Annotated in this window: 52 protein-coding genes, 1 tRNA gene and 1 pseudogene (1 of these 54 running past the window's edge); 35 read left to right on the top strand and 19 right to left on the bottom strand. The window is 46.7% G+C overall.

Annotation, left to right across the window (positions count from 1 at the left end):
- Positions 1-2,082 carry the 3' portion of a M1 family metallopeptidase gene (locus tag NDI33_RS19325; protein ID WP_190675156.1) on the top strand. The gene continues 570 nt to the left of window position 1, outside the view, so the window shows 2,082 of its 2,652 coding nt (coding positions 571-2,652); its start codon lies off the left edge, out of view; it ends in the stop codon at positions 2,080-2,082.
- A gap of 126 nt (positions 2,083-2,208) precedes the next feature.
- Here NDI33_RS19325 and NDI33_RS19320 read toward each other — a convergent pair whose 3' ends face one another.
- Complete coding sequence (locus NDI33_RS19320) at positions 2,209-3,465, bottom strand: Na/Pi symporter (RefSeq protein WP_190675154.1); 1,257 nt, start codon at positions 3,463-3,465, stop codon at positions 2,209-2,211.
- A gap of 656 nt (positions 3,466-4,121) precedes the next feature.
- Here NDI33_RS19320 and NDI33_RS19315 point away from each other — a divergent pair.
- Positions 4,122-5,831 (top strand): AarF/UbiB family protein, encoded by a 1,710-nt coding sequence (locus tag NDI33_RS19315; protein WP_190413903.1) that lies wholly within the window; start codon positions 4,122-4,124, stop codon positions 5,829-5,831.
- A gap of 240 nt (positions 5,832-6,071) precedes the next feature.
- Positions 6,072-6,443, top strand: a complete 372-nt coding sequence (locus NDI33_RS19310) for a hypothetical protein (protein ID WP_190413901.1) — start codon at positions 6,072-6,074, stop codon at positions 6,441-6,443.
- Positions 6,444-6,542: 99 nt separating this feature from the next.
- On the opposite strand, the gene NDI33_RS19305 is transcribed toward NDI33_RS19310, so the two are convergent.
- The 3 genes from NDI33_RS19305 to NDI33_RS19295 form a co-directional block, all read right to left on the bottom strand.
- Positions 6,543-7,238 (bottom strand): SH3 domain-containing protein, encoded by a 696-nt coding sequence (locus NDI33_RS19305; RefSeq protein ID WP_190413900.1) that lies wholly within the window; start codon positions 7,236-7,238, stop codon positions 6,543-6,545.
- A gap of 255 nt (positions 7,239-7,493) precedes the next feature.
- Complete coding sequence (gene gmk, locus NDI33_RS19300) at positions 7,494-8,057, bottom strand: guanylate kinase (protein WP_190413938.1); 564 nt, start codon at positions 8,055-8,057, stop codon at positions 7,494-7,496.
- Positions 8,058-8,088: 31 nt separating this feature from the next.
- The gene (locus NDI33_RS19295; protein WP_190413898.1) at positions 8,089-8,355 is read right to left on the bottom strand and encodes a DUF370 domain-containing protein; all 267 of its coding nucleotides are present in this window, start codon (positions 8,353-8,355) and stop codon (positions 8,089-8,091) included.
- 732 nt (positions 8,356-9,087) lie between these two features.
- On the opposite strand from NDI33_RS19295, the gene NDI33_RS19290 reads away from it, so the two are divergent.
- Entirely contained in the window at positions 9,088-9,900 is an 813-nt protein-coding gene (locus tag NDI33_RS19290) for a PEP-CTERM sorting domain-containing protein (RefSeq protein ID WP_190675152.1), read from the top strand.
- A gap of 152 nt (positions 9,901-10,052) precedes the next feature.
- Positions 10,053-11,873 (top strand): NFACT RNA binding domain-containing protein, encoded by a 1,821-nt coding sequence (locus NDI33_RS19285; protein ID WP_190675150.1) that lies wholly within the window; start codon positions 10,053-10,055, stop codon positions 11,871-11,873.
- Positions 11,874-12,230: 357 nt separating this feature from the next.
- Here NDI33_RS19285 and NDI33_RS19280 read toward each other — a convergent pair whose 3' ends face one another.
- Positions 12,231-14,255, bottom strand: coding sequence for an iron uptake porin (locus tag NDI33_RS19280; RefSeq protein ID WP_190438512.1), 2,025 nt, complete (start codon positions 14,253-14,255; stop codon positions 12,231-12,233).
- 335 nt (positions 14,256-14,590) lie between these two features.
- On the opposite strand from NDI33_RS19280, the gene NDI33_RS19275 reads away from it, so the two are divergent.
- Together NDI33_RS19275 and NDI33_RS19270 are read left to right on the top strand one after the other, a co-directional pair.
- Positions 14,591-15,622, top strand: a complete 1,032-nt coding sequence (locus NDI33_RS19275) for a zinc ABC transporter substrate-binding protein (protein WP_190413891.1) — start codon at positions 14,591-14,593, stop codon at positions 15,620-15,622.
- A gap of 23 nt (positions 15,623-15,645) precedes the next feature.
- Positions 15,646-16,428 carry an ATP-binding cassette domain-containing protein gene (locus NDI33_RS19270; protein WP_190675185.1) on the top strand — a complete coding sequence of 261 codons (783 nt, stop codon included), beginning with the start codon at positions 15,646-15,648 and terminating at the stop codon, positions 16,426-16,428.
- 31 nt (positions 16,429-16,459) lie between these two features.
- Here NDI33_RS19270 and NDI33_RS19265 read toward each other — a convergent pair whose 3' ends face one another.
- Positions 16,460-16,870: a metalloregulator ArsR/SmtB family transcription factor gene (locus tag NDI33_RS19265; protein ID WP_190530072.1), complete on the bottom strand. Its 411-nt coding sequence runs from the start codon at positions 16,868-16,870 to the stop codon at positions 16,460-16,462.
- A 61-nt stretch (positions 16,871-16,931) separates the two neighbouring features.
- Here NDI33_RS19265 and NDI33_RS19260 point away from each other — a divergent pair, with 61 nt between their 5' ends.
- Positions 16,932-17,810 carry a metal ABC transporter permease gene (locus NDI33_RS19260; RefSeq protein WP_190675148.1) on the top strand — a complete coding sequence of 293 codons (879 nt, stop codon included), beginning with the start codon at positions 16,932-16,934 and terminating at the stop codon, positions 17,808-17,810.
- 114 nt (positions 17,811-17,924) lie between these two features.
- Here NDI33_RS19260 and NDI33_RS19255 read toward each other — a convergent pair whose 3' ends face one another.
- On the bottom strand, positions 17,925-18,089 hold the full coding sequence (locus NDI33_RS19255; protein ID WP_190413885.1) for a metallothionein: 165 nt from the start codon (positions 18,087-18,089) through the stop codon (positions 17,925-17,927).
- A 222-nt stretch (positions 18,090-18,311) separates the two neighbouring features.
- On the opposite strand from NDI33_RS19255, the gene NDI33_RS19250 reads away from it, so the two are divergent.
- Together NDI33_RS19250 and NDI33_RS19245 are read left to right on the top strand one after the other, a co-directional pair.
- A tRNA-Phe gene (locus NDI33_RS19250) sits at positions 18,312-18,384 on the top strand.
- A 165-nt stretch (positions 18,385-18,549) separates the two neighbouring features.
- Positions 18,550-18,735: a hypothetical protein gene (locus NDI33_RS19245; RefSeq protein WP_190675146.1), complete on the top strand. Its 186-nt coding sequence runs from the start codon at positions 18,550-18,552 to the stop codon at positions 18,733-18,735.
- Positions 18,736-18,879: 144 nt separating this feature from the next.
- Here NDI33_RS19245 and NDI33_RS19240 read toward each other — a convergent pair whose 3' ends face one another.
- From NDI33_RS19240 to NDI33_RS19220, 5 genes are all read right to left on the bottom strand, one after another.
- Entirely contained in the window at positions 18,880-19,080 is a 201-nt protein-coding gene (locus NDI33_RS19240; RefSeq protein ID WP_190412997.1) for a hypothetical protein, read from the bottom strand.
- 406 nt (positions 19,081-19,486) lie between these two features.
- Entirely contained in the window at positions 19,487-20,584 is a 1,098-nt protein-coding gene (locus NDI33_RS19235) for a HAMP domain-containing sensor histidine kinase (RefSeq protein WP_190675144.1), read from the bottom strand.
- Position 20,585: 1 nt separating this feature from the next.
- Positions 20,586-21,293 carry a response regulator transcription factor gene (locus NDI33_RS19230; RefSeq protein WP_190412999.1) on the bottom strand — a complete coding sequence of 236 codons (708 nt, stop codon included), beginning with the start codon at positions 21,291-21,293 and terminating at the stop codon, positions 20,586-20,588.
- A gap of 548 nt (positions 21,294-21,841) precedes the next feature.
- Entirely contained in the window at positions 21,842-22,327 is a 486-nt protein-coding gene (locus tag NDI33_RS19225; RefSeq protein ID WP_190536626.1) for a hypothetical protein, read from the bottom strand.
- A gap of 220 nt (positions 22,328-22,547) precedes the next feature.
- Positions 22,548-23,453 carry a CoB--CoM heterodisulfide reductase iron-sulfur subunit B family protein gene (locus tag NDI33_RS19220; RefSeq protein ID WP_190413001.1) on the bottom strand — a complete coding sequence of 302 codons (906 nt, stop codon included), beginning with the start codon at positions 23,451-23,453 and terminating at the stop codon, positions 22,548-22,550.
- A gap of 380 nt (positions 23,454-23,833) precedes the next feature.
- On the opposite strand from NDI33_RS19220, the gene acpP reads away from it, so the two are divergent.
- The 4 genes from acpP (at position 23,834) to NDI33_RS19200 (ending at position 28,671) form a co-directional block, all read left to right on the top strand.
- On the top strand, positions 23,834-24,085 hold the full coding sequence (acpP, locus tag NDI33_RS19215) for an acyl carrier protein (protein WP_190413002.1): 252 nt from the start codon (positions 23,834-23,836) through the stop codon (positions 24,083-24,085).
- Between the two features lie 205 nt (positions 24,086-24,290).
- Positions 24,291-25,544, top strand: a complete 1,254-nt coding sequence (fabF, locus tag NDI33_RS19210) for a beta-ketoacyl-ACP synthase II (protein WP_190675142.1) — start codon at positions 24,291-24,293, stop codon at positions 25,542-25,544.
- Between the two features lie 286 nt (positions 25,545-25,830).
- Positions 25,831-27,843, top strand: a complete 2,013-nt coding sequence (gene tkt / locus NDI33_RS19205) for a transketolase (RefSeq protein WP_190675140.1) — start codon at positions 25,831-25,833, stop codon at positions 27,841-27,843.
- Between the two features lie 567 nt (positions 27,844-28,410).
- Positions 28,411-28,671, top strand: coding sequence for a hypothetical protein (locus NDI33_RS19200; protein ID WP_190413006.1), 261 nt, complete (start codon positions 28,411-28,413; stop codon positions 28,669-28,671).
- 36 nt (positions 28,672-28,707) lie between these two features.
- Here the strand turns inward: NDI33_RS19200 and NDI33_RS19195 are convergent, their stop codons facing one another.
- The 3 genes from NDI33_RS19195 to NDI33_RS19185 form a co-directional block, all read right to left on the bottom strand.
- Positions 28,708-30,969: a fused MFS/spermidine synthase gene (locus NDI33_RS19195; RefSeq protein ID WP_190675138.1), complete on the bottom strand. Its 2,262-nt coding sequence runs from the start codon at positions 30,967-30,969 to the stop codon at positions 28,708-28,710.
- Positions 30,970-31,269: 300 nt separating this feature from the next.
- Positions 31,270-32,007 carry a hypothetical protein gene (locus NDI33_RS19190; protein ID WP_190429733.1) on the bottom strand — a complete coding sequence of 246 codons (738 nt, stop codon included), beginning with the start codon at positions 32,005-32,007 and terminating at the stop codon, positions 31,270-31,272.
- 219 nt (positions 32,008-32,226) lie between these two features.
- Positions 32,227-32,688, bottom strand: coding sequence for a DUF2127 domain-containing protein (locus NDI33_RS19185; RefSeq protein ID WP_347275882.1), 462 nt, complete (start codon positions 32,686-32,688; stop codon positions 32,227-32,229).
- Positions 32,689-33,063: 375 nt separating this feature from the next.
- Between NDI33_RS19185 and NDI33_RS19180 the strand changes: the two genes are divergently transcribed.
- The 7 genes from NDI33_RS19180 to NDI33_RS19150 all read left to right on the top strand — a co-directional run bounded on the left by NDI33_RS19180 (position 33,064) and on the right by NDI33_RS19150 (position 38,664).
- Positions 33,064-34,332, top strand: a complete 1,269-nt coding sequence (locus NDI33_RS19180; protein WP_190413012.1) for an HhoA/HhoB/HtrA family serine endopeptidase — start codon at positions 33,064-33,066, stop codon at positions 34,330-34,332.
- A gap of 300 nt (positions 34,333-34,632) precedes the next feature.
- A complete protein-coding gene (locus NDI33_RS19175; protein WP_190438529.1) occupies positions 34,633-34,968 on the top strand; it encodes a hypothetical protein in 336 nt (111 codons plus the stop codon).
- Between the two features lie 130 nt (positions 34,969-35,098).
- The gene (locus NDI33_RS19170) at positions 35,099-35,467 is read left to right on the top strand and encodes a YtxH domain-containing protein (RefSeq protein ID WP_190675134.1); all 369 of its coding nucleotides are present in this window, start codon (positions 35,099-35,101) and stop codon (positions 35,465-35,467) included.
- Entirely contained in the window at positions 35,464-35,982 is a 519-nt protein-coding gene (locus tag NDI33_RS19165; protein ID WP_190413015.1) for a DUF948 domain-containing protein, read from the top strand. Before NDI33_RS19170 ends, NDI33_RS19165 begins: the two co-directional genes overlap by 4 nt.
- 26 nt (positions 35,983-36,008) lie before the next feature.
- Positions 36,009-36,656: a rhomboid family intramembrane serine protease gene (locus NDI33_RS19160; RefSeq protein WP_190413016.1), complete on the top strand. Its 648-nt coding sequence runs from the start codon at positions 36,009-36,011 to the stop codon at positions 36,654-36,656.
- A 271-nt stretch (positions 36,657-36,927) separates the two neighbouring features.
- Complete coding sequence (locus tag NDI33_RS19155) at positions 36,928-37,731, top strand: TPM domain-containing protein (protein ID WP_190413017.1); 804 nt, start codon at positions 36,928-36,930, stop codon at positions 37,729-37,731.
- 303 nt (positions 37,732-38,034) lie between these two features.
- A complete protein-coding gene (locus NDI33_RS19150; protein WP_190413018.1) occupies positions 38,035-38,664 on the top strand; it encodes a precorrin-8X methylmutase in 630 nt (209 codons plus the stop codon).
- 40 nt (positions 38,665-38,704) lie between these two features.
- Here the strand turns inward: NDI33_RS19150 and NDI33_RS19145 are convergent, their stop codons facing one another.
- Both NDI33_RS19145 and dapB read right to left on the bottom strand, forming a co-directional pair.
- Positions 38,705-39,409 (bottom strand): phosphate ABC transporter permease, encoded by a 705-nt coding sequence (locus NDI33_RS19145; RefSeq protein WP_190413019.1) that lies wholly within the window; start codon positions 39,407-39,409, stop codon positions 38,705-38,707.
- 83 nt (positions 39,410-39,492) lie between these two features.
- A complete protein-coding gene (dapB, locus tag NDI33_RS19140) occupies positions 39,493-40,323 on the bottom strand; it encodes a 4-hydroxy-tetrahydrodipicolinate reductase (RefSeq protein WP_190413020.1) in 831 nt (276 codons plus the stop codon).
- A 275-nt stretch (positions 40,324-40,598) separates the two neighbouring features.
- Between dapB and NDI33_RS19135 the strand changes: the two genes are divergently transcribed.
- Positions 40,599-40,895, top strand: coding sequence for a hypothetical protein (locus NDI33_RS19135; RefSeq protein ID WP_190675133.1), 297 nt, complete (start codon positions 40,599-40,601; stop codon positions 40,893-40,895).
- A 62-nt stretch (positions 40,896-40,957) separates the two neighbouring features.
- On the opposite strand, the gene NDI33_RS19130 is transcribed toward NDI33_RS19135, so the two are convergent.
- Positions 40,958-41,452, bottom strand: a complete 495-nt coding sequence (locus NDI33_RS19130; RefSeq protein ID WP_190675131.1) for a DUF427 domain-containing protein — start codon at positions 41,450-41,452, stop codon at positions 40,958-40,960.
- A 498-nt stretch (positions 41,453-41,950) separates the two neighbouring features.
- On the opposite strand from NDI33_RS19130, the gene NDI33_RS19125 reads away from it, so the two are divergent.
- The 5 genes from NDI33_RS19125 (at position 41,951) to NDI33_RS19105 (ending at position 46,732) form a co-directional block, all read left to right on the top strand.
- Positions 41,951-42,976, top strand: a complete 1,026-nt coding sequence (locus NDI33_RS19125; RefSeq protein ID WP_190675129.1) for a sodium:calcium antiporter — start codon at positions 41,951-41,953, stop codon at positions 42,974-42,976.
- Between the two features lie 186 nt (positions 42,977-43,162).
- The gene (locus NDI33_RS19120) at positions 43,163-43,945 is read left to right on the top strand and encodes an ion transporter (RefSeq protein ID WP_190675127.1); all 783 of its coding nucleotides are present in this window, start codon (positions 43,163-43,165) and stop codon (positions 43,943-43,945) included.
- A gap of 262 nt (positions 43,946-44,207) precedes the next feature.
- Positions 44,208-45,302 (top strand): TIGR04222 domain-containing membrane protein, encoded by a 1,095-nt coding sequence (locus NDI33_RS19115; protein WP_190675125.1) that lies wholly within the window; start codon positions 44,208-44,210, stop codon positions 45,300-45,302.
- A 6-nt stretch (positions 45,303-45,308) separates the two neighbouring features.
- Entirely contained in the window at positions 45,309-46,142 is an 834-nt protein-coding gene (locus NDI33_RS19110) for a DUF692 domain-containing protein (protein WP_190675124.1), read from the top strand.
- Complete coding sequence (locus tag NDI33_RS19105; protein WP_190675122.1) at positions 46,133-46,732, top strand: hypothetical protein; 600 nt, start codon at positions 46,133-46,135, stop codon at positions 46,730-46,732. Before NDI33_RS19110 ends, NDI33_RS19105 begins: the two co-directional genes overlap by 10 nt.
- 146 nt (positions 46,733-46,878) lie before the next feature.
- Here NDI33_RS19105 and NDI33_RS19100 read toward each other — a convergent pair whose 3' ends face one another.
- Positions 46,879-47,724 carry a prephenate/arogenate dehydrogenase gene (locus tag NDI33_RS19100; RefSeq protein WP_190675120.1) on the bottom strand — a complete coding sequence of 282 codons (846 nt, stop codon included), beginning with the start codon at positions 47,722-47,724 and terminating at the stop codon, positions 46,879-46,881.
- A 666-nt stretch (positions 47,725-48,390) separates the two neighbouring features.
- On the opposite strand from NDI33_RS19100, the gene NDI33_RS19095 reads away from it, so the two are divergent.
- The 8 genes and pseudogenes from NDI33_RS19095 to NDI33_RS19060 form a co-directional block, all read left to right on the top strand.
- Complete coding sequence (locus NDI33_RS19095; protein WP_190413705.1) at positions 48,391-49,971, top strand: pentapeptide repeat-containing protein; 1,581 nt, start codon at positions 48,391-48,393, stop codon at positions 49,969-49,971.
- 98 nt (positions 49,972-50,069) lie between these two features.
- Complete coding sequence (locus NDI33_RS19090) at positions 50,070-51,698, top strand: ATP-dependent DNA helicase (protein ID WP_190438553.1); 1,629 nt, start codon at positions 50,070-50,072, stop codon at positions 51,696-51,698.
- 123 nt (positions 51,699-51,821) lie between these two features.
- Complete coding sequence (locus NDI33_RS19085) at positions 51,822-52,037, top strand: DUF2839 domain-containing protein (RefSeq protein WP_190413707.1); 216 nt, start codon at positions 51,822-51,824, stop codon at positions 52,035-52,037.
- 457 nt (positions 52,038-52,494) lie between these two features.
- The gene (locus tag NDI33_RS19080; RefSeq protein WP_190413027.1) at positions 52,495-52,839 is read left to right on the top strand and encodes a DUF1815 family protein; all 345 of its coding nucleotides are present in this window, start codon (positions 52,495-52,497) and stop codon (positions 52,837-52,839) included.
- Positions 52,840-52,960: 121 nt separating this feature from the next.
- On the top strand, positions 52,961-53,866 hold the full coding sequence (locus NDI33_RS19075; protein WP_206753381.1) for an alpha/beta hydrolase: 906 nt from the start codon (positions 52,961-52,963) through the stop codon (positions 53,864-53,866).
- Between the two features lie 554 nt (positions 53,867-54,420).
- Complete coding sequence (locus NDI33_RS19070) at positions 54,421-55,302, top strand: Npun_R2479 family HD domain-containing metalloprotein (RefSeq protein ID WP_190413028.1); 882 nt, start codon at positions 54,421-54,423, stop codon at positions 55,300-55,302.
- Between the two features lie 115 nt (positions 55,303-55,417).
- On the top strand, positions 55,418-56,563 hold the full coding sequence (locus NDI33_RS19065) for an ABC transporter permease (protein WP_190429182.1): 1,146 nt from the start codon (positions 55,418-55,420) through the stop codon (positions 56,561-56,563).
- Between the two features lie 425 nt (positions 56,564-56,988).
- A pseudogene (locus NDI33_RS19060) lies at positions 56,989-57,561 on the top strand (iron uptake porin); the annotation flags it as partial.
- Positions 57,562-57,671: the final 110 nt, after the last annotated feature.

Genomic DNA, 57,671 nt, shown 5'->3' with positions numbered 1-57,671 from the left:
AACCACTACAAAACTTATCACTGGTTGCAAGAGCAAGTTCATCCCACCTACCTGATGACGCTCGCAGTGGGTGACTTTGCCGAAATTCAAGATGAATGGAACGACAAACCTGTCACCTACTATGTGGAGAAGGGCAGAGAAGAAGATGCCCGCCGTAGTATGGGCAAAACGCCGGAAATGATTGAATTTTTCAGTGAAAAATTTGGTTATCCCTACCCCTATCCCAAATACGCCCAAGTGTGCGTCGATGACTTCATCTTTGGTGGGATGGAGAACACCTCTACCACGCTGCTAACTGACCGCTGCTTGCTAGATAAACGGGCGTCTTTAGATAATCGCATCACTGAAAGCTTAGTGGCTCACGAACTCGCCCACCAGTGGTTCGGAGATTTAGTGGTCATCAAGCACTGGTCTCATGCTTGGATTAAAGAAGGGATGGCTTCTTACTCAGAAGTGCTATGGACGCAACAAGAGTACGGTTCGCAAGACGCAGCCTATTACCTGCTCAATGAAGCTCGTAGCTACCTTGTAGAAGACAGCAGCCGTTACCGTCGCCCGATTGTCACTCACGTCTATCGCGAGGCGATTGAACTGTACGACCGCCACCTCTATGAAAAAGGTGCTTGTGTCTATCACATGATGCGGGCGGAGTTGGGAGACGAGCTATTTTTTAAAGCAATCCACACCTTTGTTCAGGACAACGCCCATAAAACAGTCGAAACGGTTGATCTGCTACGGGCAATTGAAAAAGCGACGGGTCGCAACCTACTATTTTTATTTGACCAGTACGTTTATCGCGGCGGTCATCCAGATTTCAAAGTTGCTTATGCCTGGGATACTGATAGCAAGTTGGCTAAAGTTACCGTTACTCAAACTCAAGCCACCAGCGATACAAATGGCAGCCGTAGCGATTTATTTGACCTAAAAATTCCCATCGCTTTTGGCTATGTCTCAGGAAATTCCCCTAACGAGAATAATGTAGAGACGCGAGATTCCTCGTCTGAACAATCGTCCACCGTCAATTTCAAAACTTTCGCAGTCAGGGTTCACGAACGGGAACAAAGCTTTTACTTCCCCCTCGAAGAAAAACCCCATTTTATTAGCTTTGACATCGGGAATAATTTCTTAAAAACGGTGTCCTTAGAGTACCCAGTTCAAGAACTCAAAGCCCAACTGCAATCCGATCCCGATCCCGTTTCCCGCATCTACGCGGCTGAGGCGTTAGCGAAAAAAGGCGGATTGGAGGTCGTAAAAGCGCTTTCTTTTGCCCTGAAAAACGATTCTTTCTGGGGCGTCCGGGCGGAAGTTGCCAAACAGTTGGCAGAAGTTAAACTCGATCAAGCGTTTGAGGGTCTAGTTGCGGGTCTAAAAGATAAAGAAGCCTTAGTGCGTCGTGCAGTGGTGCAAGCATTGGGAACAATTAAAACCCACGACAGCTACAAAGCACTGAAACCATTCGTAGAAGACGGCGACGCTAGCTACTATGTGGAGTCCGCAGCGGTTAATGCGATTGGCGGAATTGGGGCGGCAAATCTGGATGAAAAGCCCAAAGAAGAGAAAGTGTTGAAGCTGCTGCAAACAGTACTCAAAGAAAAGGCGGGTTGGAATGAGGTTGTGAGAACTGGCGCGATCGCTGGTTTGTCTCAACTGAAAACTTCGCCCCAAGCACTGGATCTGATTCTGGAATACACTGCCCAAGGAGTTCCCCAAGCGTTGCGTCTAGCTGCCATTCGCGCCTTGGGAACCATTTCAACGGGTCAGAATAATGTCAACTTGGAACGAATTCTCGAACAACTTGCCGCACTCTCCAAAGAGACATTTTTCTTAACTCAAGTATCAGTCGCGATCGCACTAGGGCAAATGGAGACACCCAAAGCGATTGGGATTTTGCGAAGTCTTGCCGACCAAACTCCCGATGGGCGAGTCCGTCGGATTGCCGAAGAAGCGGTTGAGCGGGTGCAAAAAAATGTTGGATCGGATCAAGCACTCAAGCAACTGCGAGACGAACTCGACCTGATCAAGAAGCAAAACCAAGAACTCAAAAGCCGCTTGGAAAACCTAGAAGCTAAATCCAGCAGCTAGCTAACTCCGAAGCGATCTCGATCGCATCAACCCGACCTCTCCCCCAATCTCCCCTAACCGGGAAACTAGGATCTCCTTTCCTTGTCACAGTGGAGTTGGGGGAGAGAACCGATAAATATTGCCTCTCTACACTTTAGTTTGTTCCCTTTGAGGCTCCTCTGCGAGTTGCCGGTTCGATTGACCGCCGGGAATTAGCATTTCCAATCCACGGGCGATTAACGGTAGAAACCCGATAACCAACACTACGCCCAATACGTTGAATATCACCTGAGCATTGGCAATTTGGCGGGCAACATCAGCCCCCCCAGAAATCCACTGGGCAAGGCTTGCTAATTGAGCCGCAAATAAGATCCCCACGACTGCGGTTATCACATTGAAAATCACATGAAAGACACCCGTCCGCACAGCTTCGCGCGATCGCCCAATCGTCGCTACCAGCGTGTCAGCACAGGTGCCTACTTCCGCACCCAGCATCAAGGCGATGCCTGCGGGCAATGAGATCAAGCCAGAAGCTGCCAGCGTAATGACAATGGCTACTGTGGCGGAAGAGGATTGAATCAAGACGGTAAACAGCGCCCCAACTAAGGCACCCAGCAGCGGATTTTCCCCTAAGGTTTTCATCCAATCAATAAAGGGTTGGTAGTCCCGGAACGGTTTCATCGCCTCGTCAATCGTGTCTAGACCGAAGAAGAGCAAGCCTATCCCCAATAAAATTAGACCGATGTTCTTCCAGCGGTCTGTCTTGCCCAAAAAATGCAACAAGAAACCAAGGAACAAGGCTATCGGTGCATATTCGTTAATCTTAAAAGCGATCAGTTCAGCGCCGATGGTCGTTCCGATGTTGGAACCTAGAACCACGCCGAGAGACTGGACGAACGTCAACAACCCAGCACTCACCATCGCGATCGTCATGATGATCGTGACCGACGATGAATCTAATATGGTTGTTGCCACCGTGCCAGTTGCCACTGCGGCAAAGCGATTGCTGGTGAACTTGTCGATGAGATTTTTTGCGCGATCGCCGGCGATCGCTTCGAGTCCCTCAGCAAGCCGGGTTACACCATATAAAAACAGCACCAGACCCGCCAGCACACCCATGACAATTTTGAAAATATCGATCTTTCCTTTCGTTTCTCCTTCAGACGAGGCACTCTCAGCCTTGTCACTTTTTCCCTTTTCTTCGCCTTCAGGGGAAGCAGGATTCTGCTGTGCCGCATCCGTTCCAGCCGGAGGCTGAGCGTTGACACTGACTTCTAACGCCGGTGCGTTAAATAAGTGGAAATTATTTCCTGATAGGGAAGGACTAACAATCAAAGCTGTAACTACAAGGCTCAAACCCAACAACTTAAGTATTTTTTTCTTTGAATTTTTTGAAAACAACATGAATGACCCCGCAAAATAACGGCAATATAGGTTCTTAATCCCAGGTACGGGCGAAGTAAACGCTCATGGCAAAGCAAAGCCATAGCACTCGTCATGCTGACCTAAACCAAATTGATACTGATAAAACTCGCTATCGGACTGGCGCTGCGCTTTGACTACCTTGCCCAGCGTCTAGACTCAAAACAGCATTTTCGAGCTACTGGGTAGACACTAAAGATTTTCGATGTCTCTCCCCTACTGTGCTTACCTCCTCAGAGGGAGATTCACGGCTCTGATACACTATTTATTCGTAATTTAAAATATACTTAAGATTATTTTAATTTCTTCCTTAAGAATAATTAGTCACTGCTGGTTTTGCTGGTAGGAGACTTTAGCAGTTTTGTCATGGAACCTTGACAGAGAAAAAATAGCAAGTGAGGGAACTGTTTGCTCTCCTAAAGCAGATGGGCGATCCCCGCAAGTGTCTGTAGTTTTGTATACTATAGTTAATAAAACGTTAAAAACCTGGTAAAAATCAATGAGTAAAGTTACGAAAGAATGCGGTCGAAATCCCTGGAAATTAATGTTATTCGATTGATTAGGTTAAATAGTGGCTTGAATACTCCCAGAAGCCGCTAATGGCGAATTAAGTTAGGTTAAAAGAGGCAAGCACAAGCGTGAATCGGTACTCCCTCATCCAGTCTCGGCGCTACGATCCCGAAGCGATCGCCCAGTACTTCCGCTATCGTCCCTGGCGAGTTCTCTGGCGAGCCATCAAAATTATCTGGTTATTTGCAGGGTTTGTTCTGGGCTTAAAGTGGGACGATTGGCTGAACCAGGACTGGAAGAATCGAGAGAAACGCGCCACTCAACTGCGGGAAATCCTCACTCGCCTGGGTCCAACCTTTATTAAAGTCGGTCAAGCTCTCTCCACAAGACCCGACTTAGTGCGGAAAGACTTTTTAGAAGAACTCATCAAATTACAAGACCAACTGCCGCCATTTGATAATGCGATCGCATTCAATATCATTGAAACCGAGCTAGAACGCTCAGTAGAAGAGATATATAGAGAAATATCCCCAGAACCACTTGCAGCCGCCAGTCTGGGTCAAGTTTATCGAGCGCGTCTTCACACCGGCGAAGAAGTCGCTGTCAAGGTACAACGCCCCAACTTGCTACCAACCATCACCCTCGATCTTTACTTGATGCGATGGATGGCGGCTTGGTTGAGTCCTTGGCTTCCCCTAAATTTAGGGCATAACCTGACTCTGATCGTCGATGAATTCGGTTACAAGTTATTTGAAGAAATTGACTACCTCAACGAAGGACGAAACGCCGAAAAGTTTGCCACTAATTTCCGCGATGACCCCAGCGTTAAAGTCCCAGCCATCTACTGGCGCTACACCAACACTCGCGTCCTGACTCTAGAGTGGATTGACGGCTTCAAACTGAACGATACCGAGCGCATTAAAGCAGCCGATTTGGAAACTGATACTTTGATCGAGATTGGCGTCACCGCTGGTCTACGACAGCTATTGGAATACGGCTTTTTCCATGCTGATCCCCATCCAGGTAACCTGTTTGCCCTGCCAGATGGTCGTATGGCTTATATAGACTTTGGCATGATGGATCAGATGGAGGAGGATACCAAAGAAACCCTCGTCAGTGCCGTCGTTCACCTAATTAACAAAGACTATATTGAGTTAGCCAAAGACTTTGTTAAGCTAGGCTTTTTGACGCCAGAAACGGATATTGTTCCGATCATTCCAGCGCTAGAAAGCGTACTGGGAGATGTCATCGGCGAAAGTGTACAAGACTTTAACTTTAAGACAATTACAGACAAGTTCTCGGAACTGATGTACGACTATCCGTTCCGAATTCCGGCGAAATTTGCCTTAATTATTCGTTCCTTGGTGACACAAGAGGGATTGGCTCTCAGCTTAAATCCCAATTTCAAAATTGTCGAAGTTGCCTATCCCTACGTAGCGCGGCGTTTGCTGACTGGCGAATCTCCAGAAATGCGGCGACGTTTAATTGAAGTCTTGTTCAAAGACGGCAAATTCCAATGGCAGCGGTTAGAGAACATGATTGCGATCGCTCGCTCAGATGATAACTTCGATCTATTGCCTACGGCTCAACTAGGATTACAGTTTCTCCTCTCTGAAGAAGGACAATTTCTGCGACGCCAAGTGCTAATCGCTTTGACAGAAGATGACCGACTTCATACCGAAGAAGTGCGACGTCTATGGAATCTAGTGAAAGATGACCTGAAGCCGTCACGGTTGTTTAATGTAGCCCTCGGAGCCTTGACGGAACTCTCCACTGAAGGAGTCGCCGCACTATTACCTTCTTTTGCCACACTTGCTGCCTTGCAGGAGAGAGAATAAAGTGTTGGGTCTTAGGGAATCGGTAATGAGTAATTGGTAATTGGCGCGGTGTGCAACTTTCTGTATTTCTCCCTCCATCTCATGGGGGGATTGGGGGAGCTGACAAAATTTGCTTGACATTTCGATCGCCCCAACCCCTGATAAATTAGAGGCTGAGAAAAAGTTGCACATAGCGGTAATTGGTAATTCCATTACCGATTCCCCGTTGCCCATTTACCCGTTACCTATTAGGAGTTTTTAGTGTACTATTTCCCAGATCCGCCGTATTTTTTACTTGTTTTCGGTTTGTTTGCTGGAATAACCTGTGGTCTTGCTTTTGAAGCCACCCTCAAACAGCAAGTGCGGGAATGGTCGAAGAACCGCTCTACCCGGACTTTGGCTCAGATGCAAGGGATACAATTACAGTTGCCATTCTTGGGAATTTGTGGCGGAATCTGTCTGTTTCTAGTAGCTGGATTAGAGATTTTTGGCTTTCCTGGATGGCTGTCTTTTGGGACTTCAATGCCCCTCACTCTATTTATTGGCATGTTAGTTTGGTCGCAACTCAAAAGCCTTTTAGGTCAGCTAGAACGCGGTGGCTCTCGCGCACTTGATTTAGATGCTTGGGAATAAGCGATTAGCGATTCGCTTTGCTATTTAAAAGAGAGAGGGTAAGCAACTGCTTACCCTCTTTCTTTTAGATTAAATAGCAATGATTATTTGGAACCGATATTAGTAGACATCCGCGAAGTCCCAACCATCAACATAGCCCAAAGGCCCTGGCGTCGCCCCAGGAACAACAACTTTATACCACTTGTTGCTCCATTGGTTTTGGTCTGGATGGAAGTCTAGAGTTGTGCCAGTGGGTAAAGTTTTAATAATGCGACCCGAACATGGCGATGACCGAACATTTAACGGCCCTTTTGTTACGCGAACCTTTCCAGGAGCGAGAGGATTAACGATCATCCATCCTTGAGCACGATTGCTATCACAAGCATTTGTAGAATTAAATCCGTAAGTTACGCGAATCCAAGTATAACCATTGCCTTGCTGAGTACCTCCGCTAGGATCGTTGAGAACATCAGCTCCGGGTCTAGCGACCCGCAGGATACGGCAGCTGGTACTGGGACAAGAGCGAATGTTCACGGTACTCAGGACGTTATAAACCCGACCATCATCCGTCGCCGTGCCAGCGATACCTGCACCGAGAGCATTTGCCGTACCAACCCTAGCTTTTATCGCTTCGCGGGCTGTCTGAGCTTCCGTAACACCTCCCGCTTGTTCTGGTGCGACAGTTCTGGGAGCAAATTTGTTACCATCTTGAGAAGGTTCAGCTAAATTTTTGGGGACGGACAAACCTACTGCAAGGGCTAGTAGCGTAACCGTTGTGGCACATCCACCAATTACTTTAAGAGATCCAAGGCGCATAGTAGTTCTTTTCCTTTAAATCAGTCTGTGAAGGTCGTTTTCCTTCCGCATGTTATTAAACACAATGATGCAAACTGATTTTTCGGACTTGCCTACAATCAAAAATTCCATATCTATCTCAAGATATATTTAAGAGTCAATAGGGAACTTTTTGAGCCTAATTTTTATCTTTATTCCAATTTTCCAGCTCTAGAAAAAGGCGATCGCTTTCAGTTGTAAAAGGGATCGCCTTTGGGATTTAAAGCGGGAAAAAATTCAACAGCTTGCCGGTGTGAAGATAGCGGCTTCGATGCGATTCAGGGCTTTTTCCAGATCGTCGTTCATGATTTGAATATCGAATTCACTCGCCGCAGCAATTTCGGCTTCGGCACGGTTAAGCCGTCGCGCGATCGCCACCTCTGAATCTTGCCCGCGTCCTCGGATTCGATTTTCTAGTTCGCTGACGGAAGGCGGTAGGATAAAAATCTGTAGGGCGCTTGGGAAATTTTGTCTGATCTGCCGCGCCCCTTCTAGTTCAATTTCTAATATCACCCACTGACCCTGCTGGATTTGCTCCTCCACTTGTCGTCGTAGGGTGCCATAACAGTTACCAGCAAACTCAGCCCACTCCAGTAATTCACCAGCTTCCAGCATTTGCTCAAACTGGTTGCGGCTAACAAAATAATAGTGTTTTCCCTCAATTTCGCCGGGACGAGGGGCGCGAGTCGTCGCGGATACAGAATAATACAGTTCCGGATGACGCTGCAAGAGCGATCGCAGCAAAGTACCTTTGCCTACGCCACTCGGCCCAGTCAAAACAATCAGCCTGCCAGTTTTCATGCTCCTATCACCCGTGAAAATGCCTATTGCCTTAATTGTTGCTGGCATTCACGTCTTTGCCAATCACAAAGCGATGAGCAACGGTTTCAGGCTGAATGGCGGAGAGAATGATGTGGCTGGAATCGGTAATAATTACCGCGCGAGTGCGACGCCCATAGGTTGCATCAATCAACTGCCCTCTATCTCTGGCGTCGGTGATAATCCGTTTAATGGGCGCAGATTCTGGACTGACAATGGCAACCACTCGGTTTGCAGACACGATGTTACCAAAACCGATATTGATTAACTGAATGTCCATATAAAACTAGCGGCATAACCGCCTAAAAAGCTTATTTAAGTCTAGTTCCCATGTTATCTACAAAATTTTTGACTTACAAGCCTAAAATCCACAAAAACTCGCGTTTTTACGGGATCGCTGCTTTTTTTTCCCTTTTACCCCTATTATCTATTCCGAAAGGCAGAGGCAGGTTTGGCAGCCACGTCAATGGTTAACCAACACATTTGGTTTAATTCATCTTTCCCGCCGCTGGCTGTGAACTAGATGAAAAATAAATACTAGCGTGGCTGGAACAGGTTGAACGACGCGATCGCTTCACGATTGTCTGTAGAATCGCTCTCCGTTCACGGGGTGGGAAGTATTTCTTTGTATTCCTATAAAAATCAAATTCTACCAGAGGATGGCTGGTTGCAACTATTTACGAGATTTTACATAGATCGCTTCTCAGTAGAATTACAATTAATCCGCTTTTTTAACCTTTTTTAAAAATTAACTACAGTATTTTTATTGAGAAAAATATTTTTTTATACCCCAAGATATCGAAAGTAAAATGCTTTTATCTAGGTTTTTCCATAACTTCAAAATACAAACTATAGCGATAAAGTTTTCGTAAAATAAGCTATTTTTAGCAGCGTTTATTGGCATGAGTCATTTATGCTAAAAAAGTAGCGCCAACCAAAGCACGGCAAGCGGGGGCGTAAAGATCAATCCTGATATACCGTGCTTCACTTACCAAAACCAGGGAATAAAAAAATGGCTATTCGTAAAACACTTATTGGATTATTGATTGCCACTTTAGGGATATTATCGGCTCCATCTGATGCAAAAGCAATTTCTTTAAGTTATTTAGAAACCGACCAAGCCTTTAAGAATTTAAATGTAGATTTATTGTTTGTTGCGGAGGGTCGGATTGGCAGTAGCAATAACAGCACTTACGAACTCGATTTGCACGATGATACTGGCAGCACTAATTTTACAGTGCAGAAACAACAGGAATTAACAGATTCAAATTACTGGCAAAGTGGAAGAGTGGATGCTTTCACTTTGGCTTACGACGCACTCACAAAGATCGTTACCTACAAAGTCGGAAACCAAACTTTAGCTTACGATTACACATCGAAATTTACTCAAGGCGTCACAGATATCTTTGTCCGCACTAGAGCAAATAACACGAATAGCAGCATGATGGTCAAAGACTTATTGCTGAAAGATGCGTCGGGTACGAAGTCCATCGCCGAAACTTCTAGCGTTTCATGTACCCTGAGTCCTAATTGCACAACCTGGTACAAGGATGCCAATGGCAATATTTTTGAGGATGTGAAGGGGGGAGTGCAATATCTTCGGATCGGCGATGTATCGGGGAGTTTCAGCCTTACAGGGAATTCAATTATGAGTTGGACGGGAAAAATCCCTACCCAATCCAATCTCGCCTACCAAATCAAAGTTGGGACGACCGATGACTGGAAAAACCAACAGAGCGTTCCAGAACCCAGCGCGACGCTAGGATTGACCTTGGGCGCGATCGCACTCGGTTTAAAAACTCGTCGCCGTCGCCAATCTGTCTAAGCCAATGTGTTTCAACAGAAACGGGTGATACTCATTAACGCACAAGGCTGTTTTAAAATAGCTTTGTGCGTTTTTTTGTCGGAAGTAGCCTGAAACTGAGAGGATAGAAAGAGACCGCTCCTCGAAATCTTTACAAAAAATACCGATCGCGCGTGCAACTCGTTGACTTTACTACCTTAACTGCCACTTGTTCTGAGCTGCGTGCTGAGTGGATACCGGCGCGGCTGGAACAAGTTTATCAGCGCGATCGCTTTACAATTTCCATCGCCCTGCGAACCCTGAAGCGGCGGAGTTGGCTAACCGTTTCTTGGCATCCGCAAGCAGCGCGTGTTTGCATTGGCGAGCCACCCCCCCGCACGCCAGATACCTTTACCTTCAGCGACCAATTACGACATCAATTGGGTGGCTTTGCTTTGGTGGCGATAGAAGCGAGTAGCGCTGACGCGAATACACCTTCAGCGATCGCGCCTTGGGAACGAGTAATCGATTTACAATTTGCCAAACGCCCAGGAGATCCGGCTATCTGGCACTTGTACGTTGAAATTATGGGCAAATACAGCAACGTCATCCTTACCGGTGCAGACAACCTAATTGTCACCGCCGCCCATCAAGTCAACGCCCAACAATCTAGCGTCCGTACCATCCTTACCGGACAGCCCTACGAAGCTCCACCCGCCCTCACTGCAACCATCCCGTCTTTAAGTGAATCCCAAGAACGCTGGCAAGAACGGCTGAGTTTAATTCCCGCAGCACTGCGGCGTCAGATACTGAAAAATTACCGGGGTTTGAGTCCCGCGCTGGTTGTCTCAATGGTGCAAGCCGCTGGTCTAGATCCAGAGCAATCGACCGATACCCTCACACAATCTGACTGGGACGCATTATTTCTCCGATGGCAAGAATGGCTGCAAGCAATTCTGAAAAGCCAATCCTCTCAGTCTTCTATCCCCTCGCCTACGACACTCGTGACGCATAAGGAGACTGGGGCAGTTTTTCATCCCGGCTGGACACCTGAAGGATACAACGTCTTGGGCTGGGGCATTGTTAAGCCTGCTGAATCAATCCAAGAATTACTCAACCGCTACTACACCAATCGGCTCAATCAACAAGAATTTAACCAGATTCATCATCAGTTGAGCCAGAAACTCAACAACGTTCTGGAAAAATTACGCTTGAAGGCGTCTACTTTTACGGAACGCTTGCAGCAATCCGATCAAGCAGACCAATATCGGCAACAGGCAGATTTGCTGATGGCTTACCTTCAGAACTGGGAACCAGGGATGAAGTCAATTGACCTCAATGATTTTGACACCGACAAACCTGTCACAATTCCCCTCGACCCTGAAAAAAATGCCGTCCAAAATGCCCAATCCCTCTACAAGCGGCATCAGAAGCTGAAACGCGCTCGCTCAGCCGTTGAACCGTTACTTAACGAGGTGCAAACGGAAATAGACTACTTGGAGCAAGTGGAAGCTAGCCTAACTCAGCTGGATTCTTACGATGACCCAGAAGATTTACAAACGCTTTTAGAAATCCGCGATGAGCTGATACAGCAGCAGTATCTACAAGATCCGGACAACCGCATCCGTAGGGACGAGGAGGGAAGTCACCCTTATCGTTACCAGACGCCCAGCGGCTTTGAGTTATTGATTGGGCGCAATAACCGCCAGAACGACCAGCTAACCTTTCGGATGGCTGGGGATTACGACCTTTGGTTTCACACCCAGGAGATTCCCGGAAGTCATGGGCTGCTGAGGGTTGCGCCCGGTTCTGTCCCGGAAGAAGCCGATTTGCAATTTGCCGCCGATTTAATTTCCTACTACAGTCGTGCCAGACAAAGCGATCGCGTGCCAGTTGTTTACACGGAACCCAAGCACGTCTACAAACCCAAGGGTGCTAAACCGGGAATCGCTATTTATAAGCAGGAGCGCATTATCTGGGGGAGTCCTCAAACAGGAATCAACTATCTAAGGTAAGAAGTTTACAAAAAAATGTAAATATTTCTTTCAAAAAATGTGTATTTCCTGTTACAGTAAATATTAAAGAAATCTTACGGCTGGCGGTTGGGAACGCGCAGCTCTGGATTTCCTCGGATTAACGACAACAAAAATAAAGATTTTGTTCAACCAGCTGTCACATCGGCTGGTTTTTTTTCAGTGGTAAGTGGTCATTAGTCATATCGCAATCCGCTTCAGAGTTGTGAGCTGCCAGGGTTTAGATCCCCGACTTCTTTAAGAAGTCGGGGATCTCGTCTTCACGAATCCTTTAGGAGTGCTATCTCAAATCTGGTTGTATCCAAAATTAAGAAACGACCAATGACGGTTGACTCGTCACTAGAATGTAAACGTGGTGCGGATAGTGCCGATCACAATATCATCGTTACGATTATTGTGGTCGGGAGCAGTAAGCCAGATAACCCCAGGTGTGATGGCGATATTGTCTGTCAATTGATACTGATAGAACGCTTCAATATGCAGTGAAGTATCGTCATTGTCTCCCACGGGCGGGGTGGGGATGCCTGCTGCGGTTAATGCGGCGACTGCGCCGGGATTGATATCGATGGTTGAGTTAGTGACTTTCGGCTCCATCCCAACGATAATGCCAGCCAAGTTGCCTTGTTTACCCAAATCTGGGAAGGCTAAGGTGACAGCCCAGTTCCAGATGTCAACTTTGCCGCGCTCAATGAGTCCGCCTAAAGTGGAGAGGTTGCGCGTGTTGGTGTAGCCAACCCAGCCACCCAAAACAAAGCGATCGCTCAGTTGCCAAGATAACTCTACCCCATAAGAATTGCTGATCACGGGGAGATTGGTGCTGAACCCTAAGTTAGTTAAACCCCCGCCGACCGAACTACCGTCAATATCGGTATCGAAGAAGCGGGCAAGTCCGCCCTGGAAATTAGCGAGATTGCTACCAGTGCCGGTGTCATTGTTGTTGTAGGAATGAATGTACGTCAAGCCCAGCTTCAAGCGATCGCTTGGCTTGATCAATAGCTGTGCCAAGGCACCATAAGGGCCATTGAACAAACCACCATCTTCTTCCGGGTTAGCGGCGTCCCCTGCTAAATAGCCTAAGCTGAGTTCAAAGCGATCGCCCAACTGCTGCCTTAGTCCAACTCCAGCACCTTCTGCTAGGTAATAAATCGGCGGGCGCGTTCCAAAGGTAGAGAGTGCCCCAGTTGTACCATCACCGTCGAGGAAGTTGACGGTATCGGTAAAGTCATCCGCCGCACCTGCATTTGCCGCAACCACCACTTCTGTTCTCTCACCGATGGGGAAAGCGTAAAGAAACGCATCCACGAAAACATTACTGTCGGTATCACCTGAGAAAAACAGGTTGCCTTCTGGTGTCAAAGTGCGTTCGGTAAGAGAACCCAGTCCTTCCGCTTGCAGTCGCGTTCTCAGCACATCTTTCCCGGTGAAGCTGGTTTCAAAATTCAGACGGGTACGATGACCAAAAATCGCTACATCGTCGATCTCATCGCCAGTCGCATCTTCTCCCTTGAAAATCCCTGCCAGCGCAAAGATCGCTTCTCCCTGTAGTTTGGTGGTGGTGGAAAATTGATGGCTTTCCAGAAAAGCGGTGCGACCTTCTAAATTATCAACGCGCGTCCGCAATGTCGCCAATTCCGCGCCAAATTCATCAATCAGTCGCTGTAATGTAGTTAAATCCGCTTTGGTGACGAAATCTGCCGAACTGGCGGCAATCAATTTCTCGATTTGTTGCAGACAAGCATTCAAACCGGCGGCAAATTCATACCGGCTGAGTGCCCGGTTGCCGCGAAAGGTGCCATCGGGATATCCTGCAATACAACCGTAACGTTCGACAAGCGATCGCAGTGCTTCATACGCCCAATCTGTCGGTTCTACGTCTTGCAGTTGGGAAACATTAGTGACTTGTTCTAGAGAACTATCCAGAGAACTATCCGTGTCCTCTGGATTGGTATAAACATCGATTTGTTCTAAAACGTCGGCATCAGCCGTTACTGATGTCGGGGTGGTAGCTGGGATTTGGGCTAAATCCGCCACTGTTGACTGATTCGGCGCGATCGCCGCTGATGCGGGTGTTTCTACCTTGACAGCAGATGTCTCGTCCAGCTTCATCTCAGAAGTGGTAATTGGGGCAGCTGCCACGGCTACCGAGTTTGATACCAATTCTTCATTTTTTTGATGTAACGCTTGAGATTCCTCTTGATCCTCCTTGATTGGGAGAGTCGGAGCGATCGCATCCTCGATTGCGTTCTCCTTAACTTCCATCACCGCCGGGGTTTCCGTTGCGAATGCCCCCGCATCCGTTAACAACATTGCACCGAACACTGCTGGGCTTACCAGCAGCGCATTCCACAGGTTTTTAAATTTCATTTCTCACTCCTGACACCCTTTCAAGATTCTCCGCAGCGACTGACTGCTCTACAGTTTGCTAAAGACAATTTATTGACAATTTTGCTGAATTTTGCTTATAAATTGCCTTTTTCCAATGAAAAGCATCCGTTGCTGCTGAGAAATTTTGCTTTTAAACACTTAAGAGACAAGATTTCTCCAACTTTTACAATCCCCCCTGATGGCATTTACCAGTCAAAACTCAACTATCGGCAGCAATATCATACTAAAATGAGAATTATTCTCATAATATTAAAACAAGACTCATTCTCAAAAAAAGTAGATTGACACTTCCACCGTCAATCAGGAGATAAACCGTGACGTGCCTTAGAATCCGACATTATTCGAGCAAGCTTGCCCTACCTTTATTACTGCTGCCAGTGTTCGCTGCTGGGTGTACCTCATCAAATACTTCTGTCCCATCCCCACAGCAGAGTGCTTCACCGCAGTCGCCAGTAGCAGCGCAGAATCCGAAGTCTCCACGGGTAGTGGCAACGTTTTTGCCGATTTATTGGTTTACCAAGGCAGTTGCGGGTAACAAAGCGCAGGTAGAAATTTTAGTGCCACCAGGATCGGAAGTGCATGAGTATCAAGCGACACCCGCAAACGTGCAAGCGATCGCCCAAGCAGATGTGCTGGTAAAAAATGGCTTCGGCTTGGAAGAATTTCTTCAAGAAACTATCAAAAATTCTGGAAACGCTCAGATTAAAGAAATTGATAGTAGTAAAAGCATTAACGCCTTAGAAGACGCCTCACCCGTGGTGAATGGTCAAGCAGCTAGCCACGAAGACCACAACCACGAGGGAGAAGCCGGTGCAAAGGCAGAAGAACACGACCATGCAGAAGGTAATCCTCACGTTTGGCTCGATCCAGTCCGAGCAAAACAGCAAGTAGAGAACATTCGTGATGGTTTAATTGCAGCCAATCCTGAGAACAAAGCGACTTATCAAGCAAACGCCACCGCCTACATTCAGCAACTGGAAGCACTAGACAAAGAATTTCAGCAGCGTCTGCAACCTTATCGCGGTTGTACTTATGTCACCTTCCATGACGCCTATCCTTACATTGCTCAACGCTACCAGCTTCAACAAGTTGCAGTAGTTCAGATTCCCGAAGATAACCTTTCGCCTGCTGACATCCAAAAGGCGGTTGGGGCAGTGAAAAAGTACAATGTTAAAGCCCTACTTGGCGAACCAGGAACTGACAATAAATTGCTTGAAAGTCTCTCTACCGACTTGAAATTAACCCTGAGAACCATCGATCCTCTGGAAAATGGCCCCCTGACTCCGGAGCATTATTTCACCGCGATGAAGCAAAATCTGCAAACCCTGGAAGCTGCCTGCAAGTAGACGTGAGAAACTCTGACGCCCCTATCCCATCGCCAATTCTGAAAGTTGACGGCTTAACTGTATATCTAGGCAGCTATCTGGCGCTTCGGGATGTCTCTTTTGAATTGCTACCCGGAACTGATACAGCAGTAGTTGGCCCGAATGGTGCGGGTAAAAGTACGCTGGTGCAAGCAATTCTGGGATTAATTCCGCGAAGTGCCGGAAAAGTAGAAATTTTTGACCGTCCAGTTGAACGTTTGGGGCATTGGTGTCACTGGTTAGGCTATATGCCGCAAAATTTTATCTTTGACCGGAGTTTTCCAATTTCTGTCGCCGAAATGGTGGGGTTGGGATGGGCGAAGAAAAATCAGGAGTCAGGAAAACTCAAGGCTCAAAACTTTTTGTCATTCTGGCGGAAAGATGAAAAGAAATCAGAAGCGATTGCTTCTGCCTTGAAACGGGTAGACGCTTATCACCTGCGCGGTCAATCCATTGGTACTCTGAGTGGTGGACAACTCAAGCGAGTTCTGCTGGCTTATTGTCTGGTGATGCCTCGTCAACTTCTAGTCCTGGATGAAGCGTTTGCCGGTGTGGATGTGCAGGGTGCAGCAGATTTTTATGCTTTGCTGAATGAACTCAAACGCGAGCAAAATTGGACGGTGTTGCAAGTTTCTCACGATATCGACATGGTCAGTCACCACTGCGATCGCGTTCTCTGCCTCAATCAAACGGTAGTCTGCACTGGCACCCCGGAAATTGCCCTTTCCCCTCAAAACCTGCTAGCCACTTATGGCCCAAGTTTCAGTCGCTATCATCATCACCACTAAAAAAAATCAAAATGCTAGGAGTTTTTAATATTTAATTGGCTTCATCCAAATGTTCTGCAACAGAGCGATAGAGGTCTAAAACGTGATTATCTTGAAGGCTATAGAAGACCTTGCGCCCACGCTTGCGGTAGCTAACCAGTCGCAGGGCACGTAAGGCTCTCAACTGATGGGAAACCGCTGACTCGCTCATTGCCAGCGCTCCTGCCAAGTCACACACACACAGTTCTTTGAGTGCCAAAACTGATAGAATCCGCAGGCGATTGGCGTCTCCTAAGAGACTAAAGAACTCCGCCATTCGCTGAGACTTCTCAGTGCTGAGAATCTGAGTTTGCAATTGGTGAACGTTATCTATGTCAAGCGGGTGTGGCGGATTACAATTTAAAGTTTCTGTCTTCTGAAGGTCGCTATTTACAGCTTCATCAGATGAAAGTTGCACTGACATTTCTCAAGCTATAGGTAGATACTCTTATCGTAACTGATTCGCTGACGTGGATGGAAAGCTCATGACTCTCCTAGATTTGTCGATCTCATTTCATTTTCGCTGGCTAGCGATCGCGGATAGCGCTAACTTAATCACCTTGTTGCAGTTTCCCTTCATGCAACGAGCGATCGCAGGTGGCGTCCTGATGGGACTCCTAGGCGGCTTTCTCGGCAGTTTTGTGACTTTGCGTCAGTTGTCTTTTTTCAGCCACGCCGTTGGTCACGCAGCTTTAGTCGGGCTAGTCATGGGAGTCTTATTGCAGCTAAATCCCACCTGGATGCTACTACCCTTTACGGTAATTTTTGGTCTAGCGGTTCTCTACTTGATTGATCAAACCAATCTCGCCAGCGACAACATCCTCAGCATTGTGCTATCCGGTGCCTTGGCAATTGGCGTCATCCTCAGCAGTTTTATCCAGGGATACCGAGGCAACCTCTTAGGCGCTCTATTTGGCGATATTCTCGCAATTAATAACACCGACTTGGTGCTGGTTTTCCTATTGCTTGTGGGCAGCGGTATCTTCTTACTGTCAACGCTGCGAGAGCAAATCTTATTGACGCTTAACCCCGATGTAGCAAAGGTTCAGGGTGTTCCAGTTCAGCTCTATCGCTACTTATTTGTTGTACTGCTGTCCCTGGCAGTTGCCGTTTCTATCAAAGCCGTAGGCATCTTACTCGTAAATGCCTTTCTAGTGATTCCCGCTTCTACTGCCAAGTTGTTGAGTCACCAATTTATCTACTTTCTCTGGCTCTCCGTTTTCTTGGGAGCGATGAGTAGCGTTGCTGGAATGATTGTATCCGGTCTTTTTAACTTTGCTTCTGGCCCTAGTATTGTTCTCGTCCAGTTTTTGCTGTTTCTAGCCGTCCTCGGCTGGGCAAAGCTGAATCTGCAAGCTAGCTGAGACAAGTAAGGTTAGCGGGTTGTGGATTAGCCGGTTGAAGGTTAACCAGTTTATGAGAACTTTCCACTGCTGTAAACCTTCAACCTTCAACTCTTGTAAGCTTTCAACCTTCAGTTAGCCGCAGTTACAGCCGTGATGGGAGCAGCCTTGTCCAGATTCGTGACCATTGGCACAAGCTTCGCCGCAGTAGTATTTACCACCTTTTTCCACCGCTTCGCTGATGGAAACAACGCACAGGCAAGATTCACAGGCACATTTCATCGAAGTTACGGTAGTCATCGCTTTGTCCTAGTCAACTCTTCATTTACTATAACATCTGAACAGATATTCAGATATCGCTTTTTTTCAGGAAGCGTTATAGAAATAGCGATACAGAGATAGCGATCGCCCTTGCTGGAACTGCGATCTCTGACAAAAAACAAAAATATTACCGAATCTGCCACTAGGGGCTTGTCAACACCGTCTAACTTTGTTAATTTAATAAAGCACCAAAAAAAGTGCGCCGGGATAGCTCAGTTGGTAGAGCAGAGGACTGAAAATCCTCGTGTCCGGAGTTCAAATCTCCGTCCTGGCATTTTCTAAAACATAGATTCAGCACAAATTTTAGCTGATTGTCACTGCTACATTCTTATCGGGATTCTGTAGATTCTACATAAATCCTGATTAATAATAAATAGCTATATAGCGATAAATTAAGGAATTTAGATTCCCGGCAACCCGCTTTTCTGCTGGATTGGCTTTGTCCTGGTCTTTCTGGTTTATTCGAGAGGTCTATGCAGTACGTACCGGATTGCGTAGTGATATTGCCGGAGAGCGTGCGATCGCGCTTAACAGACAAAATAAAATCCCTATGCCAGTAGTACAATCTGGAAATCCGGGATTAGTGGCTCTCCAAGAGCGCGTGAAAGTAGCGCCTCTTGGTTAGAGTTGGCTTAACTCTAATATCCACGCAATCGGGCTTGTCAAAACCACTTGGTTTTGGCAAGCCCGATTAATTTACGCGAACTTTTGAAACCCGCGCAAGTGGATTTAGGCGAATTTCACTCGCACTTGTTACGACAGCGCAATATTATAATTTCTGTTTAGTTTTTAAGACTTCTATGTAAGCGATGGGAAGAACCACAGGCCAGAAAACTGTTGCGACCGTCAAAGTGATAAAAGAGGAAAATCTTTCTTCCGTATTCCAACTGCGATCGCGCTTAAACAATTCTAGCCAGAGGGTAAACAAAGTAGCAGCTATCAACAGGTAAATCACTTCTATACAGATCATAAGTTTATCCGGAGTCCTTTATCTCTCTCTATTGAGCATTCCCATACCAGAGATCGAGAATTTTTATTGCTTAACAAAACTTAGCACTAAGGCATTTTCTCCCCTTCTCAGAGGCAAAGCCTGTTATGCCAACAACAGGAGCAAGTTATGTCGAAAATTCATAATTCAAGGATCTAGTAACGAACCATCAAGGTTGTTGCTAAAGTTAATTTTTGCTTTGCTAGGTCGCTCTATTACTTATCAACGCTTGCTTTGCCATTTACGCAAGCAATTCCGAGATTACACACGTTCCCTCCAACCGTAGGCAGTAGAAAGCGCAACAAGCAACAGTGCGTTAGTCCGGAAATCTATAAAAATTGAGCGCTTCAACAAAAGCCCCATACAGCCATTAGCTCAAGTATGACCGTCAAGCTAAAGGCAAGAAAAAACGAAACGTACTACCCTTTCCCAGTTCACTTTCTACTTCAATCTGACCGCCTTGCAATTCGAGCAACCGGGAGGAAATCGCTAAACCGATGCCGGTTCCTCTAGAATTTTGGCTTCGAGACTGTTCAGCCCGCCAAAATCGCTCAAAGATATGGGGCAAATCCTCTGGTGCAATTCCTTGACCCGTATCCACCACCGCAATCCAGAGGCGTTTTGGTTCATTCCAAGCTTTGACCGTAATCGAACCAGCACTGGTATATAGCAGCGCATTTCCCAACAAATTGACCAGAACCTGCTCCACACGGTCAATATCCGCTAAGACCGGGGGCAACTGGGGCGGACAGTCTAAGCGCAGCACCGGCCCATCGTCCAGCACTTGGTCAGAAAATTTTTCCAACAGGGACTCTAATAAAGGTCGTAGATTGACCGTCTGGAGATTTATTGGTAAATAACCCGCCTCTGCCTTAGAGAGTTCTTGCAAATCGTTGACTAACCGTTCTAGCCGGATTGTTTCCCTCACCAAGCGCTGGTAAATCTCTGGCGATGGTTCAATCCTGCTATCAGCCATCTCCTCCAGGTATCCGCGAATTACAGTTAGGGGCGTTCGGAGTTCATGGGTCAGGTCGCTAATCAGTTCTCGCCGCCGCTGTTCCACACCTTCAAGACTAGACGCCATGCGGTTAAAACTAGAACCCAGGCGGTTGAGTTCGGGAATTTCACTTTTTGGTAGTCGCTCATCTAGATGCCCAGCAGCAAACTTGCGGGTAATTTGTTCCATCTGGGTCAAAGGCTGGGTAATTCGGCGAGATACCCAGTAACTCAAGCCACCAGCAGCTGTAGCACCCGCGATAAATGACAAGAACGTGCTGCGACTCCAGGCTGTTTCAAACCCTCTCACCAGCTGCCTGCGAGCATAGCGTACCTGTATGCCGCTGACCTCGATTTGTTCGAGTTGGACGATAAAGAAGCGGGGAGAAGACAGTTTACTGATAACGAGTAGACTACCCACTCCTACCATCATTACTAAGAGATGGGAAAGAAACAAGCGCGATCGCAGTCCCATTTTATTCCGGGGCATTTTATAGAGGTGAATCTTCAAACTTATAGCCCACACCAACTACTGTCTTAATAAAGGTAGGATTCGCTGGGTCTGGTTCAATTTTTTTCCGCAACCGAGCCACATGAGTATCCACCACCCGTTCATCGCCAAAAAAATCGTTCCCCCAAAGCTTCTCAATGAGTTGCGTTCGGTTCCAGACGCGACTGGGATGACTGATAAAGGTTGTTAAGAGATTAAATTCTAAGGTAGTCAAATCAAGTGCTTCCCAAGGATGGGGACTCAGTTGACGAGAGGCAGAGTGCTGCTCTACATCAACCGTGAAATGCTGAGTGCGATAAACCTGATGTTGTCCGCCCTGACGCAGGCTACGCCGCAGTAACGCCCGAACTCTGGCAACCAGTTCTCTAGGGCTGAACGGCTTGACAAGGTAATCATCAGCACCCGTAGACAGACCGATTACCCGGTCAATTTCTTCCCCTCTAGCCGTTAGCATCAAAATATAGGGATCTTTCGCTCCTGGTTTCTGCCGTATTCTGGCACACACTTCCAGGCCATCCAAACCCGGTAACATCAAGTCGAGAATGATTAAATCTGGTTGTTGCTCTTGAAAAACTTGTAAAGCTCTCAGACCATCGCGACTCAGATGACAGGAAAACCCCTCTTTTTCTAAAGTTATTTGGATGAGTTTAGCAATTTCCGGTTCATCCTCAACAATCAAAATATCCATATTGCTCAAGAAACATATAAAGATAATAAAAAAATTCTTTCTATGTCATTTTAAATTCATCCATCTGGTGCAGAACCAGCAAATAATTCTGCAAGGATTGGATTCAGTGATGATAAACTATGAAACCTTAACTTACTCAATCCTAAGCTAAGTAATGTTAAACCAGTTCCTTCTGAGATTCTCAATACTTCGATAGTTCTAAGGGGAATTCGGGGCTTTGATAGGCTCCAATCGATCGTGCTTCTTTCTCGTGCGAATACACCAAACTCAGACTCAGCAAGGATTTTAGCCTATCATTTTGTACCTCGCTAGAGTTCAAGCCGCTGTAGTGCAAATGGTGAAAACGCGCTACCGAACGTTAACATAGCCCCAGCGTTGGGCAATCAAAGACAAGGCTTCCGGGAGTTGAGAAGCTTGTAATATTGAGCTAAGCTACTTGGATAAGTTTAATATTTGCTTTAGCTATAGCGGTTACTTTTTGAATATTTGGTTTAGCCACAATGGTTACTTTCAGAACCCTGATAATTAAGAATTAAGGAATTTAATTTTTAATCTTTTGGACGCATTGCCTCTCGACCTAGCATCATCATTCCGGCAACGCCCAAACAGACAAACCAAATATACTGATACCAATGTTCCCGCACCTGCTCAACAGGGCTAAGTTCTGGATGCAAGAGATACAGATAAAGCAGCAACAAAACCAGAAAAAGCGCCCCAAATCCCGAAAAAGTCAAACCAATTAGAATACGAGCTGGTTTCAATTCCTCATCGCTGATTTCATCCAAGTCAATCTCTGCCAGTTGGTTGAGAGATTCATCAGCCACCTCGGAAGCATCTTGCAAACTGATTGCCACTGGCGGCGGCAACACCGGCGACAGAGTTGCTAAGGTTTTGCGTCGCAGCAACCCTTCGGTGTCTCGCAGAAACTCCAAAGGTGTTAGCGTGGCAGCTCCAAAGGCGCTTCGCTCTGGTGGTTCAGCAAATTCAGTTGCTTCGGGAATTGAGGTTGCAGTAACTTCTGGTTCAAAATCCATCGCTTATTTCAATCCCTAATCGGAATTATAAACTTATGCCGACGCCTAACATTCTTTTAACCTGAAACCCTTTGTCATGTCACATCAAATTTGTCAGATTTTGTAGAAACTGCCTCGCGCTGCCAAGCCGCCGAGACAGTTTCTAGGAAACAATCAAAGTGGTGAATTTTCTAAACTTAGACGACACCGATACAAGGAATAAAGTAGCCCACCCTATCCCCTAAAAGCCCAATTTTTCCAACACTGGATGAGTCGAGACAATATGTCTATCCAAACCGAGCTGCTTCGGGCTAATCCCCAGCGCCAGAGAAATTAACTGGGGTAAATGCAGCACTGGCAAACCTAACTTATGCCCGATCGTTTTTTCAACCTCCGGTTGACGAGAGTCGAGATTTAGATGGCACAGGGGACAAGGCGTCACCATACAATCAGCACCTGCATCGAGGGCTTCTTGAATGTGCGACCCAGCCATCTTGAAAGATTGCGTGGTGGCATAGCTGGAAAGAGGCCATCCACAACACTGGGTGCGTCCTCGGTAGTAAACTGGCGTCGCCCCTACTGCCCGAAACACATTTTCCATCGATTCGGGTTGGAGAGGGTCGTCATAGGGGATATGAGTTTGGGCGCGGAGCAAATAGCAGCCATAAAATGCCGCACACTTCAAGCCAGCTAGTTTGCGGCTAACTCGATTTTGCAACTCCTCTAGTCCATAATCGGCGACTAATGCCCAAAGCAGATGTTTGACTTCTGTATTGCCTTGATAAGGAGAACAGCCTTCTTTCTTCAGTAAGCCATTCACCTGTTCTATATAAGCCGGGTTTGATTGTTGGGAGTCCTTCAAACGCTCATCCACATGACCAATTACGCCCTGGCAGGTACTGCAATGGGTTAACAACGGCAGATTCAGTTCTTCTGCTAGAGCAATATTGCGAGCGTTTACCGTATCTTCTAGCAGTTGAGAATCTTCTTTGTAGGTACCAGAACCACAACAAGCAGCTTTTTTTAGCTCAATCAGTTCGATGCCCAGGGCTTGGGTGAGGGCTGCTGTAGACTGGTAAAGCTCCCGGCAAGCGCCTTGAGCAACGCAGCCGGGAAAGTAAGCATATTTAAGAGTTGGGGATGCCATATTTTGACGAAAGACCAAAGGCAATTCAGAAGGACTGAGAATTTCAGGACTGTTAGCGTAGCGGGGCGTTAGCTTGGACTGAGCAGAGGAATGTCAGGAATCAGGAGGAGCAAAAAATTACTTTTTTCTTTTTTTCACTCAGTCCGCACTTTCACGCCTCTACGCTAACAGTTCTCAGTACTCCCTTTACCCCTATCATCGCTTGTCCATCCCATACTGGGGGCAACTGGTGACATTCGTTTAAGTTTCAATAGAACAGTGCCACTTGGAGAAGCGACTATCTATCGCTTTTGTTGTCCCCTCTTTCAGATAAGATGAAGAGATGCTTAGAACCGTATAACCCTAAGAACATAGCTTGAGGGAATGGGTAGAGGATCAATATGAGCCAAGAGGAAATTTTTGCAAGAGTCAAGAAGATTGTGGCGGAACAACTGGAGGTTGCACCCGACGAAGTCACGCCACAAGCTAACTTTGCTAACGATCTGGGAGCGGATTCCCTCGATACGGTTGAACTCGTAATGGCATTGGAAGAAGAGTTTGATATCGAAATTCCAGACGAGGCAGCTGAGCAAATTGCCACCGTTCAAGCCGTTGTGGACTACATCAGTGGCAAAGTGGCGGCTTCGGCATAAATAATCGTGCTGAATGCTGTAGGGGCGGGTAAAGAAGAATTTTCTTCGGGCGCGTTAATTAAAACTAATTAAAACTCGGTGCAAAACTCGCCCACAGGGAAGTCCTAAGTTGAAAATAACAATAGATACTTAGTTCTGAGTCTTCTTTCCTCGGTCCTATTACTGTTTTGCGTTTTGGGTGCAAAACCCATCTATTACTGGCATAATGACAAATTTTGAACGGAAGCGCGTTGTTGTAACAGGTCTCGGCGCGATTACACCGATAGGCAACACTTTGACAGATTATTGGTCAGGGTTGTTGAGCGGCACAAATGGCATTGGTCCGATTACATTGTTCGATCCTTCCCGGCATGATTGTCGCATCGCTGGTGAAGTCAAGGGATTTGACCCCCACAAATACCTGGAGCGTAAGGAAGCAAAGCGGATGGATCGCTTTGCTCAATTTGCGGTAGCTGCGAGCAAGCAGGCGATCGCAGACTCTCAATTTGTCATTAATGAGCTGAACGCAGAACAAGTCGGCGTCATCATTGGCAGCGGGGTGGGCGGTCTTAAAGTGTTGGAAGACCAGCAAGAAATCTACTTGAGTCGTGGTCCCGACCGCTGTAGCCCGTTTATGATTCCCATGATGATTGCCAACATGGCAGCGGGTTTAACGGCAATCCACACGGGTGCCAAAGGGCCAAACTCTTGCCCGGTGACAGCCTGTGCCTCTGGCTCTAACGCGGTGGGAGATGCCTTTCGCCTGATTCAAGGGGGATATGCCCAAGCGATGATTTGTGGTGGCAGCGAAGCCGCCGTGACACCTTTATCGTTGGCTGGATTTTCTTCAGCACGGGCACTTTCGACGCGCAATGACGACCCGGCTCATGCTTGTCGTCCTTTTGATCGCGATCGCGATGGCTTTGTCATGGGTGAAGGCGCTGGCATTTTAGTTTTGGAAGAACTGGAACACGCCTTAAGCCGTGGCGCTCGGATTTATGCAGAAATTGTCGGCTACGGCATGACTTGCGATGCCTACCATATGACTGCACCCGTTCCAGGTGGTGAAGGAGCTAGTAGAGCCATGCAGCTAGCTTTGAAAGATGCAGGATTGGCTCCCGATCGAGTTAGCTACGTCAATGCTCATGGAACCAGCACACCAGCCAACGATGTGACTGAGACAGCAGCAATCAAAAAAGCTTTAGGTGAGAGTGTTGCCTACAAAGTGGCGGTTAGCTCCACCAAATCGATGACGGGGCACCTGCTAGGGGGTTCTGGCGGGATTGAAGCAGTTGCTACGGTGATGGCGATCGCCCAAGACCAGATCCCTCCTACCATCAACCTGGAAAACCCCGATCCGGGTTGTGACCTGGATTATGTACCCAACAAAAGTCGCTCTCAAACCGTCGAGGTGGCGCTGTCGAACTCTTTCGGGTTTGGCGGTCACAACGTGACACTCGCATTTAAAAAGTACAGATAGGGGCGATAAAAATATCAGCGGGTCGGGTGAAGGAAAAAAATTTAATCCTTCACCCTTTATAATTTATCGTGTTTCTCACAAAGTACGGGATCTCCCATTCCGAATCGAGATGGGGTAAGCAAGACCACCTATTTCGATGGAATGGCGATCCCTTAATACTGCCCACGACTTGCCCATCCATCCGGCTAATGGGATGATCGGTTAATGGGTGCTTAGGGCGATCCAGAGCATTCAACTTCCCGCTCAGCCAATTAGCGTGCTAAACCGTCGTTAAGTAGAAGAGATTATGGCCGTTGCAACCCAATCACTCGAAGAACTTTGTATTAACTCCGTCCGCTTTCTGGCGATTGACGCCGTAGAGAAGGCAAAATCAGGGCATCCAGGGCTACCGATGGGCGCGGCTCCAATGGCATTTGTGCTTTGGGACCGCTTTATGCGGTATAACCCAAAAAATCCCAAATGGTTCAATCGCGATCGCTTCGTCCTCTCTGCCGGTCACGGCTCCATGTTACAGTACGCCTTACTGTATTTAACTGGTTACGAAGATTTAACGATTGAAGACCTCAAGCAGTTCCGGCAGTGGGAATCGAAAACTCCCGGTCACCCGGAAAACTTCATGACTCGAGGCGTAGAAGTCACTACAGGTCCCCTCGGTCAAGGAATTTCTAACGCTGTAGGCTTAGCAATGGCTGAAGCTCACCTAGCAGCTAAATTTAACAAGCCCGATCATACGATCGTAGACCACTACACTTATGTGATTTTGGGTGATGGTTGCAACCAAGAAGGCGTCTCTGCCGAAGCTTGTTCTCTAGCCGGACACCTGGGGCTGGGCAAACTGATTGCCCTGTACGATGACAACAAAATCACCATCGACGGTCACACCGATTTATCGTTCACAGAAGATGTCGGCAAGCGCTATGAAGCCTACGGCTGGCACGTCCTAACCGTAGAAGACGGCAACACCGACCTAGAGGCAATTCACAAAGCAATTGAAGCCGCTAAAGCTGTTACTGATAAGCCTTCATTAATTAAAGTTGCCACTACCATTGGTTACGGTTCTCCCAATAAAGCCAACACCCACGGCGTACATGGTTCTGCCTTGGGTGGGGATGAAGTGAAAGCAACTCGCGAGCATCTGGGTTGGGAATACGAGCCTTTTGAAGTTCCAGAAGATGCCCTCAACCATTGGCGCAAGGCAATCGAGCGCGGTGCTAAGTATGAGGAAGAGTGGAATAAAAACTGGGAAAATTACAAAGCCAAATATGAAGAGGAAGCTGCTGAATTAGAACGGCTAATTAGCAACAAACTGCCAGAAGGTTGGGACAAAGTTCTCCCCACCTACACCCCAGAAGACAAAGCAGATGCTACCCGCAATCACTCTGGAAAATGCTTGAATTCTCTAGCTGGAATTTTACCCGAACTCTTGGGTGGTTCAGCTGACTTGGCTGGTTCCTGCATGACCTTAATAAAGAGTTCTGGCGACTTCCTCAAAGGTCACTACGAAAATCGCAACCTGCGCTTTGGCGTCCGCGAACACGGTATGGGAGCGATTTGTAATGGCATTGCTCTGCACGGCACAGGTTTGATTCCCTATGGGGCAACCTTCTTAGTCTTTGCTGACTATATGCGGGCAGCAATTCGTCTCTCAGCGCTCTCTCATGCGGGCGTGATCTGGGTAATGACCCACGACTCAATCCAGTTAGGTGAAGATGGCCCTACTCACCAACCTGTGGAAACGATTGCCTCCCTGCGGGCTATTCCCCAGCTAACGGTAATGCGTCCTGCTGATGGAAACGAAACCTCTGGTTGTTATAAAGTGGCGATTGAGGCAGCTAACCAGCATCGTCCGACCCTTCTGGCGCTGTCTCGTTTAGCACAGCCCAACTTGGCTGGCACTTCGATTGAAGGCACCACTAAGGGTGGTTACATCCTTTCCGATAGCGATGGCACGCCTGAGATTATCTTGATTGGCAACGGAAGCGAACTGCAACTTTGCGCCAAGGCAGCAGACCAGTTGCGCGGTGAAGGGAAGAAAGTCCGTGTCGTTTCCCTGCCCAGCTGGGAGTTGTTCGACGAGCAGGATGAAGCTTACCGGGAATCTGTATTACCCAAGGCTGTCACTAAGCGCCTAGCTGTAGAAGCCGCTTCTAGTTTCGGCTGGTGCCGTTACCTCGGAAATGAAGGCGCGATGATTAGCATTGACCGCTTTGGCGTTTCTGCTCCAGGGCCAGTTGCTCTAGAGAAGTTCGGCTTCAATGTTGAGAACGTAGTAGCGAAGGCGAAGGCTCTGTTGGGCTAATACCTAAGTAATAATCTCTTGTCGGGTGGACTGAAAAGTCCACCCTTTTTTATTAGTATCTGAGTTAAGTAGGGACAATGCTCACCCCTATCAAAGTGATTGACTGACAAATCTCGGATTTGTAGGCTGGGTTGAGGTCACAAAACCTAGAGCTGGTAAGTTTTGTTGGGTAACGCTGGCGCTCTTATCCAACCTATGATTTTTTAAGGGTTTCAGGATTTTGGATAGTCTTTGAGGGAAAGACGTTTTCAGATTTGATTGCGTGTGCCGGTTAAGGAATTGTCTACTGCCAGAGGTGGTCGTGTTTGGACTTTAAAATGCGATCGCTCGTTTTTCCCCAAGCCGCAAGTGTTGATACAGCAAGGAGTAGCCAACTACATCGGCTAAAAAACAACACAGAAATAGCATCAGGGTAGAAAGTCGGCTAAGAGAGTGACACAACAACGATTGTGGGCTATGCGAAAGTTTTTTATTTTAAGTAAGTACCGCAACGAGAACACGCTGATCGCTCAATCTGAGCGATTTAGGCGTAAATCGAGCAAATATTGAAAATAAAGAGCGAAAGTCATGCAAAAAGACCTTAACTACCCAATGATGGCGATTGTTAACGATTTAGATGCTCTGATGACCGAAATAGATGAAAATCCACAACTCTCTTCATGGGTCGTTCGTCTGGTACTCAAATCAATTAAAGAAAAAGCCAAGAGAATGGCTACCGAGACAGCGCCTCAATCAATTTATTTGAATCAGCCTCCTTATCTCGATGCTTTTGCCAACTCATCCACACTCAACACCTCACAAATCAAAGTATTACGGCAGCTACGGTAGATTGTAGACGGCGTGCGATCGCATCGCATCTGTCATTCACCCGGCTTTTCTAGCTGCAAAGGCACGTAATACTCGGAAGATATTAGAAAAATCATCTGTCCACAGAGGCGCTGATTTTGTTTCCGGGATGGGTTGCCAGCGCGAGTCACTGACGAGATTGCCCAAATCTTTTTGATTACGAGCAAATAGCACCCAGTGAGAAGGAGATTTCCCGATTTCCCGCTCAGATTCAGAAATATCTGCTTCTCTCTGCCTCAATGTAGACAATCCTAAATCCTGAGCTAAAGCGCCCAAAACCGGCTCAAGATTCAGGAATCGATTAGAAATGTTAATGACAATTAACCCTTCTTTAGCTAACTTACTCAAGTAAAGCTGAATGGCTTCTTTCGTTATTAGGTGGATGGGGACTGAATCCGAGCTGAAAGCATCCATGAAAATCAGGTCATAGCGATTATCTGGAACTTCAGTAAATCGCAACCGAGCATCCCCTAAAACTACAGATAATGGCGCTTTTGAATTCTGTAAAAAGGTGAAGTAACGAGTGTCACGAGCTAACCTTTCAATAGTCGGATCGATTTCATAAAAAGTCCATTGTTGCCCCAATTCTGAGTACGCAGCTAGCGTCCCAATTCCCAACCCTAGCACCGCAACATTTTTTGGAGGTTTTGTTTGATTCAAAGAGCTAAATAATTGCCCAATGGGACCAGTAGGATAAAAATAAGTTAAAGGTTCATTGTGCCGTTTTGGGTCGAGACTTTGTTTCCCATGCAGGATCGTTCCATGCAAAAGACTATGATAGCTGCCGCGCCTATCATCTAAAACCCGATAGACGCCAAAAAAGCTGCGTTCGGTATCGAGAATACCACCGAGAGTTCCTATCGAAAACTGGCTAATTAAAACAACCAAAACTAAGCCTAAACCAAACCAGATTGGATGTAGCTTGAAGGCGTAAAAAATGCCAGCTAGGATGCTAAAACCGATAAGGTCGCCTATCAGGTTATTCGTAAAATTCTTGCCAGTAAAACCAACCAGCAAAGTGCCGATTAAAAGACCTAAACTGATGGGAAAAGTTAAACGTCGCTGTAGGTTAGATAGGGGATCGTCTGCCTCCTTAGAAGTTTGCATAAGGAGGAGACAAAGTACCATAATCAGAGGATACTCCAGGACAGATTGAAATAAAAGCGGAGCCGCGATTGCATTAAATAATCCGCCGAGGACACCCCCGACAGAAATCCACAGATAAAAATTAGTGAGATACTGCGTACTGGGACGACTTCGAGCTAATTTTCCATGAAAAACACAAGCCGCCACAAAAAATCCTGCCAAATGTAAGGGAAATAATACCCATATTGGCTGCATCACCTGAATTAAAAATAAAATTATTAGTATAGTCAACCATAAAGGTAAAATTGCCACTAAAACTTTATGAGGCAAAAGTGGTTTACGGGCAAAAGTTAAAATAAATGTTAATAGATAAATCGCTAAAGGAATTGCCCACAAAAGCGGAATTGCTGCAATGTCTGTCGTTAGATAAGTGGTAACTCCTAGAAGTAAACTAGAGGGTAAAAATGATAGTAATACCCATTGTGCTTTCTGTCGAATCGTGGGAGTTTCTTCTGTAAGCGCGGATTTGTTGCCTACATTGGCGTCCCCAGAAGCATTTTGAATAAACCCGGCGTTACCCGCTTGTAAACTGTTGAATTTTTCAGGCGATCGCCATAGGCATACTGCACATCCTAGAGTGAGCAAAACCAATAATCCGTAACCGATTGTCCATAGCCAACTTTGGTGTGTCAGCGAAAAATTTGGTTCAATTAAGATGGGGTAGCTGAGAACCCCTAACATACTGCCCAGGTTACTCGCAGTATAGAGGAAATAAGGATCGGAACTCGCTGGGTGTCCTGTCTCAGCAAACCACTTTTGCACTAAAGGCGCACTGGTAGCAACCACAAAAAAGGGAAATCCGACACAAAAAAGCAGCAAAACTAACAGCCAAGGGATAGGATTGGCATCATGAGGAGGAATCCAATTCTTAGCAGGAGTAACGGGTAAAAAGGCTATTGGTAATAGCAGAAAAATAGTGTGAATAACAGCTTGGTGGCGAACCCCAAACCAACTCGTTGTGATGTGGGAATAGCCATAACCTAGTAATAAAATTACTTGGAAAAAGAATAGGCAAGTGTTCCATACTGATGGAGATCCGCCTAATAAAGGCAGAATCATCTTGGCAATCATCAATTGTACCCAGAAAAGGAGGAAAGCACTAACAAAAAGGGTGAAAGAAAAAAGAATAATCAAAAGCACTGCTCCTTTGGTAGATAGCTGAGGCTTACATTAATTATATTTGCAACAGCCCACAATGCAATTCAGTTTGTATAGCTAATTAAAAAAATCCAGTTTTTATTCTATTAATTCGTTTAATCTTGACTTATTTTTTTTAATGTATACTTATGTCAAATTCAGCTTCCATTTTTGGCCGATTTCCCACTTTTTCTCAAAGGTAAAATCAGTCAATTCGTTGTGATTTTGCACCAACTCATAACTGATGCAGATATCGTCTTGGCGCGTCGGTTCAACTAGCGATCGCGCTCTATCCCTTCATCCCTCACTGCGCGCATCCCTCAAGCCTTCTAGGAAGCCGCGTTGAGCGTGCGATCGCATATTCTCCTCGCTCAACTCCATCAAGCACACCAATTCATGTCCTTTGTAATATTCTGGATTCCGTTCTAAAAAGTAGCGCACATCTGGTTTATGCTGAAATCCTTCTTTAATCTCTGCCCAGCTTCCTCGCAAATGCCCTAGCGACGAGGGAAAGCGAATTAACCCACTCGCAGGATCGTAGTCATCTCCAAATTTTGTCTGAGCTAGGTAATCCATCAACGCCTGATAATTTACTGGCGTTGGATATCGCCAAGTCGGATAAAAACGTTGGGCAAATACCGACAAGTAGCGATACGTCCGGTATCCCTTAACAATTAGAAACCAATATAAAGGTTGCTCCATTGCTTCGCCTTTAATCTTCCCAGCCAGACGACACCACGCCAATGGCAGGGTTTGTTCTCCCCAATATTGATGATGGATAATCGTATCGCCGGAGAAAATAGCACGTTTCGGCTTTCCTTCAAATTCAAACGAAAGAATCGCCAGTGTGGAAAAACCTTGAAGTTTTTCCTCTTCATTCCACAGCAGGATTACATAATCTTTGTTACTCAAATCCTGTTGAAAAATTTCCCAACTGCTGCCATCGTAATACTGGGTATATAAGTCATACATCAAGCGGATTAGGTACGTTTGGATTTTTGGTTTAGGGACAACTTCAGCTTTTAAACGGTTCATAGAGTCAGAAAATAGCCAATATAAACTGCTGGATTGTCAGTCCATCATAACAGTCCAATTTCTGAGTAGGGTCTAAAAAGGCTGGCTACCATGTAAACGCTTCCTAAAGCTGTCAGAACAGGGGTCAGCTAAATTAAGTCAAGTAACTTTTAATCAAAAATATCCAATCTGGGATTTTAAAGTTAGCGATCGCTGTCTGCTCAAGCCGGATTTCAATTTTTACTGCGATTGCCCATCATCGCGGGTAGAGAGTGAATGACGCAACAAATACCAAAACACAGCTAAATTTACCAAAAAAACTGCTAGCTTTAGTAGCGATATTCTGCGGAATAGCTCAAAAATTTCAGGTGGAATACTAATCCCTACCAGTACCAAAACTAATATTTTTGCCCAACCTTTTTGATACCAAAGACCGATTCCCTCAATCGCAGTTAAAATCGCGTATAGTCCAACAGCTATGCTGGTAAACTGCAAAGTTTTAGGGTTAAAATTTAAAATCTTGTCCAGAGTCCATTTAATAATGTCTAATTTACCTTCTAAAGCACAAGATTCTGAAAAATCAACCAAAAGCTGATGTTCTTTGACTGTTAATCCTAAAGCGATCGCAATCACCGCAAGCAGTAAAGCACTGAAGATTTTGTAAATAACGATTGCCACTAAACCCGGTGGGCGCTTAGTAATATTTTTCACATGAATTACCCGTGATTTTGGTGAATGAGTCAGCCGCTTCTGGAACACCCGAACAATTAGGCACTCGCTTACGTTTGATCGTATGCGGGCGAGTGGGGCAAAGCTGCTCCTTTGAGAGGTATTCCAAAAAGTAGATATCTCCTCTCCAGCCCCAAGAATTTTCATTAGAGTGCAACATCAACGTCACAAGCACGTCACATGAGATGTCTAAATTAAGAGATGTAGAGATGTTAAACAAAGCATCTATACAGGCAAATTTACATAGCGTTTTCACGCGGACGCACTTGGTAAACCAGCGGATAACAGAGCTGTCTTCACCAGAGCCAAGCGTACAGAATTTTAACTTCCTTGTCGCAGGTGTCAACAATGAAAAGCAAACAGCAAGATAGCGATTATAATTCCAGGCAACCCAACCAGAAAGGATTTGACGCTTCGGCACCTAAACCCTGGCAAAAGGCAGCCACCTATGTATCGCTGGTGCTGCTGGGAGCTGGTGTCACCTTCTCAGGCGGCTATCTGGGGTCAAATACCCTGCTGTCCTCCAAGGAGTCTACTTCTAAAGTGTCTCTAACCCCAGGAGTTGCGGTTGCTCAGGCACAACTACCACTTAGCACAGACACTAACTTTGTTACAGAAGTTGTGGACAAGGTGGGACCAGCAGTGGTGCGGATTAATTCTTCCCGCACGGTGACACAACAACTCCCTGACGCTTTCAATGACCCCCTCTTCCGCAGGTTCTTTGGCGCTGAGTTACCGACTGGCCCACAAGAGCGAGTGGAACGGGGTACGGGATCGGGCTTTATTATCAATACGGATGGTCAAATTCTCACCAATGCCCATGTAGTCGCTGGTGCCGACACTGTAAACGTCATTCTCAAGGATGGGCGCACCTTTACAGGTAAGGTGATGGGTACAGATCCGGTAACAGATGTCGCCATCGTTAAAATTCAGGCGGATAATCTGCCGACGGTGCGTTTGGGTGATTCAGATCGGCTGAGACCTGGGGAATGGGCGATCGCTATCGGTAACCCCTTGGGTCTAGATAATACCGTCACAACAGGGATTATCAGTGCCACCGGACGCTCTAGCTCTCAAGTCGGCGTTCCCGATAAGCGGGTAAACTTTATCCAAACAGATGCCGCGATTAATCCGGGTAACTCAGGCGGGCCACTGCTGAACGCCAAAGGTGAAGTGGTTGGGATGAATACAGCGATTATCCGGGGTGCCCAAGGATTAGGCTTTGCGATTCCTATCAATACCGCTCAACGCATTGGCAATCAGCTGGCGACGACTGGCAACGTGCAACATCCTTATCTGGGCATCCAGATGGTGAAACTCACGCCTGAAGTCAAACAGCAAATCAATGAAGATTCCAACAGTCGCGTGAATATCAATGCGGATCGCGGCATTCTTGTCGTCAGAGTCATGCGAAACTCCCCCGCTGCCAATGCAGGGTTACGCACGGGAGATGTTATCCAAAAAATCAACGGTCAATTGGTCACAGACACAGACACAGTACAACAGCAAGTAGAAAGGAGCCAGGTGGGCAGTAGTTTACAGATGGAGGTGCTTCGGAATGGGCAAACGATTAACCTACCTGTAACCACTGCGGCTCTCCCAACCCAGAGCGAGTAGTGTGTTAATAGCTTTCTCAATCAGTCAGTAAGACAAGGTTTCTGAGGATGGGTATTTTGCCCATCCTTTTTGTATGTATTATCAGATTCCATAAGGGAATGGCGCAAATACGCCCCTAGATCGGGAATGGGAGGTTAATAAATTCACGATCTTTCAAGTCTCCTCAACTCAGAAAATTATCCAACCCTAAGCACTACCTACTAGCAAGGTAGTGCTTAGGGGTTGATGAAGCAGGAAATGAACGCTCAAAAAGCGGTAGATGAGTCAAACTAAAGAGGCTAGGTGCTTTCAGGAAGAGAGATGGTGACAATTGTTGTGGGTTTCAATGTGCTGCTCTCGCTGATGCTGTTGTATGTTGCCTGGAAAATCCGAAAACTGCGATCGCGTCTGGCAAAAATTACAAAGATTGTACTCGCGGCCGAACGGAATACTTATAAAGTGTTACGGGGTGCCCCCAAAACTCTTTCTAAAGGTCAGCTTGGGGTTAATCGGCTCACAGAGCGATATCAGCAACTCGATCCTCAACTACAACGGGTGCAAAAAATTTTGGCATTGTTCGGTTTGGGACAAAAACTGTGGCTGCGGAATAAGCCAAAGTCGATAGGAATAACGCAGCGCTTCTGGCGCAGAAGTTGAAACTACCCAAACCACTGCTGTTAAGATAAGGGCGATTTTCTTTTTCCGAAGGTACTCGTATTGTTGCCTGTACCAACGACGGATTAAGGAAAACTGCCTAAAATTGGAATTAAGACATAGAGACTAGAAAATGTCAAACAACCGTGCTGGATCATTTATTGGTGGTCTGCTGCTAGGCAGCGCTCTTGGAACCATTACCGGATTATTGGTTGCCCCTCGTACAGGCCGAGACACGCGGCGGCTGTTAAAAAAATCTGCCGATGCCCTACCAGAATTAGCCGAAGACCTATCGACCAGCGTGCAACTGCAAGCTGACCGCCTCTCAGAATCAGCACTGCGAAACTGGGATGAAACGCTTTTGAGATTAAAACAGGCGCTCGCTGCTGGAATTGAAGCCTCTGCACGCGAACAAGAAGCACTCAAACAAATCATGGATGAAGAAGTCCAGGCTGATGCACGCCCCCTTGTAACCACAGACGATAGGCGATCGCAAGAGTGACTGAACCCTTATTTTGGTTAGGATTGTCGGTTTTACTGGTGGCGGTTAGCTTAGCTGCCGTCTTAGTATCGCTGCTGCCAGCGGTACAAGAATTAGCGCGGGCAGCTCGCAGCGTAGAAAAGTTAGCAGATACGCTAAACCGAGAAATGCCCCCCACACTAGAATCAATTCGCCTGACGGGTTTGGAAATTAGTGACTTGACAGATGATGTCAATGAAGGCGTCAAGAGCGCCAGTCAAGTTGTTAAACAAGTCGATCAAAGCATTAGCGGTGCTAAGAAGCAGGCTCAAAACGTGCAAGTTGGCACCCGCAGCGTCTTTGCCGGTGTGAAAGCTGCTTGGAAAACTTTCAAGCGTCCTACGGGAGGGCGCAGGTCAATCGATCGTTTGCCACCAGGGCAAAGAAATGGTTTTGAGCCTCGTGGATACGGTGATTCTTATCAAGACACTGAAAATGCCTCCACTTCTCATAAAAATTATCAGGAGTGGGAGTCGTCAGACTCAGAAGATTATTAATACAGATGCCGTTGAGAATACCAGCTATGAGAAAGAATCAGGGAAACTCAGAACCGACCGATTCTGCAACTGACTTGCTACTAGAGGATCGTTCATCAAACCGCAGACGAAACACCCAATACAACGGTGTTTTTGCCCTGATTTTGATCAACCTAGTTATCTTTATTGCTGACCATATTCTCAGCCTCAATCTTCAAGGTTTATATCTCAATCATGCCCGCCCAGCCTTTTATCAGTTCTTCACGGCGATGTTTTGTCATGCCAGCTGGGCGCACTTGTCGGGAAATCTATTTTTTCTTTATATCTTTGGTCGCCTAGTTGAGGAAGAGGAAGGGATCTTCGGGGTGGTCGCTTCCTACATCATCTGCGGACTGGGCGCTAGTCTGATGAGTTGGCTTTTCCAGCATGGGCCAATCTATTCTTTAGGGGCTTCGGGAGCCGTCTTTGGCTTATTCGCGGTCAGCGTGTTGATTAAGTTGAGCTGGAATTGGCGCAAAGTCTTGGAAGTCCTGATTTTGGGTCAGTTTGTGATTGAGCGAGTGTTCTTTGAATTTCAACAAACTGGGATTCAAGACGGGGTAGACCATTTTGCTCACTTAGGAGGCGCTGTTGTAGGAGTAGCGCTGATTATGGGTTTGATGCGGCTTGACCCCACCCGGTTTCGGAAAACTTAGTTAGTGCAGTAGACATCGCACTAGACATCGCACCAGAGCAGCACAAGAGTCAGGGGTGATTCCATGCAACATCAAAGCTGGCATGGAATCACCCCTTTTTTCTCCTCCCTCTCCCCTTTTCCCTAAGCCCTCAGTCCTTATCCTTAGTCCTTTTCCCTCTCCCCTCCTGAATAGATACCCCTAGAGACTCCTTGTATTAAAATATGGTAAACAAGTGTAAAGAAATATTAGTTTACCTAACCCATTCGCTTTTAAAGAAACCGAACTGCCAATGAAGCCTCTTCCTAAACAACGAATTGTGGCATCTTTAGTCGCATTTTTCCTGGCTTTGTCCATTTGGGCGATCGCTCCCGTTGCTCACGCCTATAACAATCCCGACTTACTGCCGGAGACTCCTACCCCGATCATTGACTTAGCCAAAGCCTTGACAAATATTCAGGAAGAGGGATTGGTCAAAAACATAGAGAGTTTTGAAGCAGAAACAGGTTGGAAGCTGCGGGTATTAACTCAATACGACCGCACCCCTGGTCTTGCCTTAAAAGATTATTGGAGCTTGGATAATAAAAGCGTGTTGCTGGTTGCCGACCAACGCGGCGGTAATATTCTCAACTTTAATGTAGGCGATGACGCTTATAAACTCATGCCCCGAACCTTCTGGATTGAGTTGCAAACGCGCTTCGGCAATCTCTACTTCGTGCGCGAAAATGGCGAAGACCAAGCCATCATTCAATCATTAGAAACCATTCAAACCTGTCTGCGTCAGGGAGGTTGCCGGGTTGTACCCGGACTGCCCAGAGAACAGTGGATTCTCACTCTAATTACCTCCATTGTGGGCGGAATTATCTGCGGCTTTGCCGCTGTACCCCGCAAAGAGGGACAAATTTTTGCATGGCAGTGGGCTTTAATATTCTCTCCCTTGTGGGGAATTCTATTCATTGCTTTTGGTCTCGGCCCCGTTGTCACTCGCACCTCGGAGTGGTTGCCCCTGTTTCGCAACTTCGCCGGTTTTTTCATCGGTGCTTTAGTCGCTTACCTATCACCAATGATCGTTCAGTCTTCGGCTCCGGAAACTTGAAAAAATCCGTCAGTGGCTAGAATATTTCCAGGCTTTGCCAGAGAATGAGGGCAAGAGGCAAGAGGCATCCCCTCACACCTCTTGCCCGGAAAAAGCTGATATCGCAATCCTATTTGATTTGTCAGATATTTTTTAACGAATTGCTTAACATACCTGCATACAGCAAGAAGATTTCATAACATCTTTCTATCTTCTTTCTCTTCCTTTATTTCTTTGTCGTTTAATAACACTCTTTTGGTTTTCAAAAATCATTTCGGACTGCTAGCTGGTAAGCTGATAGCTAAAAGCTGAAAGCGAATCGCTATGGAATGGCACGTAACGGATGCCCAAAGTTTGGCAATCATTGACCGAGAAATTGGCGACCACATCTTCTCACCAGCGGAATTTGAGATTGTGCGTCGAGTCATTTACGCAACCGCTGACTTTGAATATCGGTCTTTAATTCGCTTTTCTGAGCGGGCACTCCAAGCTGGCGCAGCTGCTTTGGCAGCCCGTAGTACCATCGTGGTAGATGTGCCAATGGTGCAAGTCGGCATTAGCCCCACGATCCAAAGTACTTTTGCTAATCCGGTGTATTGCAGTATGGAAGCCCTAACGCGGCCCCAAAAAGACAAAAGCCGCGCTGCCTGGGGAATTGAAACCCTCGCTAGACGCTATCCAGAAGGAATTTTTGTGGTAGGTCAGGCTCAGACGGCTCTCATTTCCCTGGTCGAGCTAATTGAGGCAGAAGAAATTCGACCAGCATTGGTGATTGGCACGCCTTCGGGATTTGTGGATGTGGATGTTGCCAAGGAACGGCTGAATGATTCGCTAGTTTCTCACATCCGAATTGATGGACGTAAAGGTAGTGCGGTGGTAGCAGCGGCGATTGTCAATGGTTTAGTTGACTTAGCATGGCAAGCTTATGGGCAGGATACGAATGGTGTCGGCTAAGGGCAGGGAGGCGGGCATTAGCCATTAGCCGGTTCTCGATTCAAGGGCGACGCGATCGCCTACGCTTAGGAGTACGGTCTTCAGGATAGGAAACATCGTCATTGTCTCCTAACTGACGGCTGACATCCTCAAAAAAGTCTCGCCGCAGATAAGGATAGTCACTCACCCAGAGATTCTGACTGGGAATATAAATGTCTGTCACCTTGGCAATCCGACCCAAGTCTTTTTGATTGGACAGCACGACCATCTCAGCAACTTGACCGGGTTTAACTGCTTTATGGATGCGGCGAAGCGGTACTTGCATCTGGGTCGTAAATCCGGTTTCATCCCCAACTTCGATGTTCAACCGACGCTCTCGATTTTCAACAATCACTAGTTGCCCGCGATTGTTGACGGTTTGCTCTTCGCCAATCAACTCTTCAGAAACAAAGATATCCACGACTTCACCCCGCCAGAATCCACTGTAGGCGTAGCGGCGATAAGAAGCATTCCGGAGACTCGCCCAATAGACGGGTGCCCACAACCAGTAAAGACCCGCAATGATTCCCAGAAAAAAGGTGATCGCGCTCAGATCCTCGCCCAGCAAAAACTTGCCGACGAGTAAAACCACCACCACAGCTACTACAGAAATTAGCAATCGCTTTAAAAAGTCTGGGAACTTGCCCCAGCAGTACGCATACTGCGGGCCAGTGGCAATCTGGGGAATCAAGTCTTCAAATTTCTTGCGCGTTAATGGGACTAACATATTGTTCAAAAGCGAATTGCTAATTGAAGGATGGCTAATTGTTTAAGAGCAATCCTTCGCTCCTTCGATTAGGGATTAGCCACTTATAGTATCTTTTCTAACCCATAGACTAGGGATTTGAGCTGGATAACTTTGCGGATGGCGAGAAGAACACCAGGCATATAGCAAGACCTATCTGAAGTATCGTGGCGTAGGGTATAAATTTGACCCGGTGCCCCAAACATCACTTCTTGATGAGCGATGAGACCGGGTAGGCGAACGCTGTGGATGCGAATCCCCTCATCGGCTTGGCTACCTCTAGCACCGGGTAGTTTTTCAGTTTCTTTTACCGTCGGTGGATTGTAGGTTTTACCCAGTTCGCCTAACATCTGGGCAGTTTGAAGGGCGGTACCGCTAGGAGCGTCGGCTTTTTGGTTGTGGTGTAACTCGATAATTTCAACGTGGTCAAAGTATTGGGACGCCTGGACAGCTGCCTGCTGTAGTAACACCATGCCAATGGAAAAGTTGGGGATAATCAGGGCACCCGTGCTGGCTTTGTCGGCAAATTCAGCAAGCTCTTGGATTTGCTGCGGGCTAAGTCCAGTTGTGCCAACCACAGGTCGGATGCCGTAAGCGATCGCAGTCCGCACATTTTCATAAACTGAGTCAGGATGAGTAAAATCAACCATAACGCCCTGTTGTTTTTCCTGGGTCGCTAGCACCAGCATCCCTTGTAAGTCACTGACAATGGGAACTTCTAAGGGTTCGCAACCCGCCACTTCTCCAACGTCTTGACCCTGGTATTCCAAAGAGCGATCGATTGCCCCCAGCAAAGTCATATCGTCTGCTTGAGCAACGGCTTTGACGACTTCGCGACCCATTTTTCCAGCCGCACCGTTGACGACAACGGGAATCGGATACTGTTGATTTGCCATGATTTAAGAATACCCTTCTCGACAAGCGCATTCTAGACCAAGAAGGGCTTCCCACGATAACTGAATTATGCGATCGCGTGCAAGAAGATATTCTTTGTAATTTCTCTTTCTGTCGCAAACACTGCTCGCTAGAACGGCTGAGGATATACCAGTGGCTTTCTCTAGCTTTAAGTCATAAAACTTATTGAAACTAATTTTCAATAAGCTATACTCCAAAGTAGAACATCTTTCTGTTTAAAAGTTTCAAATTTAGTTTATTCAGCGGTTATAAAACAATGCCATTCCCTAACAATTCGGCTACTTACGATCTAAGAAGTTTTGGCAATAAAGCTGATGCCACCTCCGCAAAAATAGAGAACAGATTGGATGAGGCTGACGCCGCCTCTGTCGATTCGCCACTCTTCTGTAACCTCGACAAAAACGGGTCAGCAGAGGATTCCACTCTTAATAATCAAAACCTCCCGCTTACGGAGAGTAGCGTCCCGACCTATTTTGAAGATGAAGACCCGGAACGCACGCCAGAACGATGGTGGAAGAGACGGCAATGCCAAGGATTGACCGGATTTTCTTAAATGAGTTCTAGGCAGAGTAGGGGTGTACATCTTGTACATCTGGTGTACACCCCTGGAAAATACTACCAGCCCCAGGTTCCTGGCTCACCTTTGAACGGGCCAACAATATCGCTGGTGATCCAACCGCCGTAGAAACCTCCAGGTTGCGGCTGCACTTGTTCTCCATCGACCGAACAAACATCCATCATCTGGGGATAGAAAGCGAGATAGTTCTTGATGCTGGCGAAGTTTGGTGTGGGATTGGGATAACCCCAAGCGGCATTCGGTGCCTGTTTGTCACTGACAACGACTGTGTAGTAGAAAGCGCCTCCCTTCCATTCACAAAACGATTCCTGAAAAGTTCGCACTAGATATTCCATTTTGATATCTAGGGGAGGAATGTAGTAGACAGGCGGGTGACTGGTTTCTAGTACGCGCTTTGCCCGCTGAGTATCAACAATTGTGACGCCGTTGAAGACGATCTGGATGTGCTTGGATGATTCCTCAAGACGCGGGGGACGAGGGTAATCCCAGACTGACTCTTGACCGGGTTCGGGTGCAATGCGATCGCGTTTCATGCTGGCTTCTTCTGTTGTAGAATCACACTCGCTATTTTAGATGTGCCGCGCTGTCGCTTTGCTGATTGTTGTAGCTAGCGCTAAGAAACGCGCGAAGCCGTGTATAGGAGCATACAAAAAGAGCGATCGCTCTACGAGAAATTTTTGCTGAATCTGACTTCTAGTACAGGCACCTGAAAAGCTGTGCAAGGAATAATGAAGCTTAGGGAGCCATTCTCAGGGTGCTTACTTTGACAATAACTACCAGACAAAAGCGGTGGATATACCAATACAGTTTGGGTTAGATACCCAAAAACCCAAAACTCTAGGGGAGGTATCCCTAAACACAATACGGTCTGCTTTTCCGGATCGGGAGATCCTGCAACCTTCTGGAAAACATTGCTATAAGCCAATTTCCCTCCTTTGCATAAGGGCGGAGAAATTTTCCCCTTAGAAACTTGGCTTGGGGCAATCAAATATGTTGCATTGAAAAAATTAACCGAACCATAGTGGGTGGATGTGTTTGATTCCTTAACCCTTAGTATTAGTGTTTTTTTTATCGCTGCTGCGGTCATTGCCGTTGTAGGAACGATGATGGCAAGCACAGCGGATCGTCTAGCGGATGAAACGGGTCTTGGAGAAGCACTGATGGGTGCCTTGTTCCTCGGCGGTAGCACCTCATTAGCAGGCATTGTTACCTCTGTCACCGCCGCTGCCGGAGGTCACGCCGAACTTGCCATCAGTAGTGCTTTAGGAGGGATTGCTGCCCAAACAGCATTTCTTAGCATTGCCGATCTTGCCTATGGGAAAGCCAACCTGACACACGCAGCTGCCTCCGTGCCAAATCTGATGCAGGCAACACTTCTGGTTGCTTTATTAGCAATTCCTCTGATGGCAATGTCTGGGCCAGATGTCAGTGTTTTTGGGATTCATCCCGCCTCGTTCGTAATCCCAGCGGCTTATATTTTTGGCTTACGTTTGGCGGCAGAGGCTCAAACTACGCCCATGTGGTGGCCTCGGCGGACTGCGGAAACGCAAATTGACGAACCGGAGGCAGAGAAGTCCGATGATACTAGATTGACCGTGTTGTGGTTAAGGTTCGCTGTACTGGCGGCACTGCTTGCTGGTGCCGGTTATTTTGTGGCAGAAGCTGGAATCTCGCTCTCTATGCACAGCGGTCTTTCCGAAACGATGGTAGGAGGGCTTTTTACCGCTTTGTCAACTGCCCTACCGGAACTGGTAACAACCATCGCGGCGGTGCGACGAGGGGCGCTGACGCTTGCGGTGAGTGGCGTTATTGGGGGAAATAGCTTCGATGTAATGCTGGTGGCGTTCTCTGACTTTGCTTATCGGCAGGGTTCGATTTATCATGCTTTGGCACAGCCTCAGATTTTTGCGATCGCGTTGACGATCCTGATGACCGTCATTCTAGTTTTGGGCTTGTTGCGGCGGGAAACACATGGAATTGGAAATATTAGCTTCGAGAGTTTTCTGATTCTGCTCCTATACTTAAGTGGGTTTTCGCTGCTGTTTTTTGGGAGTTGAGCAATTATCACTGAGGTTGGCTTTGTTAAAAAAGAAACAAAAGCTTTGAGTGTATTCAAAATAATTAATTCAAAATTCAAACGTGATTTATCGCTCTATCTTTAAAGATTTTTACCGATTACCGATTCCCCGACTTTCTCCTGTTTGATATCAAGCTGCCACTTTTCGTTTTGTGATTTTATCTAGATGCGGCAAAAAATTGCTTTTTATTTAGAAGACATTGAAACACCAACAGGAAAAGCGTTCAACTTCCTAATTACAGGAATGATTTTGCTGTCTTCAGCAATTTTTGTTATTGAAACCTATCCACTTCCAAATTACATCCGAATTAATCTTAATACTATAGACTATGCAATTTTCCTACTTTTTGCATGGGAATATTTGCTTCGTTTATGGTGTGCTGACAATAAAGTTCAATATATATTAAGTGTTTATTCAGTTATAGATTTAGTAGCAATATTGCCATTTTTATTAGGAGTGGTAGACATCAGCTTTATCCGGGTATTTCGATGGTTTAGGATTTTGCGATTTCTTCGATTTATAGAAGGTAAAAGATTGTTTGGTCGCACCATCAATGAAGATGGAGAGATTTCAGCTCGAATACTATTTACTTTATTAGCAATCATATTTGTTTATTCCGGCTTGATTTATCAAGTTGAGCATCCAGTAAATCCTCAAGTGTTCGCTACTTTTTTGGATGCTGTATATTTCTCTATTGTCACAATGACAACAGTTGGATTTGGCGATGTAACACCAATTTCACAAGGAGGTCGCTTGATGACAGTCTTGATGATTTTGACCGGAATTGCTCTGATTCCTTGGCAATTGGGCGACTTGATCAAGCGATTGGTTAAAACAGCTAATCAGGTGGAAACCCTTTGCCCGACTTGCAATTTATCATCCCATGATACAGATGCTCGATTTTGCAAAATTTGTGGAACTAAGCTGGAAAAATTAGCGGATAGCTAGTGGCGAAGGAAAGCGATCGCGCGTTTTACCTATTCCTTACAAGCTACGGGACTGCATCAGGGAAAAGGTTAGCCGAATAGCAGTAGAAGATGTAGCGGTGAAGAATCAGGATGATAGCTACGGTGGCGGGTGAGATTTTTATCTGTTAACTTAGCGAAGTCAAGTGTTAGGCCCTCGCCCAATCTTTTAGCACAAGGCTGCAACCATTGAAACACTCAATGTCGCTGCTTTTGAGCCATCACCAAAACAAGGAGGACTGCCAATGGATATGTTGCTGCACAACCCAATTGGGGATATGTATGGGCCGCATTTTCTATTGTTTTACGCCTGTGTTATCGTGACAACGTTGCTAGTATGTTGGCGGAGCGTGCAAGATCCAAGTACAAACCAATCTCTGCCGTTAATTCCTGCCGAACCCGACCCTTACGAAATTGCTTTTTTGCGCGGCGGAGAATTTGAACTAACGAAGCTAGTAGTCTTCGAGTTAATCCAGCGCGGTTACTTACAAGTTAACGGACAGTACCTTAAGCAAGCGTCAGAACATCCGGACTTGGGTCAATTGAAGCCGATAGAACGCGAAGTGTTTGATTGGTGTTCTTCTTCGCAAAAAGCAAGCGAAATGAAATCATCTTGGTCATTACCCGCTAGCTTGATACAGAAATATACAGTTTACAAACAGCATCTGCAAAATGAACAATTGCTGTATGCAGACGAGTGGAAAGCCTGGAATATAAATATTGGCTTAATTGGAGCTACGCTCATCTTTAGCTTAGGTAGCTATAAGCTTCTGGTAGCCTTAGCAAAAGGACGCCATAACGTGGGTCTTCTCCTTATCATGGGCGTTTTCTCAATCATCATAGTGCTTTGGTTGATTAGCCAGCCGCCACGCTTGAGCGATCGCGGGCAAAGATATCTGAGACGACTTCAAGGAACCTTCGCTCAGCTAAAGCAGAAGGCAACAGCGAGTCTTCCTTATGAACTCAACTACAACTTGCTGGTAGCAGTTTTTGGCGTGGAGGCGCTTGCTAGAACTCCCTACTTCTACTATCAAGAAGCATTTCTTCCAGAATTGTCTAATTCTTCATCGGGTCGAGGCTCTAATAATAGGCATAATAGACAAAAAATTTCATCCAGTAGCTCCAGTAGTAGTTCGTGTAATAGTTCCAGTGGTAGTTCGTGTAGTAGTTCGTGTAGTAGTTCTGGTGGTAGTTCGTGTAGTAGTTCGTGTAGTAGTTCGTGTAGTAGTTCTGGTGGTAGTTCGTGTAGTAGTTCGTGTAGTAGTTCGTGTAGTAGTTCTGGTGGTAGTTCCTGCGGCAGTAGTTGCGGTGGCGGATGTGGTGGGTGTGGAGGAGGATAGCCAGGAATGGTTTCTCATTTACCAACATTAGGCGTCGGACTGGGTTTTCGGGAACCGTTCCGCAGTGACTTGTTTTTGCATCGGCAAGCGGTTGACTTTCTGGAAATTGTTGCCGAACACTATCTGGATGTGCTGCCCTACAAGCAGCAAGAGTTAGAATTGCTGGCTGACCATTTCCCGTTAATTCCCCACGCGATTAATCTATCGCTAGGGAGTGCAGAAGGTTTAGACGCAGATTACTTACGCAAGCTGGCAGAACTCATTAAACGACTTAACCCGCCTTGGTGGAGCGAACACATCTGCTTTACGAAAGCAGGCGGAGTCGATATCGGGCATCTGTCGCCCCTGCCTTATACACACGAAGCAGTGGAAGTTCTTTGCCGCAATATTGCCCAGGTGCGTCGCTACATCGATGTGCCGCTGATTTTGGAGAACATCTCTTATCTATTGACAGTCCCCGGTGCGGAAATGACTGAAGCTCAGTTTCTTGCAGAAGTAGTAGAGCGTTCAGATTGTGGGTTATTGCTAGATGTGACGAATTTATATATCAACTCGGTTAACCATAACTATGAAATCCATGACTTTCTGGCACAATTGCCCCTAGAACGAGTCGTTCAGCTGCATTTTGTCGGCGGACATTGGCATAACGGCGTCCTCATCGATAGCCATTCCCACTCAACACATCCGGAAGTATGGACACTTATGGAAGAAGTTGTCGCCCAAATTCCAGTCAAAGGAATTGTTTTAGAACGGGATGAAAATTTGCCTCCTTTTGCAGAACTTTCTGCCGAACTAGAAGGGGCACGCAAGATTGGCAGGCGTCATGGAAAATGGGATTAGCACAAACGCAGCAAATTTTAGCCAAACTTTATACTGATACTCTCTTAAGAGAGCGTTTCTTTGCTAATCCGCAAGCCGTTGGTGAAGAGTTCGGGCTGAGTTCCGATGAATCACAGCATCTCGCTAAATTGTCTGCTCAACAGGTTAATCTCTTCGCTAGTTCGCTGAAGCGCAAACGGCTAGGCGAAGTTCGCGAGTTGCTACCTTTGACGCAGCGTGTTTTAGGTAAAAGCTTTGCCGAGTTGTTTTGGCGATACGCGGAAACCCATATACCAGGAGGAATTAAAAAACATTTAGAAGATGCGATCGCTTTCGCTACTTTTATCGAAAATAATGCTCAGTTAAAAGAGATCGAGCCGCCTTGGGTGGTGGACTTAGTCCGCTACGAAAAATCATGGCTTTTAGCCGCAGAACCTACTTTCCGCTTGACAATGTGCCGATTTCGTTATGCTATCGACAAGCTGGCGCGAATGATCCAACAGGAAGCCGAGCCGTTATTGTTGTTGCAGCCTACAATTGTTTTCTGGTTTCGTCTATCTGCGCGATCGCAATTACGACATATTGTGATTTCGTTGCCTCATTGGGAATAGGTCGATAGAGCAATCGCGCTAATAATTACACCTTTTGCAAAAATCTAATAGACGCTTTTGTAAAAGAGAGAAGAAATCAAATCTTTCTTTCTTCTTAGCAAGGGAAAAATTTGGGAATTGGTTACTTAAAGATTTTTGCAAGAAATCTATTCTGGATTCAAAAACTTCGGTCGTGTCTGCTGGTTGATAGAAAGTTTCTCCTGCAATGCGTTCCAGTCTTCTTGTTCAATTTGAGAAATAATTTGATCGAGTCCGGTTCGATATTGTTGAAGACTTCGCAGTAATTCCCCGCGATTGTACCGCGCCATCATCACCCCTAACTCTGGATTGCCTCCGCCGACGCGGCTGGTATCCCGGAAGCCAGAACTCGCCAATTGTTGCGCTAATTCTAGAACCGCCGGATCGGTTTCGTTGATGCAGGCATTCATTAAACCAGCACTAACCATTACCGGCAAGTGAGAAATCCAAGCCACCGCGCGATCGTGGTCTTCTGGACGGCACTGATAGATTTTAGCTTTGAGCGATCGCGCAATTTCCTCGACAATATTCACGGCTGCTGGGGGCGTCGTCTTCACCGGCGTCAACACATAAGCTTTCCCAGCAAATAGCTGAGTCTGAGCTGCTTCCAGACCACTTTCTGCCGTCCCCGCCATCGGGTGCCCCCCCACGAAGTTCGTCCACATCGGTTCTAGCGCTTCCACCACCGGCTTTTTAACCGAACCCACGTCTGTGATGATGGCGTTGGCAGACAAATGAGGAATGAGCTGCTGTACGGTTGGGGCGATCGCGCTCATGGGCGTACACACGAATACCACATCGGCAGCTGCCAAGAGTGCCAGATCCACACTCGCATCATCCACAACCCCACGCGCGATCGCATCAACACAGGTTTGCTCTCGACGCGCGATCCCCAAAACCTGATAGCCAGCCGCTCGTAAGTCCAAACCCAGCGAGCCGCCAATTAGCCCCAACCCTACAATCCCAATATTCATGGTTCTGTCTAATACTATTTCACCGTAAGATCGGCACAAATAACTTGCTGGAAATGGCTACTAGCTCAGACGCGAACAGACAAGTCAGCGCTTCGCTATCACCGCAAGTCTTCTACAGTTCAAAATCTCAAATCCAAAATCTAAAATGGTATAAGCTCCTAAATTTCCTCAAAATGAGGAAAACAAGAGCAATTTAGCTGTCTCCCCGAAACAAGGAGGGCTGGAGAGGGGTTCTCTCTGGGACTACTGTACTGATGTTCTAGCATGATGTTCTAGCATACAGTGCCAACTTACCCCTCGATCCAATCAGCCGCTCGTTAGGCTTCTGTCAAAATGGCTGGACGACTATTTTCTTAAAGTAAAGCCCTTCCAAACAGATGAGGTAGGGAGCATAATAGATTTCTTCATTCATCCTTCATCACTCTGAGGATGCCCTCACTGAACTTACTTCTAAGATTTACAGAGGGGCACGCTAGATTAGTGCTTGTACAACTTTGTACAACTTTAGATAGATGCCGGGGAAAAATCCCGACTCAACGCAAGCAAAGCCAGGGTTCATCTGCTGCAAACTCACCCAGCCACTCAAAACGACAAATGAACCTCAAGGCTTGCTGGTAGCGCCCTCCTCCTAACCATAAAATGAGAATGCTGGCAAGGTGGCTCGAAATGAATGTCGATGAACTGATAGTAAGATACGCAGCCGGTGCGCGAAACTTCGCGGCAATTGACCTGAGTGAGGCAAACTTGAGTGGCATCAACCTCAGCGGCGCTAATTTGACAGGCGCTAATTTAAGCGTGGCGAATCTCAGCGGTGCCAATCTCGAAGCCGCTAACTTGACTCAAGCCAAACTTAATGTCGCGAGGCTCAGTGGAGCCAATCTTAGCAATGCCATCTTAAACCAGGCAAACTTCAACGTTGCTAACCTGATTCGAGCGGATATGGGGGGGGCGCAGCTCATTCAAGCCGTCTTGATTCGAGCCGAGCTAATTCGCGCCGATCTGAGTGGATGCAATCTCAAATCAGCGAACCTCAGCGGTGCTGATTTGCGTGAAGCCACTCTTAGAGAAGCCAATCTCAGTCGCGCCAGTTTGAATGAAGCCAACCTCCGGGGTGCCTTTTTGACGGGAGCCAACTTGGAGCAGGCAAACTTAAATGGCACCGACTTGAGCCGCACCGACTTGAGCGGTGCCAATTTCCGAGAGACAGAACTAAGACAAGCCAATCTCAGTCGCGCAAATCTCAGCGGAGCGGACTTAAGCGGCGCAAATCTGCGTTGGGCAGACTTAAGCGGTGCAAATCTGCGTTGGGCAGACTTAAGCGGCGCAAAATTAAGCGGAGCTAACTTAATCGGCGCAGACCTTAGCAATGCTAATTTACTCAATGCCAGCTTAGTTCACGCCGATCTTACCCAAGCTCGATTGATTAAAGCCGATTGGATTGGAGCTGACTTGACCGGGGCGATTCTAACCGGGGCAAAGCTGTATGCAGTCTCCCGTTTCGGCCTGAAAACCGAAGGAGTGACCTGCGAGTGGGTTGACTTGAGTCCGGATGGCGATCGCACGGAAATTTTTCGTCTTACCACTGAAGAATCAAAAAAGTTCTTCAATGAAACGCTGCCAACCGTCCGAATTATCGTAGATGCACCGTTAGATTTAGAAGCAAATTTAGCACTAGCCACTACTTATCATCACCTCTCTAAGCATTATCCGGGGATCGCTCATCCTCCCAGTTTGGAAGTCAGCGCTCGAAAAACAATTCTCACTTTCAGAATTGATAGCAACGATCAATTATTTCCCTTGGCTTACGTGGCTATTTTTCCCTTCAACGATGCAGTAGCAACTCAGAAAAATATCAGCGCTCTAGTGAACCTACTTCAATCTCAAAATCAATCATCACTAGGGCATAAAGATGCTCAGCGGGTCAAGCAATTAACTGCCTCCCTTAATAAAACAATCGATCAAGTCGGTAGTCTCGATATTTGCAAAATGGTGCCCGAACTGAAAAGAAAATTAAACTTCTTCCAGGCTCCAACCCAGACGGTGCTAAATAATTCTACGGATCAAACCTTGAATGTTTATCATCACCCAGTGTTTGGGAAACGGTTTATGAATCAAAGTCAATCTAATTCCAGGGCTTTGCCAAAAAACAACTTAGTTGAAGCGCAAGGCTCAATTCTCCCTCCTGTGGGTACGTTGGTTGAATTTGTCAAGGAATTTGATTATTTAGAAAAATTACAGCAAAGTTGAACAAAGGGTCAGCAGGCAAAAGGCGAAAAAAAAGAGAAAATATGTAAAGCGATCTTTTTTACTTTTTGCTTTCCTAACTCTAAAGTCTCAAATCTAAAGTGATAGAGGTAGAAGTTCATTCCTCACTACGTGCATTCCTTCGCGAGCAGGAGAATCGTTCTTGGCCTCATCATCTGACAATGGCGAGGCTGGTGGCACGGGCTTTAAGATTAGGGCGTTCTGCCCTGATTCAGACTGGAGTTTCTTCGCACGGTACGGGGAAGTATCGCCTGAGTTACCTAGCACCAGCACTGCTATGGACGAAATCTGTCATCCTGGTGGCTCCAGAATCAGTTCAGCAACGCTTGCTAGAGGTGGAAATTCCTCAGATGCGACAGTGGATGGGGAGGGAAAAAGCCATCCTAACAGGCGATGCATGGCCTGACGCTGACTTTCAGGGACTGCTGTTAATCTCTCCAGAGGTTTGGTTAGCTGACCGCCTCAAAGGGCTAAATCGGATACCCTTTGGCATTCCGACTATTTTTGATGGTGCCGATGACTTGGAAGAGTGGGCACGCGACCAACTGACTGCTAGCTTGCGACCCAGCGATTGGGAAGAGTTGATGCTGGCCTTTCCCCGTAAGGTAAAGGCAATCCGGGATGCGCGGGTACAGCTAACAAAAGCTGTCTTCCAGCATCCAGCCAATCCTTACGAGTGCTATCTGATTTCACCTGCTGAGCAAGACATCTTGAGGCGTCTCTATGCGGTCTTAGAGAATGCGATAGGAGTTGAAGGCAGACAGAATCTTGTCGAAACAAGAACGATCCCGTCTGGAGAGCAGGGGAGTGGGAGAGGGGGAGAATTTCCCGCCTCGCCAAATTTACCCCCGGCTTGGAGAAATTTTTGGCATCGGTTGCAAGCAGAAGACCAACTCATGTGGGCAGAAATTGCTCGGAGTCAGGGCCAATTTTCTTTGTATTGCGGCCCCGTTGAGGTGGCAACTGCTTTAGAAAAAATCTGGCACCACGAGCCGGTGGTATTGATTGGTGCGGCACTGGATTTAGAGACAGAAGCGATCGCCTATCGTCAGCGGGTAGGATTGGGCAACCTAACGTGTCTGAAGTTTTCTCCAGATAGGCAGAACGAACTGATTCAGCTATATCTCCCCGATCGGCTGCCCATGCCAAATACGCCTCAATTTCAGGGAGTTCTGATTCAAGAAGTCCAGATGCTAGTTGAGACAATGGATCGGTCGCTGGGAGAAAATCCCGACATTCAAAGACTAGCGGTGATCCTGGTCGAGGACACGCCTTTAAAAGCCCAGGTGGCGTCTGTGATGGCGGCTGAGTTTGGCTCCCGCGTGCAAGTAGAAAAAACCAGTTTGTCAAACAATGGCATTCTGGTTACGGGATGGGAATTTTGGCGGCATTATCAGGAGGCGTTGCCTGCGCCCCAGTTGCTAGTGATGGCGACATTGCCGATCCCCTCTCTAGAAAATCCCCTGGTAGCAGGCCGGGTTGCTCATTACAAGGAACAGCGGAAAGATTGGTTTCGCTTGTATCTGTTGCCGGTGGCTTTGAGTGAATTGCAGCGAGCGATCGCCCCCGTGCGAGAATGTCGGGGCGTCGTTGCTCTCCTCGATGGTCGCGTAAATAACCGCAGCTACGGCTCTCAAGTGCTGGAAGCACTGAGTCCTTTGGCTCGGATCAACTATTTGGACAGCAACTGGTTTACAAGCGATCGCTAGCTTCTCCCACACCCCTCGCAGCTCATCGCTTTGTCTCAATACTTGTAATTTAATCAATCATTCAGCTGCGGCTCCCACGCCAGCGTTATGATAAACAAATGTCTAAAGGCATCACCAAAAATTATGGGTGAATCCAAGCGTCGGAAAGAAGCACTCAAAGAGAAGTATGGTCAAGATACCTATATCCTTCCTTGGGTGCCGATCACTAAAACTCAGGCACAACAGTTTGTGAAAATCTCCGGTCAGGGGGCTTGGTACGGTATCGGTTTCCTGATCCTTTTTTGGATAACTATCCGCTTCATCGGACCTTCCTTTGGTTGGTGGCAGGTCGTCAACTAGACCTTCCTAAAAATCTGGTTGGGTGAAGTGCTTAGAGACAAAGTATTTGATAGATTTGTCTTGCCAACAGGTAAACCAAAGCTATCAGAGGCTTTGTCTCTAAATCTATAAGTAAGTTTCGCCCATAGGACTAGATTTAATTGATTATTCTTATCCTTAGCAAGCGATCCCCTTAAATGCAGCGATGATTCTGCCCCTGGCAACACTTTACTGCTAAGTCCGTCTTTAGTTAGAAGTAACCTTTAGCACTGCTGTTTAGGATGCAGGAGTATCATTCAAACTGTTATGGTTGATACTTGGCTTTTCTGAATAGTCAAGTTAACCTGGTGCAAATCAGGGAGCCGTCAAGTTCTAAATTTTCCTATGCTCCTCAATTAATTTACCGTCATGCCTGGGGAGCAAAATCTTAAGAAAGTATAAAAGGTTTAAACTAAGGTGTGGTGGTTGGAGGACAACCGTGTTTCTACGACTTGCAGAGCAACACCGTCAATTTGTACAGGATCTAGTGATGAACCTCCAAGCTCTGGCGATTGTGCTAGAGCAGCGAGGCTATCTGGCTTCTTGCTATACCTGCGGAGGCCAAATGAATAGCGCATCATTTATGGTTAGTCTCGGTGACAACCATCTAATTCGCTTTTTAGTTTCGGATTATGGGATTACCTGGACAGAAATGCGGGATGACCGTGAATTAATGAAGCTAGAGGGCGCTGAAGCGATTTGTCAGCTACAAGACCTAGCCAATCTAGTTAAATACCAAATCAAACCTTCTGAGTATCGTCCTGCCGTGCCCCAGCGAGGCTAAAGGAGTTAGCGCAGCAAGGTTTCACCACTCTCTTTAGACAGATAAGCTCCTAGGACTGCTAATCTGAAAAGTGAGAAACCTACGTGCTAACCCCTGGCGATGGATGCCGGAAGAGATGTCTATGACCGCCCTTGATTGTGCATGGCAACACCATTTTATTGAGACCAACAACATTCGCTTACATTGTGTCACCCAAGGAGAGGGAGAGCTAGTTATCCTGTTGCACGGGTTTCCAGAGTTTTGGTATTCCTGGCGGCATCAGATCCCAGCACTGGCTCGCCATTTTAAGGTGGTGGTTCCCGATTTGCGGGGCTACAATGATTCGGATAAGCCCCTCAGTGGTTATGACCTGGATACTCTTAGCGCCGATATTCGGGGTCTGATTGAGAATTTGGGGTATGTCCGGGCACATATTGTTGGTCACGATTGGGGCGGATTGATCGCATGGCATCTAGCGCAGAAATTTCCAGACGTTCTGAATCGTCTGGCTATTTTGAATGCGCCGCATCCGTACAGGTTTTGGCAGGAATTGACGGGAAACCTGGATCACCTGCGTCGCAGTTGGTACGTTCTGGCGTTTCAGATTCCTGGTTTGCCAGAGTGGCTGATTCAGCAAAATTTAAAAGATTTTGTAAATAACGTGTTTCGGGGACAGGCGGTTCGCAAAGGCGCGTTTTCTGCCGAGGATGCCCAAGTGTATCAGGCAGCACTGGCAAAGCCTGGGGTTTTGGCGGCGGCAATTAACTACTATCGATCGTCTTTGTCGCCTCAAAATTGGCTGCATCACTGGGGACGATCGCCCGAGCCCGTCACTGTGCCTACCTTGATTTTGTGGAGCGAAGAAGACGCCTTTTTGACTCGAAAACTCACCGAAGGCATGGAACGCTTAATCGCTGCTCCTTTCAACCTAAAATTTATTAGTCACTGCGGTCACTGGATGCAGCAAGAAGTTCCCCAAACCGTAAATCGAGAACTCTTAAACTTTTTCCGTTCCCCAGTATTAACTGCCGGAAAAAAAAGCTTGTAAATCTGAAGACACTGCTGGCAGTACGAGGAGATTTAAAGCTAACGTTTTCTCTCGTGTCAACAATCTTTAACAAAACCCTGGAAAGCGCCAAATTAATTGGCGCTGTTGGTGTTGGAAATGCTAGTTTAGCAACAGCCAAAAGAAACTAAGCCGATTGACCGGAACAGCCCAAAAGCCTTAGAGTCCCAGTTTCTTCAACTACAGAGTTTTAGGCGATCGCGTTGAGACTCATTTTCCAATTTTTCAACAAACTCAAGTCATAAGGCAGTATCAAACCCCCATCTGGCGGTCAAAGAACGAATTGTGATGCGAAACACAGAGCAACCATGACAATTAACAACCCCAGTCGCCGAATTTTGTTGCATCCTGGAAGGGTAGGGGTTGTATCTATTTCGTTCGACAGAGGACAAGGTTGTATCCTCGGATTAACTCGATTTATGGCGTAGCGCCACCAGCAAAATGATTGGGTACCGTGAGAGCGATCGCCTCATGCTCAATTATTTCCCAAATCAGCAACGCCCCCTCACTGCACTCAGTATCAGCGAGAACTAAGGATGTTTAACGCTACAGAAATTCTAATTGACTCTTTTGTTCAAAGAATTCGTGAAGGCTACCGACGCACTTACGGCGGCTACAAGCCCGACTACGAAGATATTATTGCCTGGGCGGGGGGTATGGCTCTGGAAAACATTGCCAACAGCGACGCCCTTTATCACAATGTTGAACACTCGATTTTAGTCGCTCTGGTCGGGCAAGAAATCTTGCGCGGTAGACATATCCGCGAGGGCGGGGTGTCCTGTGAAGACTGGTTGCACTTCATTCTCTCCTTGGTTTGCCATGACATTGGCTACGTGAAGGGCGTGTGTCGCCTAGATAGAGACTACGAAAGACTGTATGCGACGGGGCAGGATGCAGAAATGGTTTCCGTGCCTCGTGGATCTTCAGATGCCAGCTTGACACCGTATCACGTCGATCGAGCCAAACTCTTTATTGAAGAGCGCTTTGGCGGTCATAAGCTGATTGATGCGGAATTGATCAAGCGCAATATTGAACTCACTCGTTTTCCAGTCCCAAAAGCAGAGGATCATCAAGATACGGTTAATTATCCAGGCTTGGTTCGGGCATCTGACTTGATTGGTCAGCTGAGCGATCCCCGCTACCTGAAGAAAATTGGTGCCTTGTACTATGAGTTTGAAGAAACTGGCGTCAATCAAGCCTTAGGTTATCGGCATCCTGGAGACTTGCGGCGGAACTATCCCAAATTTTACTGGCATGGGGTATTTCCGTATATTCAAGATGCGCTTCGCTACCTGTCGCTAACTCAGCAGGGTAAGCAAATCATTGCAAACCTCTACTCGAATGTGTTTGTTGTTGAGCACGAAAGTGCCGAAGATGAGCGACGGCAACTGGAAGAACAGTTAGTAGTTGGAGCTTAGAAAGGGAACCAGTGGGGAGTTAGGAGCGAACAATCCAAATAAGCTTGGAAATACTAAATTCTAGCTTATGATTTAATTTAAAACTCCTAACTCATAACTCCTAAGCACTAACTTTATGAACTGGTGGCAAAAGCTTAAAAACAATCCCTTAGCTCGTTTTGGCGCTTTAATCCTGTTAATTTTTTACCTTAGCGTTATTGCAGCTGATTTTGTTGCGCCTTATCGTCCATGTGACTCTTATGACCTGTCTCAAGGACTGTGTGATGTACAGCCAAATACGTCACTTTTGCCACCAACTCAGATTTACTGGCGCAACCGTGAGGGACAATTTATTGGACCGCACGTTTATCCGACGACTCAGGGGCCGACAGATTTAGAGACGGGCGATCGCAAAGTGATTGTAGACTTCCAAAAACCTTCACCTGTTCGCCTGTTTGTCCGGGGACCGAAATACCAACTATTTCAGCTTCGCCTACCGCTGCCACCCAAATTTGATGAGGTGGAAATTCTTAGCGGTATTCCCTTTAATTGGCATCTCTTCGGCACCCTTGGGGAAGGCAAACTGAATTTGTTAGGCACCGATGAACAGGGGCGCGACCAGTTCAGCCGTCTACTGCACGGGGGCAGAATCAGCCTCAGCATTGGTCTAGTGGGAATTGCCATATCTTTCCCCCTAGGTTTGTTGGTTGGAGGGATTTCTGGCTTTTTCGGAGGCACAACTGACAGCATCTTAATGCGCTTTGTGGAAGTGCTGATGACAATTCCCAGCCTTTATCTGTTGGTTGCCCTTGCCGCAGTGCTACCGTCAGGACTAACGAGTGCCCAGCGATTCTTATTAATTGTCCTGATTACCTCATTCGTCGGCTGGGCTGGGTTAGCACGGGTGATTCGGGGACAGGTGCTGTCCATTAAAGAGCGGGAATTTGTGCAAGCAGCACGCGCAATGGGTGCAAAACCGCTGTACATTATCATTCGTCATGTGTTGCCGCAAACTGCTACCTACGTGATTATCTCGGCAACTTTGGCAATCCCTGGTTTTATCGTCGCGGAATCAGTGCTGAGTTTGATTGGGCTAGGAATTCAGCAGCCAGATCCGTCTTGGGGGAATATGCTATCGCTAGCAACAAATGCATCAATTTTGGTGTTACAACCTTGGTTGATCTGGCCTCCAGCGCTATTGATTATCCTCACTGTATTAGCATTTAACTTGCTAGGCGATGGGCTGCGGGATGCCCTCGATCCCCGGAGTTTGCGGCGGTAATTTTAAAAGTTTTTTGCGAATTTGTGTGACATATTTAGCAGAGTCGGTCATATTTGTGAACTGACTCTGCTAAATTTTTTGTTGAGTTTGTTTCCAAGCTATTCATATAGCTCGGAAACGTGTGATCTGATAGGAGTTGGAAGCAAATGATATTGAAAATTATATTCAAAAAAATTATTTGTTCAAGTTTGAACTACGGGTTATTTAGCTGGATTTTAGTCAGTGGCTTTGTCTCTCAAACTGCTTATTCTGCGGATGTAGATAAAACTCCTCAAGGTAGCAAAGAAATTAGTACGTTTCTAAAGACAGATTCAGATTTACCAAATTTGGATAATCAGCCTGATAACAACACGACTTTGCAACAGGTGGAGGAACTAGAGGAGGAAAATGCAGAAGAGTCAGACGCTGCTGAAGCTTCGATGGAGCAAGTGACCAATGTTTCTCAGCTGACAGACGTGGAACCCACAGATTGGGCATATGAAGCACTGCGATCGCTTATCGAACGCTATGGCTGTATCGCGGGCTATCCGGACAGTACTTATCGTGGTAATCGTGCCCTAACGCGGTATGAATTTGCTGCCGGGTTAAATGCTTGTTTGGAGCAAATTACTAACCTGGTTCCGATAGCAACTGCTGATGGAATCAGACAAGAGGATTTGGCTACCTTACAGCGATTGCAATCAGAATTTGCAATCGAATTGGCCAGTCTTCGGGGTTCAGTGGGTAGCTTGGAAGCTCGGATTGCGGAAATAGAAGCAACCCAATTTTCTACAACCACTAAATTGAGCGGACTGACAATTGTTGGCGTTCAAGGGCGTAGCAACAATCGTGCCGATTTATTTCCTAGAGATGGGAAAAAAGAGACTGATGATCGGGGTACAAATATTAACGTAATTAATTTTAATCAGCTGTATCTAACTACCCAATTTGACGAACGTAGTTACCTGTTAGCAGGTCTCCAAGCGAGTCAAGGAACCACTGCACCTCGACTAACTAACGTGAGTTCGGGATAAAAAAGGGCGGAGCAGATACGCTGAAAGTGCTGAGTTCTCAAGTATCTACCCGCCCATGCTTAGTTTAGAAGCTTTGTTTTGCCACGTCGATGATT

Origin of the sequence: Trichocoleus sp. DQ-A1 (assembly GCF_039961955.1) — a bacterium.
Taxonomy (GTDB): Bacteria; Cyanobacteriota; Cyanobacteriia; order Cyanobacteriales; family FACHB-T130; genus FACHB-T130.
The sequence above is the reverse complement of the archived record's forward strand: the minus strand, read 5'-3'. Positions and strand labels throughout refer to the sequence as shown.

What these genes read in the sequence shown, in the direction of transcription:
- NDI33_RS19320 (WP_190675154.1), bottom strand. Translation starts at nt 3,465, where the DNA reads ATGTTGTTTTCAAAAAATTCAAAGAAAAAAATACTTAAGTTGTTGGGT.
- NDI33_RS19305 (WP_190413900.1), bottom strand. Translation starts at nt 7,238, where the DNA reads ATGCGCCTTGGATCTCTTAAAGTAATTGGTGGATGTGCCACAACGGTT.
- gmk (WP_190413938.1), bottom strand. Translation starts at nt 8,057, where the DNA reads ATGAAAACTGGCAGGCTGATTGTTTTGACTGGGCCGAGTGGCGTAGGC.
- NDI33_RS19295 (WP_190413898.1), bottom strand. Translation starts at nt 8,355, where the DNA reads ATGGACATTCAGTTAATCAATATCGGTTTTGGTAACATCGTGTCTGCA.
- NDI33_RS19290 (WP_190675152.1), top strand. Translation starts at nt 9,088, where the DNA reads ATGGCTATTCGTAAAACACTTATTGGATTATTGATTGCCACTTTAGGG.
- NDI33_RS19280 (WP_190438512.1), bottom strand. Translation starts at nt 14,255, where the DNA reads ATGAAATTTAAAAACCTGTGGAATGCGCTGCTGGTAAGCCCAGCAGTG.
- NDI33_RS19265 (WP_190530072.1), bottom strand. Translation starts at nt 16,870, where the DNA reads ATGTCAGTGCAACTTTCATCTGATGAAGCTGTAAATAGCGACCTTCAG.
- NDI33_RS19260 (WP_190675148.1), top strand. Translation starts at nt 16,932, where the DNA reads ATGACTCTCCTAGATTTGTCGATCTCATTTCATTTTCGCTGGCTAGCG.
- NDI33_RS19255 (WP_190413885.1), bottom strand. Translation starts at nt 18,089, where the DNA reads ATGACTACCGTAACTTCGATGAAATGTGCCTGTGAATCTTGCCTGTGC.
- NDI33_RS19240 (WP_190412997.1), bottom strand. Translation starts at nt 19,080, where the DNA reads ATGATCTGTATAGAAGTGATTTACCTGTTGATAGCTGCTACTTTGTTT.
- NDI33_RS19235 (WP_190675144.1), bottom strand. Translation starts at nt 20,584, where the DNA reads ATGCCCCGGAATAAAATGGGACTGCGATCGCGCTTGTTTCTTTCCCAT.
- NDI33_RS19230 (WP_190412999.1), bottom strand. Translation starts at nt 21,293, where the DNA reads ATGGATATTTTGATTGTTGAGGATGAACCGGAAATTGCTAAACTCATC.
- NDI33_RS19225 (WP_190536626.1), bottom strand. Translation starts at nt 22,327, where the DNA reads ATGGATTTTGAACCAGAAGTTACTGCAACCTCAATTCCCGAAGCAACT.
- NDI33_RS19220 (WP_190413001.1), bottom strand. Translation starts at nt 23,453, where the DNA reads ATGGCATCCCCAACTCTTAAATATGCTTACTTTCCCGGCTGCGTTGCT.
- acpP (WP_190413002.1), top strand. Translation starts at nt 23,834, where the DNA reads ATGAGCCAAGAGGAAATTTTTGCAAGAGTCAAGAAGATTGTGGCGGAA.
- fabF (WP_190675142.1), top strand. Translation starts at nt 24,291, where the DNA reads ATGACAAATTTTGAACGGAAGCGCGTTGTTGTAACAGGTCTCGGCGCG.
- tkt (WP_190675140.1), top strand. Translation starts at nt 25,831, where the DNA reads ATGGCCGTTGCAACCCAATCACTCGAAGAACTTTGTATTAACTCCGTC.
- NDI33_RS19200 (WP_190413006.1), top strand. Translation starts at nt 28,411, where the DNA reads ATGCAAAAAGACCTTAACTACCCAATGATGGCGATTGTTAACGATTTA.
- NDI33_RS19190 (WP_190429733.1), bottom strand. Translation starts at nt 32,007, where the DNA reads ATGAACCGTTTAAAAGCTGAAGTTGTCCCTAAACCAAAAATCCAAACG.
- NDI33_RS19180 (WP_190413012.1), top strand. Translation starts at nt 33,064, where the DNA reads ATGAAAAGCAAACAGCAAGATAGCGATTATAATTCCAGGCAACCCAAC.
- NDI33_RS19175 (WP_190438529.1), top strand. Translation starts at nt 34,633, where the DNA reads ATGGTGACAATTGTTGTGGGTTTCAATGTGCTGCTCTCGCTGATGCTG.
- NDI33_RS19170 (WP_190675134.1), top strand. Translation starts at nt 35,099, where the DNA reads ATGTCAAACAACCGTGCTGGATCATTTATTGGTGGTCTGCTGCTAGGC.
- NDI33_RS19160 (WP_190413016.1), top strand. Translation starts at nt 36,009, where the DNA reads ATGAGAAAGAATCAGGGAAACTCAGAACCGACCGATTCTGCAACTGAC.
- NDI33_RS19155 (WP_190413017.1), top strand. Translation starts at nt 36,928, where the DNA reads ATGAAGCCTCTTCCTAAACAACGAATTGTGGCATCTTTAGTCGCATTT.
- NDI33_RS19150 (WP_190413018.1), top strand. Translation starts at nt 38,035, where the DNA reads ATGGAATGGCACGTAACGGATGCCCAAAGTTTGGCAATCATTGACCGA.
- NDI33_RS19145 (WP_190413019.1), bottom strand. Translation starts at nt 39,409, where the DNA reads ATGTTAGTCCCATTAACGCGCAAGAAATTTGAAGACTTGATTCCCCAG.
- dapB (WP_190413020.1), bottom strand. Translation starts at nt 40,323, where the DNA reads ATGGCAAATCAACAGTATCCGATTCCCGTTGTCGTCAACGGTGCGGCT.
- NDI33_RS19135 (WP_190675133.1), top strand. Translation starts at nt 40,599, where the DNA reads ATGCCATTCCCTAACAATTCGGCTACTTACGATCTAAGAAGTTTTGGC.
- NDI33_RS19130 (WP_190675131.1), bottom strand. Translation starts at nt 41,452, where the DNA reads ATGAAACGCGATCGCATTGCACCCGAACCCGGTCAAGAGTCAGTCTGG.
- NDI33_RS19120 (WP_190675127.1), top strand. Translation starts at nt 43,163, where the DNA reads ATGCGGCAAAAAATTGCTTTTTATTTAGAAGACATTGAAACACCAACA.
- NDI33_RS19115 (WP_190675125.1), top strand. Translation starts at nt 44,208, where the DNA reads ATGGATATGTTGCTGCACAACCCAATTGGGGATATGTATGGGCCGCAT.
- NDI33_RS19110 (WP_190675124.1), top strand. Translation starts at nt 45,309, where the DNA reads ATGGTTTCTCATTTACCAACATTAGGCGTCGGACTGGGTTTTCGGGAA.
- NDI33_RS19105 (WP_190675122.1), top strand. Translation starts at nt 46,133, where the DNA reads ATGGGATTAGCACAAACGCAGCAAATTTTAGCCAAACTTTATACTGAT.
- NDI33_RS19100 (WP_190675120.1), bottom strand. Translation starts at nt 47,724, where the DNA reads ATGAATATTGGGATTGTAGGGTTGGGGCTAATTGGCGGCTCGCTGGGT.
- NDI33_RS19095 (WP_190413705.1), top strand. Translation starts at nt 48,391, where the DNA reads ATGAATGTCGATGAACTGATAGTAAGATACGCAGCCGGTGCGCGAAAC.
- NDI33_RS19085 (WP_190413707.1), top strand. Translation starts at nt 51,822, where the DNA reads ATGGGTGAATCCAAGCGTCGGAAAGAAGCACTCAAAGAGAAGTATGGT.
- NDI33_RS19075 (WP_206753381.1), top strand. Translation starts at nt 52,961, where the DNA reads ATGACCGCCCTTGATTGTGCATGGCAACACCATTTTATTGAGACCAAC.
- NDI33_RS19070 (WP_190413028.1), top strand. Translation starts at nt 54,421, where the DNA reads ATGTTTAACGCTACAGAAATTCTAATTGACTCTTTTGTTCAAAGAATT.
- NDI33_RS19065 (WP_190429182.1), top strand. Translation starts at nt 55,418, where the DNA reads ATGAACTGGTGGCAAAAGCTTAAAAACAATCCCTTAGCTCGTTTTGGC.